General features: G+C 74.3%; 41 protein-coding genes and 1 pseudogene (1 of these 42 running past the window's edge). 15 read left to right on the forward strand and 27 right to left on the reverse strand.

What is annotated here, in order from left to right; translation table 11 throughout:
• A protein-coding gene (locus tag ACIQ8B_RS28690; RefSeq protein WP_106416544.1) for a ribonuclease H crosses the window boundary here: on the forward strand, positions 1 to 64 show its 3' end. 644 nt of this gene lie to the left of the window's left edge; only the last 64 of its 708 coding nucleotides appear in the window; the start codon falls outside the window, past its left edge; the stop codon is at positions 62 to 64.
• A 59-nt stretch (positions 65 to 123) separates the two neighbouring features.
• Positions 124 to 1107 (forward strand): aldo/keto reductase, encoded by a 984-nt coding sequence (locus ACIQ8B_RS28695; protein WP_403550778.1) that lies wholly within the window; start codon positions 124 to 126, stop codon positions 1105 to 1107.
• Between the two features lie 48 nt (positions 1108 to 1155).
• On the opposite strand, the gene ACIQ8B_RS28700 is transcribed toward ACIQ8B_RS28695, so the two are convergent.
• Positions 1156 to 1497: a hypothetical protein gene (locus ACIQ8B_RS28700; RefSeq protein ID WP_290004862.1), complete on the reverse strand. Its 342-nt coding sequence runs from the start codon at positions 1495 to 1497 to the stop codon at positions 1156 to 1158.
• Positions 1498 to 1626: 129 nt separating this feature from the next.
• On the opposite strand from ACIQ8B_RS28700, the gene ACIQ8B_RS28705 reads away from it, so the two are divergent.
• Positions 1627 to 2124: a DUF6328 family protein gene (locus ACIQ8B_RS28705; RefSeq protein ID WP_290004859.1), complete on the forward strand. Its 498-nt coding sequence runs from the start codon at positions 1627 to 1629 to the stop codon at positions 2122 to 2124.
• 22 nt (positions 2125 to 2146) lie between these two features.
• Here ACIQ8B_RS28705 and ACIQ8B_RS28710 read toward each other — a convergent pair whose 3' ends face one another.
• Positions 2147 to 2572, reverse strand: coding sequence for an SsgA family sporulation/cell division regulator (locus tag ACIQ8B_RS28710; protein WP_106415592.1), 426 nt, complete (start codon positions 2570 to 2572; stop codon positions 2147 to 2149).
• An 89-nt stretch (positions 2573 to 2661) separates the two neighbouring features.
• Complete coding sequence (locus ACIQ8B_RS28715) at positions 2662 to 3654, reverse strand: LLM class F420-dependent oxidoreductase (RefSeq protein ID WP_290004855.1); 993 nt, start codon at positions 3652 to 3654, stop codon at positions 2662 to 2664.
• 72 nt (positions 3655 to 3726) lie between these two features.
• Here ACIQ8B_RS28715 and ACIQ8B_RS28720 point away from each other — a divergent pair, with 72 nt between their 5' ends.
• On the forward strand, positions 3727 to 5169 hold the full coding sequence (locus ACIQ8B_RS28720) for a serine hydrolase domain-containing protein (RefSeq protein ID WP_403550780.1): 1443 nt from the start codon (positions 3727 to 3729) through the stop codon (positions 5167 to 5169).
• Here ACIQ8B_RS28720 and ACIQ8B_RS28725 read toward each other — a convergent pair.
• From ACIQ8B_RS28725 to ACIQ8B_RS28740, 4 genes are all read right to left on the reverse strand, one after another.
• Positions 5166 to 6728: a serine/threonine protein kinase gene (locus ACIQ8B_RS28725; RefSeq protein ID WP_403550782.1), complete on the reverse strand. Its 1563-nt coding sequence runs from the start codon at positions 6726 to 6728 to the stop codon at positions 5166 to 5168. The genes ACIQ8B_RS28720 and ACIQ8B_RS28725 overlap by 4 nt on opposite strands.
• 122 nt (positions 6729 to 6850) lie before the next feature.
• Complete coding sequence (locus ACIQ8B_RS28730; RefSeq protein ID WP_106415594.1) at positions 6851 to 7810, reverse strand: threonine/serine dehydratase; 960 nt, start codon at positions 7808 to 7810, stop codon at positions 6851 to 6853.
• Positions 7811 to 7891: 81 nt separating this feature from the next.
• Positions 7892 to 8569, reverse strand: coding sequence for an AIM24 family protein (locus ACIQ8B_RS28735; protein ID WP_106415595.1), 678 nt, complete (start codon positions 8567 to 8569; stop codon positions 7892 to 7894).
• A 78-nt stretch (positions 8570 to 8647) separates the two neighbouring features.
• Complete coding sequence (locus tag ACIQ8B_RS28740; RefSeq protein ID WP_403550785.1) at positions 8648 to 10027, reverse strand: CAP domain-containing protein; 1380 nt, start codon at positions 10025 to 10027, stop codon at positions 8648 to 8650.
• Positions 10028 to 10333: 306 nt separating this feature from the next.
• Here ACIQ8B_RS28740 and ACIQ8B_RS28745 point away from each other — a divergent pair, with 306 nt between their 5' ends.
• Positions 10334 to 11206: a universal stress protein gene (locus ACIQ8B_RS28745; RefSeq protein WP_106415597.1), complete on the forward strand. Its 873-nt coding sequence runs from the start codon at positions 10334 to 10336 to the stop codon at positions 11204 to 11206.
• Positions 11207 to 11224: 18 nt separating this feature from the next.
• Here ACIQ8B_RS28745 and ACIQ8B_RS28750 read toward each other — a convergent pair whose 3' ends face one another.
• The 3 genes from ACIQ8B_RS28750 to ACIQ8B_RS28760 all read right to left on the reverse strand — a co-directional run bounded on the left by ACIQ8B_RS28750 (position 11225) and on the right by ACIQ8B_RS28760 (position 14093).
• Positions 11225 to 12496: a DUF4032 domain-containing protein gene (locus ACIQ8B_RS28750; protein ID WP_403550787.1), complete on the reverse strand. Its 1272-nt coding sequence runs from the start codon at positions 12494 to 12496 to the stop codon at positions 11225 to 11227.
• A 41-nt stretch (positions 12497 to 12537) separates the two neighbouring features.
• Entirely contained in the window at positions 12538 to 13293 is a 756-nt protein-coding gene (locus tag ACIQ8B_RS28755; protein WP_290004841.1) for an MBL fold metallo-hydrolase, read from the reverse strand.
• 161 nt (positions 13294 to 13454) lie between these two features.
• Positions 13455 to 14093 carry an alpha-ketoglutarate-dependent dioxygenase AlkB gene (locus ACIQ8B_RS28760; RefSeq protein WP_403550790.1) on the reverse strand — a complete coding sequence of 213 codons (639 nt, stop codon included), beginning with the start codon at positions 14091 to 14093 and terminating at the stop codon, positions 13455 to 13457.
• A gap of 134 nt (positions 14094 to 14227) precedes the next feature.
• On the opposite strand from ACIQ8B_RS28760, the gene ACIQ8B_RS28765 reads away from it, so the two are divergent.
• Entirely contained in the window at positions 14228 to 14833 is a 606-nt protein-coding gene (locus ACIQ8B_RS28765) for a TetR/AcrR family transcriptional regulator (protein ID WP_403550792.1), read from the forward strand.
• A 33-nt stretch (positions 14834 to 14866) separates the two neighbouring features.
• Complete coding sequence (locus ACIQ8B_RS28770; protein WP_290004838.1) at positions 14867 to 16540, forward strand: FAD-binding dehydrogenase; 1674 nt, start codon at positions 14867 to 14869, stop codon at positions 16538 to 16540.
• Between the two features lie 51 nt (positions 16541 to 16591).
• Here ACIQ8B_RS28770 and ACIQ8B_RS28775 read toward each other — a convergent pair whose 3' ends face one another.
• Positions 16592 to 16942, reverse strand: coding sequence for a DUF488 domain-containing protein (locus ACIQ8B_RS28775; protein WP_403550794.1), 351 nt, complete (start codon positions 16940 to 16942; stop codon positions 16592 to 16594).
• A gap of 145 nt (positions 16943 to 17087) precedes the next feature.
• Between ACIQ8B_RS28775 and ACIQ8B_RS28780 the strand changes: the two genes are divergently transcribed.
• The gene (locus ACIQ8B_RS28780) at positions 17088 to 17537 is read left to right on the forward strand and encodes a DUF6098 family protein (protein WP_403550796.1); all 450 of its coding nucleotides are present in this window, start codon (positions 17088 to 17090) and stop codon (positions 17535 to 17537) included.
• A 73-nt stretch (positions 17538 to 17610) separates the two neighbouring features.
• Here ACIQ8B_RS28780 and ACIQ8B_RS28785 read toward each other — a convergent pair whose 3' ends face one another.
• Together ACIQ8B_RS28785 and ACIQ8B_RS28790 are read right to left on the reverse strand one after the other, a co-directional pair.
• Positions 17611 to 17868: a WhiB family transcriptional regulator gene (locus ACIQ8B_RS28785; RefSeq protein WP_403550799.1), complete on the reverse strand. Its 258-nt coding sequence runs from the start codon at positions 17866 to 17868 to the stop codon at positions 17611 to 17613.
• Positions 17869 to 17972: 104 nt separating this feature from the next.
• Positions 17973 to 19193, reverse strand: a complete 1221-nt coding sequence (locus tag ACIQ8B_RS28790; RefSeq protein ID WP_403550801.1) for a saccharopine dehydrogenase family protein — start codon at positions 19191 to 19193, stop codon at positions 17973 to 17975.
• A gap of 138 nt (positions 19194 to 19331) precedes the next feature.
• Between ACIQ8B_RS28790 and ACIQ8B_RS28795 the strand changes: the two genes are divergently transcribed.
• Positions 19332 to 20069, forward strand: coding sequence for a TetR/AcrR family transcriptional regulator (locus ACIQ8B_RS28795; RefSeq protein WP_290004831.1), 738 nt, complete (start codon positions 19332 to 19334; stop codon positions 20067 to 20069).
• Here the strand turns inward: ACIQ8B_RS28795 and ACIQ8B_RS28800 are convergent.
• Positions 20035 to 20931 carry a LysR family transcriptional regulator ArgP gene (locus ACIQ8B_RS28800; RefSeq protein ID WP_403550803.1) on the reverse strand — a complete coding sequence of 299 codons (897 nt, stop codon included), beginning with the start codon at positions 20929 to 20931 and terminating at the stop codon, positions 20035 to 20037. The two genes, ACIQ8B_RS28795 and ACIQ8B_RS28800, sit on opposite strands and share 35 nt — an antisense overlap.
• Positions 20932 to 21001: 70 nt before the next feature.
• On the opposite strand from ACIQ8B_RS28800, the gene ACIQ8B_RS28805 reads away from it, so the two are divergent.
• Positions 21002 to 21619, forward strand: coding sequence for a LysE/ArgO family amino acid transporter (locus ACIQ8B_RS28805; RefSeq protein ID WP_106415608.1), 618 nt, complete (start codon positions 21002 to 21004; stop codon positions 21617 to 21619).
• Positions 21620 to 21690: 71 nt separating this feature from the next.
• Complete coding sequence (locus ACIQ8B_RS28810; RefSeq protein ID WP_403550806.1) at positions 21691 to 22989, forward strand: MFS transporter; 1299 nt, start codon at positions 21691 to 21693, stop codon at positions 22987 to 22989.
• A 7-nt stretch (positions 22990 to 22996) separates the two neighbouring features.
• Here the strand turns inward: ACIQ8B_RS28810 and ACIQ8B_RS28815 are convergent, their stop codons facing one another.
• The 3 genes and pseudogenes from ACIQ8B_RS28815 to ACIQ8B_RS28825 form a co-directional block, all read right to left on the reverse strand.
• The gene (locus ACIQ8B_RS28815) at positions 22997 to 23452 is read right to left on the reverse strand and encodes a cyclic nucleotide-binding domain-containing protein (RefSeq protein WP_403550808.1); all 456 of its coding nucleotides are present in this window, start codon (positions 23450 to 23452) and stop codon (positions 22997 to 22999) included.
• A 299-nt stretch (positions 23453 to 23751) separates the two neighbouring features.
• Positions 23752 to 25250, reverse strand: a pseudogene (locus tag ACIQ8B_RS28820) (aminotransferase class I/II-fold pyridoxal phosphate-dependent enzyme).
• Positions 25251 to 25308: 58 nt separating this feature from the next.
• Positions 25309 to 25539 carry a hypothetical protein gene (locus tag ACIQ8B_RS28825; RefSeq protein ID WP_290004822.1) on the reverse strand — a complete coding sequence of 77 codons (231 nt, stop codon included), beginning with the start codon at positions 25537 to 25539 and terminating at the stop codon, positions 25309 to 25311.
• 157 nt (positions 25540 to 25696) lie between these two features.
• Here ACIQ8B_RS28825 and ACIQ8B_RS28830 point away from each other — a divergent pair, with 157 nt between their 5' ends.
• The 4 genes from ACIQ8B_RS28830 (at position 25697) to ACIQ8B_RS28845 (ending at position 27946) form a co-directional block, all read left to right on the forward strand.
• The gene (locus tag ACIQ8B_RS28830) at positions 25697 to 26140 is read left to right on the forward strand and encodes an ATP-binding protein (RefSeq protein ID WP_403550810.1); all 444 of its coding nucleotides are present in this window, start codon (positions 25697 to 25699) and stop codon (positions 26138 to 26140) included.
• 228 nt (positions 26141 to 26368) lie between these two features.
• On the forward strand, positions 26369 to 27226 hold the full coding sequence (locus ACIQ8B_RS28835; RefSeq protein ID WP_106415614.1) for a SigB/SigF/SigG family RNA polymerase sigma factor: 858 nt from the start codon (positions 26369 to 26371) through the stop codon (positions 27224 to 27226).
• Positions 27227 to 27264: 38 nt separating this feature from the next.
• Positions 27265 to 27489, forward strand: a complete 225-nt coding sequence (locus tag ACIQ8B_RS28840; RefSeq protein ID WP_106415615.1) for a DUF5133 domain-containing protein — start codon at positions 27265 to 27267, stop codon at positions 27487 to 27489.
• 28 nt (positions 27490 to 27517) lie between these two features.
• The gene (locus ACIQ8B_RS28845) at positions 27518 to 27946 is read left to right on the forward strand and encodes a hypothetical protein (protein WP_106415616.1); all 429 of its coding nucleotides are present in this window, start codon (positions 27518 to 27520) and stop codon (positions 27944 to 27946) included.
• Positions 27947 to 28130: 184 nt separating this feature from the next.
• On the opposite strand, the gene ACIQ8B_RS28850 is transcribed toward ACIQ8B_RS28845, so the two are convergent.
• From ACIQ8B_RS28850 to ACIQ8B_RS28895, 10 genes are all read right to left on the reverse strand, one after another.
• Complete coding sequence (locus ACIQ8B_RS28850; RefSeq protein ID WP_403550813.1) at positions 28131 to 30362, reverse strand: FUSC family protein; 2232 nt, start codon at positions 30360 to 30362, stop codon at positions 28131 to 28133.
• A 61-nt stretch (positions 30363 to 30423) separates the two neighbouring features.
• Positions 30424 to 31797 (reverse strand): NAD(P)/FAD-dependent oxidoreductase, encoded by a 1374-nt coding sequence (locus ACIQ8B_RS28855; RefSeq protein ID WP_198602760.1) that lies wholly within the window; start codon positions 31795 to 31797, stop codon positions 30424 to 30426.
• Positions 31798 to 31939: 142 nt separating this feature from the next.
• A complete protein-coding gene (locus tag ACIQ8B_RS28860) occupies positions 31940 to 33658 on the reverse strand; it encodes a PP2C family protein-serine/threonine phosphatase (RefSeq protein WP_403550815.1) in 1719 nt (572 codons plus the stop codon).
• Positions 33655 to 34722 (reverse strand): SpoIIE family protein phosphatase, encoded by a 1068-nt coding sequence (locus tag ACIQ8B_RS28865; RefSeq protein WP_403550817.1) that lies wholly within the window; start codon positions 34720 to 34722, stop codon positions 33655 to 33657. Before ACIQ8B_RS28865 ends, ACIQ8B_RS28860 begins: the two co-directional genes overlap by 4 nt.
• Complete coding sequence (locus tag ACIQ8B_RS28870; RefSeq protein ID WP_403550819.1) at positions 34722 to 35165, reverse strand: anti-sigma regulatory factor; 444 nt, start codon at positions 35163 to 35165, stop codon at positions 34722 to 34724. The genes ACIQ8B_RS28865 and ACIQ8B_RS28870 overlap by 1 nt, the downstream gene beginning before the upstream one ends.
• Positions 35165 to 35578, reverse strand: coding sequence for an STAS domain-containing protein (locus ACIQ8B_RS28875; RefSeq protein ID WP_403550821.1), 414 nt, complete (start codon positions 35576 to 35578; stop codon positions 35165 to 35167). The genes ACIQ8B_RS28870 and ACIQ8B_RS28875 overlap by 1 nt, the downstream gene beginning before the upstream one ends.
• Positions 35575 to 36474 carry an STAS domain-containing protein gene (locus ACIQ8B_RS28880; protein WP_290004786.1) on the reverse strand — a complete coding sequence of 300 codons (900 nt, stop codon included), beginning with the start codon at positions 36472 to 36474 and terminating at the stop codon, positions 35575 to 35577. The genes ACIQ8B_RS28875 and ACIQ8B_RS28880 overlap by 4 nt, the downstream gene beginning before the upstream one ends.
• A 64-nt stretch (positions 36475 to 36538) precedes the next feature.
• Positions 36539 to 36931, reverse strand: a complete 393-nt coding sequence (locus ACIQ8B_RS28885) for an STAS domain-containing protein (protein ID WP_106416549.1) — start codon at positions 36929 to 36931, stop codon at positions 36539 to 36541.
• 102 nt (positions 36932 to 37033) lie between these two features.
• Positions 37034 to 39448: a SpoIIE family protein phosphatase gene (locus ACIQ8B_RS28890; protein WP_403550824.1), complete on the reverse strand. Its 2415-nt coding sequence runs from the start codon at positions 39446 to 39448 to the stop codon at positions 37034 to 37036.
• On the reverse strand, positions 39445 to 43023 hold a 3579-nt coding region (locus ACIQ8B_RS28895), incomplete at its 5' end, for a HAMP domain-containing protein (RefSeq protein ID WP_403550826.1). The genes ACIQ8B_RS28890 and ACIQ8B_RS28895, both read right to left, overlap by 4 nt.

Below are 43023 nucleotides of genomic sequence, written 5' to 3' on the forward strand. Positions count from 1 at the left end.
GCCCATCGCCAAGAACGACAAGGGCTGGGGCCACCCCGAGTGCCGGACGGCCCTGACCGCCTGAACGGCCCGGACGGGGGAGCCGCCGGTCGCCCGTCCGGGACGGATGACACACTGACCGTCATGGAAGAGCGCACTTTCGACAGGTCGGGACAGCACGCCTCCGTGATCGGCCTCGGCACATGGCAGCTCGGCGCCGACTGGGGCGACGTCGACGACAAGGACGCCCTCGCGGTCCTGGAGGCCGCCGCCGAGTCGGGCGTCACCTTCTTCGACACCGCCGACGTCTACGGCGACGGGCGCAGCGAGCAGACCATCGCGTCGTTCCTCAGCGGACGGCCGGACCTGCACGTGCTGGTCGCCACCAAGATGGGCCGCCGCGTCGACCAGATCCCGGAGAACTACGTCCTGGACAACTTCCGCGCCTGGAACGACCGCTCCCGGCGCAACCTGGGCGTCGACCGCATCGACCTGGTGCAGCTGCACTGCCCGCCCACCCCCGTCTACTCCACCGACGAGGTCTTCGACGCCCTCGACACCCTCGTCGAGGAGGAGCGCGTCGCCGCCTACGGCGTCAGCGTGGAGACCTGCGCCGAGGCGCTGACCGCCATCGCCCGGCCGAACGTGGCCAGCGTGCAGATCATCCTCAACCCGTTCCGCATGAAGCCGCTGCGCGAGGTGCTCCCGGCCGCACGCGAGGCCGGCGTCGGCATCATCGCCCGCGTCCCGCTCGCCTCGGGCCTGCTGTCCGGCAAGTACACCAAGGACACCGTCTTCGCGGAGAACGACCACCGCACCTTCAACCGGCACGGCGAGGCCTTCGACCAGGGCGAGACCTTCTCCGGCGTGGACTACGCGACCGGTGTCGAGGCCGCCGCCGAGTTCGCCGCGCTGGCCCCCGAGGGGTGCACCCCGGCCCAGCTCGCGCTGCGCTGGATCGTCCAGCAGCCCGGCCTCACCACCGTCATCCCGGGCGCCCGCTCGCCCGAGCAGGCCCGCGCCAACGCGGCCGCCGCCCGGCTGCCGGAGCTGTCCGACGCCACCCTCACCGCGATCGCCGACCTGTACGACCGGCGGATCCGGGAACAGGTGGAGGGCCGCTGGTAGCGGAGCGGCGGGCCTCCCCGGAGGGGCGGGAAGCGCGGGAACGGCCGGTCAGGACTCGAGGAGAAGCTGCCGCTCCTGCTCCTGGTCGCCGGCGGCGGCGCCCTGGTCGCGGGTCGTGAAGGACCGCGACAGCGCGTCGCTCGCCCGGAGCACCGCCTCCGGGGTGCCCTGCACGGTGACGGTCACCGGCTCCGACAGGGGCCGTGTGTCCGTCCGCCCCGCGCCCGTGCCCCGGCCCTCACCGCCGAACGTCGCGATGCGGACGGTGGCGTCCGTGTCCGAGGGCCGCTCCTGCGGCGGCCCGAAGGCGCCCTCCAGCGCCCCGACGACCGCCCGGGCGTCGTCGGCGTCCCCGCCGCTGAGTGTCACGGTGAGCTGGGTGTCCGACATGTGTCCCACTTTCCTCCGGCCTGGTCGTGTCGCCGACCGTGTAACCGTGCACCGCGCCCGCCAAACCGGCGGGGGGAGCAGGGTCCCTTTTCGGGGAAACCGGAGGGGGAGACGACCGAAGGAGGCACCGTGCCGGACGCGGAGCGGGGCGAGACCAGACGCCGGGGGCGGAACGAGACCGAGGACGAGAGAGCGGACCGGATGTGGACCGAGCTCATCCAGGAGGTCCGCGTCGCACAGATGGGCGTGCAGATCCTGTTCGGCTTCCTTCTGACGGTCGTGTTCACCCCGACCTACGAGGACCTGTCCGGCACCGACAAGACCATCTACATCGTCACGGTGGTGATGGGCGCCTGCGCGACCGGGGCGCTGATCGGACCGGTGTCGCTGCACCGGCTCGTCAGCGGACGGCGCATCAAGCCCAAGGCGGTGCAGTGGGCTTCACGGCTCACCCTGCTGGGACTCGCGCTGCTGCTGGTCACCACCAGTTCCTCGCTGCTGCTCATCCTGCGGGTGGCCACCCACGACGACTTCGTGCCGTACCTGGTGGCCGGGGTGGTGTGCTGGTACCTGCTGTGCTGGTTCGCGCTGCCGATGTGGGCCCGCCACCGCCACACCACACGCTGACCCGCGCGGGGCGGGTTCCCGTTCAGCTCCCGGCGAAGACGTCCGCGAGGAAGTCGTCCACGCGGACCTCCTCGCGGCCCGGCGGCACCATCCGGTGGGTCTGGGCCAGGAACTCCCCGACGGCCTCCGCCCAGGCGAACACCACCGCGTGGTGCCGGCCGCCGTCGGCGCGCGCCTCGCCCAGGAACTCCATGCGCAGCTCCCGCCCCACCCCGCGGGCCTCCGGGCGCAGCCGCACGTCGCCGATGCCGACCGGACGGGTCAGCCCGTCGGCGACCATCTCCCGGTCCAGCTGCCAGCGCGCCAGCACCCGGCCGTCGAGGGTGAAGACGGCGGTCATGGCGAACGGGTCCGTCGGGTCGTAGCTGAGGTGGGCGAGGACGGGAAAGCGTTCCGTGTCGCCCGCCTGGAGCTCCACCACCAGGGTCTTGTGCACGAACGAGTTCACGAGGCGCCTCCGGGACGTAGCGACGAGCGGCGTAGAGCCCTCTAGTACCCCGGATCTCCGCGAGATGCTCAGCTCTCCGGGTGAATCCCTCACCGGCCGGGGGCGGACGGCCGGCCGAAGGCCTCCCGGAGCGCCGGCAGCAGCGTCTTCTCCGACCAGTCCAGATACGCCGGCTGCGACTCGCCGCCGATCTGCACCAGGGCGATCTCGGTGAACCCGGCCTCCGCGTACGGGCGTACCGCCTCGACGAAATCCTCCGGGTCGCTGCCGCACGGGATGGACGCGGCGACGTCGTCGGGCCGCACGAACTGGGTCGCCGACGCGAAGGAGTCCGGGTGCGGCAGCTCGGAGTTCACCTTCCAGCCGCTGCCGAACCAGCGGAACTGGGCGTGCGCCCGCTCCACCGCCGTGTCCCGGTCCGGGTCGTAGCTCACCGGCAGCTGGCCCACCCGCGGCTTGCCCTCGCCGCCGTTCCGGTCGAACGCCTCCAGCAGCTCCGGCTTCGGCTCGGTGGCGATCACCAGGTCCGCCAGGCGGCCCGCGAGGGCGCACGACCGCTTCCCGGAGACCGCGATCCCGATCGGCGGCGGCTGGTCCGGCAGGTCCCACAGCCGGGCCGACTCCACGTCGAAGTGCTCGCCCCGGTGGTTCACATGGCCGCCCTCGAACAGCGCGCGGATGATCTCCACCGCCTCCTCGAGCATCTGATGGCGCACGTCCACCGGCGGCCAGCCGCCGCCCACCACATGCTCGTTGAGGTTCTCGCCCGACCCCAGCCCCAGCCGGAACCGGCCGCCCGACAGCAGCTGCATCGTCGCCGCCTTCTGCGCCACCACCGCCGGGTGGTAGCGCATCGTCGGACACGTCACGTACGTCATCAGCGGGATCCGCGAGGTGGCCTGCGCGGCCGCGCCCAGCACGCTCCACGCGTACGGCGCATGGCCCTGCTCGGCCAGCCACGGGAAGTAGTGGTCCGAGGTCACCGAGAAGTCGAAGCCCGCCTCCTCGGCGCGCACCACGTGCTCGACGAGCTCACGCGGCCCGGCCTGCTCGGTCATCATCGTGTACCCGATTCGCACCATGACGTCCGGGTCCCCCACGGCGACCGGCGGAAACGGTGGATCACCCGTCCGTGAGCCGGGCAGGATGCCCCCATGACCCAGCGCCCCCTTCCGACCGCCGCCCCCGCGACCCAGGGCGTCGACGCGTCCGGCGTCCACGCCTTCCTCGACGCCCTCGAGGCCGACCCGGACATCGAGCCGCACGGACTGGTGATCGTGCGCCACGGCCGGGCCGTGGCCTCCGGCTGGTGGGCGCCCTACACCCCCGCGCGCCCGCATCTGCTGTACTCGCTCAGCAAGAGCTTCACCTCGACCGCCGCCGGGCTCGCCGAGGCGGAGGGGCTGATCGACCTCGACGCCCCCGTGCTGTCGTACTTCCCGGAGATCGACGCCGACATCACCGACCCGCGCAGCCGGTCGATGCTGGTGCGCCACGTGGCGTCCATGGCCAGCGGGCACGACCACGAGACCGTCGACGAGGCGTTCGGCGCCGACCCGGCCGAACCGGTGCGCGGCTTCCTGCTCCAGCCGCCGCAGCACGACCCGGGCACCCTGTTCACCTACAACCAGCCCTGCACCTACACCCTCGGCGCGATCGTGCAGCGGGTCACCGGGCAGACCCTGGTCGACTATCTGCGGCCCCGGCTGTTCGACCCGCTGGGCATCGGCGAGGCGCTGTGGTCCCGGGACCGCGCCGGGCGTGACATCGGCTTCGCCGGCCTGCACACCACCACCGACGCGATAGCCCGGCTCGGTCTGCTGTACCTGAACGACGGCGTCTGGCAGGGCGAGCGGCTGCTGCCCGAGGGCTGGGCCGGGCGCGCGACGCGCGCCCACATCGCCACCGCCGGGGCCATGGGCGCAGGCGACCGGCCCGACTGGGACCAGGGGTACGGCTACCAGTTCTGGCGGAGCAGGCACGGTTTCCGAGGCGACGGCGCCTACGGCCAGTTCTGCCTGGTGCTGCCCGAGCACGACGCGGTGATCGCCGCGACGTCGGCCACCGAGCAGATGCAGCGCTACCTCGAGCTGGTGTGGCAGCACCTGCTGCCCGCGTTCGGCCCCGCACCGCTGACCGGGCGGGACGCCGAGGACGCGGCCCTGCGCGAGCGCATGGAGCGCCTCGCCCTGCCGGCGACGGACGGCGCGCCCGCCCCGGCCGGGCGGACCGGCGACTGGTCGGGGGCCGTGTTCGCCCCGGAGGGCGGGCTCTGCGCCGGGCAGCCGAAGCTGACCGCCGCCGGGCTCACGGCGGACGACGACGGCGGCTGGACGCTGACCCTCGACGAGGACGGCCACCGGCTGGCCGCCCGCTGGACCGGCGCGGACTGGACCGTCACCGAGGGAGCGGTGCCGGTGGCCGTCACCGGCGGCTGGACCGGCGCGGACACCCTCACGACGGACATCGCCTTCCTGGAGACCCCGCACCGGCTGCGCGTCACCTGCTCCCTCGCCGGCCGCACCTTCCGCGCGCACTGGCTCACCACCCCGCTGGTCCCCTGGCCCCTGCGCGCGCTGCGCGCCCCGCGCGGCTAGCCGCCCGCACCGGGCCGGAAGGTCCGCAGGACCGTGCGCAGCGCCTCCTGGTTGCCGGTGCTCGTCCAGCCGGCGGCCGGGGCGGTCCAGCGCAGCGAGAAGCCCCGTCCGCCGCCCAGCAGGAAGCCGCGGCCGAAGGTGCGCACACGGGTGCCCTCGTACGTGGTGGTCCACTGCATGTCGGCGGCCTCGCGGCCCTGGTACGTGGTCGCCCGGACGGCGCCGATCCGCTGGTAGGCGCCGGTGCGTTCGAGCTCCGGCTCCACCGTGTCCCGCCACACGGCGACCGGGTCCGGCCCCACGCGCTCACTGTAGGTGACGGCCAGGGTGCGCGGATCGTCGTCGGAGCCGAACGTGACGCGGTACGACAGCCGGGTGGCGCGCGAGGTCCGCTGCCGCTCCCAGCCCTCGGGCAGGGCGACGGAGAAGCCCTCCGGCGCCCGGTGGGCGCGGTAACCGGGGGGCAGGGCGCCGGGGCCGGCCGGGGGCCGCGAGGCCGTGCCGGACGGGTCCGGCGAGGCGGTTCCGGGCGAGGGCGGGGCGCTCGGCGCCTTCCCGGCACCGGTCCCTTCCGCCGCCCCGGCCCCTCCGGCCGTCGCGGACGCCGACGCCGTGGGGCCGCCGTCGGCACGGTCGTCGCCGGGCAGCCCCGTCGTGGCCGTGACCACCGCGCCGACGAGCACGCCCTTCCGCTTCCGCCCCCGCCGCGCCGGCCCGTACGCCTCCTCCGGCGCCGGACCCGCGTCGGGGGCGTCGCGCAGCACCCGGGTGAGCGCGTCCCGGACCGCCTGGCGGCTCGGACGCTCCCGGGGCTCCTTGCGCAGCAGTCCCGTGACGACCCCGGTGAGCGGCCCGCACCGCACCGGCGGGCGCGGTGGCAGCCGGTCCACCCCGCGCAGGGTGGCCGCGACCCTGCCCCGGTCCCGGAACGGCGGGCGTCCCTCCAGCATCGTGCAGAGGATCGCCCCCAGCGCCCACAGGTCGGCGGCCGGGCCGGCCCGCTCGTTCCGCGCCTGTTCCGGCGCCGCGTACGACGGGGCGGTGAGCCGGGGCGCCGACGTGGTGCCGGCCACCCCGTAACCGGCGACGACCACCGGGCCGGTCTCGCGCAGGTGGAGCTGTCCGGGGCTCAGCTCGCCGTGGGTGACGGCCTCCGCGTGCGCCGCGTCCAGCACGTCGAGCAGGTCCAGGGCGACGCGCGCCGCCCGCGCGGGCGCGAACGCGCCCTGCTGGAGGAGGACCTCGTCCAGCGGGGTGCCGTCGATCCAGGGGGTGACCGTCCACAGGCAGCCGCCCTCGACGACCGCGTCGACGACGCCGGCGATCCGGTCCGGGCAGAGCCGGGCCACGTTCTCGGTGGTCCGCAGGACACGGGAGGGCGCGCGGCGGACGCCCTCCGCGGCCTGTGCGGGCAGCCCGACCCGGGTGGCCAGGCACGGCCGTCCCGTCCGCAGGTCGTCGGCGTACCAGCTGACCCGGTTGGTCTCGCGGTGCGTGATCTCGACCAGCCGGTAGCGGCCGGCGACCGGCCGGCCGGTGGAGGCGTGCGCCCAGCCCATGGTGATCCCTCGTCGAACCGCTGACTTCGGTCCCCCCTGATACGCGGGGAAGGGGCCGGTGTGTTCAACGCCGGGCGCGACGTCTTTCGTGCGGCGCCGTACGCCGCCCTGCGCCGCCGGTCTCAGCGCAGGGAGAAGTGGTCCGTCCACGCCGCCATGTCGGCGGTGGTGGCGTTGCCGCCGCACACCACCAGCCCCAGGCGGGCGTCCTCGCCGACCCGTTCCAGGACCCGGCGGGCGGCCGGGAGCAGACAGCCCGCGGCCGGTTCCGCCCACACCTTGGCGTGGTCCGCCAGGTCCAGCGAGCCCCGCACCGCCTCCCGGTCCGGCACCACCAGCACCTCGGTGACCAGCTCCGCGACATGGTCGTACGTCAGCCGCGACACGGCCGGCGCGCTGAGGGTGGAGACGATCGACGTGAGCGCGACCGGCACCGGGCCGCCCGCCGCCAGCGCCTCGGACATCGCCTGCGCCCCCTCGGTCTCCACGCCCCACACCCGCACCCCGGGCCGCCGGGCGCGCAGGGCCGCCGCGACCCCGGAGATCAGGCCGCCACCGCCGATGCTGACCAGCACGTCGGTCAGCTCACCGGCGTCCTCGGCGAACTCCAGGCCCACGGTGCCCTGACCGGCGATCACCACCGGGTCGTCGAAGGGGTGGACCAGGGTCAGACCGTCCTGCCGCAGCTCGGCGGTGAGGGCGAACGCCCCGTCCATGTCGTCCGTCACCCGCACCGTGGCGCCCGACGCCCGCGCGATCTCCACGGCCCGCACGGGTGCCGAACGCGGCATCACCACGGTCGCCTTCACATCGAGCGCGGCGGCCGTCACCGCCAGCGCGATGCCGTGGTTGCCGCCGCTCACCGCGACCACCCCGGCGGCCCGCTCGGCCTCGCTCAACGCCAGCAGCTTCGCCGCCGCTCCGCGCACCTTGAACGACCCGGTGCGCTGCAGCAGTTCCAGCTTGACCGTCACCGGCACGCCGAGCAGTGCCGACAGTCCGGGGCTCGGCACGACCGGGGTGCGCACCACGTGCCCGGCGATCCGCTCGGCCGCGGTTTCGATGTCGGCGATCTCGATCACGACTGTCACCTCTCCGGCGCGGGGGGCGTGATCCGCGCCGTGCCCCAGCCTCACCCGGCGGACGGCCGGGGTCAACGGGATTCAGTGCTGCTGCGCCTTGTGCGGCGGCGCCTCGCTCGGCCGGACCACGACGTGCCCCTGCCCCTGGAGCACCAGCTGCACGGCCTCGCCCGAGCCGCCGCGCAGCATCGAGCCCAGCGACTGCGAGCGGTGCAGCGAGGTGGACAGGCCCGCCGTCCAGCCGACGATCGCGTCGGTGTCCACGTACACCGGGCTCTGCGGGGTCACCGGGATCACCAGCGGGCTGCCCTCGCAGACCAGGCCCAGCCGGCCGTGCCCGGTGAAGACGCTGTTGAACAGGCCGCCGCCGGTGATGCCGGCGCCCTTCACGGTGGAGATGCGGTAGGACAGCGTGGCGTCGAAGCACAGCACGTTGCGGCCGTTGACGGTGAACTCGTCGCCGGGCTCCACCTCCACGAGGAAGCAGCTCTGCGCCTCGTGCGCGAACCAGGCCTCGCCCTGCCCGCGCACCGCCATCAGCGGCAGTCCCTCACCGGTCACCGCGCGCTTGAGCATCCCGCCCACGCCCTGGCCCTTGCGCTCGAACCGGAGGTCGCCGCGGTAGGCGACCATCGCGCCCTGGCGGGCGAGCATCTCGCCGTCGACGGTGTAGCGCAGGCACTTGGCGTTCTCCACCGTCATGCCCGGGGCCGTGGCCGGCCGCACCATGTGCTCACTGGAAAACAGATCACCCTTCATGGGGCCATCCTCGCCCGGCTTCAGCCGCCACCGCCAGGAGCGTGCCCGTACGGCACGGCACGGGAGCGGGCCGTGCGGTCAGCCGCCGAAGAGCTGCGTCCAGTACGTGCCCGCCCGGCCGCCGCCCGCGAAGCCGACGCCGATGTGCGTGAACTCCGGCTTGAGGATGTTCGCCCGGTGCCCCGGACTGTTCATCCAGCCGCGCACCACCTCGGCGGCCGAGCGCTGCCCGCACGCGATGTTCTCGCCGACGGCCCGGCAGCGGGACCCCGCGGCGGCGGCCCGGTCCCAGGGCTTGCCGCCGTCCGGCGCGGTGTGCGCGTAGAAGTCACGCGCCACCATGTCGGCGCTGTGCGCCTGCGCGGCCGTGGTCAGCAGCGGGTCGCGGGACAGCGGGGGCAGCCCGGCCCGCGCGCGCTCGCGGTTGGTGAGGTCGACGACCTCCGCCGCCGTGCGGTCCAGGCCCTCCGGGGTGAGCGGACGCGCCCACAGCGCCGTCCAGTACGTGTCCCCGCCGCCCTCGCAGGAGGCCACGGCGGCGTGGGTGAACGCCGGGTCGCACACCGTGCGGCGGGCCGCCTCGTGGCGCAGGCAGTGGCCGACGAACCGGTCGACGGACAACGGCCCGGAGACCAGGTGCTCGCCGACGGTGAGGTACGGATACCCGGCGGAGACGACGCGCTGGTACACCGACACGCCGTCCGGGCCCTCGACGCCGGGACGCCCGCCGCGCGCCATCGACCGGGCGTGCTCCCGGGCCGCCGCGGCCAGCCGCCCGTCGTGCGTCACCGGCGGGGAGCCGGCGGCCTGCCGCGCGGAGTTGACCAGGGCCAGGAAGTCGTCCCCGGCGGACGGCGGGGCCGCCGGGCGGGGCGGGACGGCCGGGTGCGTCCGCGGGGCGGACCGGGCCGCCGTGCCGGGGCTCACCGGAGCCCTGCCGGTGACGACCGGGGCGGTGCGGGTGGACACGGCGCCTTCGTCGTCCTCCACGTCGACGCCGAAGTCCCGCGCGAGACCGGCCAGTCCGTCCGCGTACCCCTGCCCGAGGGCGCGCAGCTTCCAGCCGTCGCCGCGCCGGTAGATCTCCGCGAGCAGCAGCAGCGTCTCCCGGCCGGGACGCGGCGGGCGGAAGCGGGCCAGGGCGCGCCCGCCGGGGCCGGTGACCTCCAGCACGGGGGCCGGCAGGGCGCTCAGCGGGGTGCCGGGCTCCTCGGGACTGACGGCGACCGTGACCCGGGTGGCGCCCGCGCGCAGCGCCGCCGGGTGGACGACGAGCGTGTCGCCGCCGAGCCGCGCGCCCGGCGCGGACGGCTGGTTGTAGAAGACGAAGTCCGCGTCCCCGGCCACCTTCCGGCCGTCGTCCGTGATCAGCGCGGACACGTCGAACGGCCCCGGCACCCGGACGGTCACCGCACCGTCCGGGAGCGGGATGTTGCCGCCGGGGACCAATTCGCTCATGACACCGCCCTGTTCGTCGTCGTCCGACCGGTGTGGGGGTGTCCGGACAACGAGGGGCGCGGGCCCGGGGTTCCCGGCGCCGCGCGTCCGCGCGGCCTCGGCGGGCGGTGCCCCGCGTCCCCACGGCGTGATCGGATCCCCGGCGCGGCGGGCCGAGCCCGTGTCAGGGCCGGGCGCGCGTGCCTGCGCGGGCCCCGCGCGGGAAGGCGGGACCGCGGGGCGTCGTACGAGGTGACCGCGGTGCGGGGGCGGCGGTCCCGTAGGGAAGACTGGACCGCGCAGGAACACGACACCGGGAGGAACGGCATGACGCGCCCGATCACGGCAGGGATCGACGGCACCGAGGAGAGCCTCGCCGCGCTGGCCTGGGCGGCCAGGGAGGCGGTCCGCCGGGGACTGCCGCTCACAGTGGTGCACGCCTGGCGGTTCCAGTCGAACGACGCGGTGGACACCGGGGACCGGGCCGCCCAGGAACGGTGGGTGCGGGAGGCGGCCGAGGAGGCGGTGCGCGCCGTCCGCGACCACCACAGCGGCCTCGACGTCACCACGGACGTGCTGGAGGGCGACGCCGTGGAGACCCTGACCGCCGCGGCGGCCGGCGCCGAGATGCTGGTCCTGGGCTCGCGCGGGCACGGACGGATCATGGGCTTCCTGGTGGGCTCCGTGGGCCAGCAGGTGATCGTCGACGCCCGGTGCCCGGTGGTGTTCGTCCGGGCCGGCGACAAGGCCTCCGACGAAGTGGCCGGGCACGAGATCGTGGTCGGGCAGGAGGGCGACCCGGAGGACAGCGCCGCCGCGCTCGGCTTCGCCTTCGAGACCGCGGCCCGGCGCGGCGCCACCCTGCGGGCCGTACGCGCCTGGACCCTGCCGCCGGTGTTCTCCTACAGCCCCGCCTCCCTCCAGCTCCTCGACGAGGCCGGTGGTCTGGAGCCCTTCGAGCGGAAGAACCTGGCGGCCGCCCTCGCGCCGTGGCGGGAGCGCTACCCGGACGTGCACGTCGTGGAGCACGTGGAGATGGGCAGCGCCGGGCAGGTGCTGCTGTCGGTGTCGGGCGGGACCCAGCTCATGGTCGTCGGCCGCCGCGCCCGCCGCTCCGCCGTGGGCGCCCGGATCGGCTCCGTGGCGGGAGGCGTGCTGCACCACGCGGACTGCCCGGTGGCGGTCGTCCCGCCCGCCTGACGCGGGTGCGGGCCCGGCTCACTCCTCCGCGGCCCGCAGCGGCTCCCGCCGCTTCGGCAGCACCTTGCGGATGTAGTCCTCGACGGCGGTCTCCAGACCGATGTCGTGCTGGGCCCGTTCGGACAGGTACCAGCGGTGCTCCAGCAGCTCGTGGTAGATCTGCGCGGGGTCCATCTGCCCGCGCAACTCGGGCGGCACGGACCGCACGGTGGGCCGGAACACCTCGCGCACCCAGCGGTGGGCGAGCACCTCCGGACGGGCGCCATGGGCGTCCCCTCCGCTGGAGCGAAGCCGAGAGCTCGGGGGAGGGCCGTCCGGGGCGTAGTCGTCCTGGGTGGCCATCCAGCTCTCCAGGTCGTTCAGCAGCCGCCTGGCCTGGTTCTCCTCGGCGTCCAGACCGGTCAGCCGCAGCAGCTGACGCTGGTGGTGCCCGGCGTCCACGACCTTCGGCACGAACGTCACCGTGTCGCCGTTGGAGGCGTGCTCGATCTGCATCTCGGCCACGTCGAAGCCGAGTGCGTTCAGCCGCCGGATGCGCCGCTCGATGTAGTGGTGCTTGCCGGCCGGGTAGACCGAGGTGCGGGTCAGCTCCTTCCACAGGTCCTGGTAGCGCCCGCAGATCTCGGTGCCGAAGTCGATCGGGTCGACGGAGGGGTGCAGCGCGCCGGAGGCCTCCAGGTCCAGCAGCTCGCCGCTGATGTTGACCCGCGCCAGGTCCAGGTCGTACTCCCGCTGGCCGCGCGTCAGTTCGGGGTGCAGGTCGCCGGTCTCGGCGTCCACCAGGTAGGCGGCGAAGGCGCCCGCGTCGCGCCGGAACAGGGTGTTGGACAGGGAGCAGTCGCCCCAGGCGAAGCCGGCCAGGTGCAGCCGCACCAGCAGCACGGCGAGCGCGTCCATCAGCCGGTGCATGGTGGCCGGCCGCAGCGTCGTCTCGAACATCGACCGGTACGGCATGGAGCCGCCGAGGTGCCGGGTGACCAGCACGCTCTCCAGCGGCTCCCCGTCCAGGCCGGTGCGGCCCGTCACCACGGCGAGCGGGTCCACCGCCGGTATGCCGAGCCGGTCCAGGTCGCGCAGCAGTTCGTACTCGCGCAGCGCGGGACGCCGGGCGAGTTCCTTCACCGCGATCACCTCGTCGCCGGCGCGGGCGTAGCGCACCACGTGCCGGGAGATGCCGCGCGGCAGCGGCACCAGGTACTCCTCGGGCCACTCCTCCAGCGGCAGGTGCCACGGCAGTTCCAACAGGAGCGCGGGGTGCTCCGGGTTGGTGGCGTTGATCTGCAGTGCCATGGCGGCGGTGTCCTCGTCTCGCGGCTGATCGTCGCTCCAGCCTATTGCGCGCGCTCGCGGGCCAGCAGGGCGGCGTCCCGCACCGGCCCCCGGTGGACCGGGCCGTGGCCGGGCAGCAGCAGGTCGCCGTCCAGCCCGGCCAGCACGTCCAGCGACCGCACGGCGGTGGCGCGCTCCCGGTGGAACATGTCCGTCAGCATCTGCGGGCCCTCGACGCGGGAGACGGGGTGCCCGCTGACCAGGGCGTCGCCGGACACCACCGCCCCGACGTGCGGGAGGTGGAAGGCGCAGTGCCCGGCGGTGTGGCCGGGGGTGTGCACGGGGACGGGCCGGCCCGGCAGGTCGAGCGGCTGCCCGTCGCCGGGGTCCGGGAACGGCCGGGGCGAGGTGACCGCCACGTTCGCCGTGCCGCCGGCGCGCAGGGCGTGCGCGGCCCACGGCAGCACGCCGGGACGCCAGCCGTTGCGCAGCACCCGTGCCACGGTCACCTGGTGCAGGAAGTCCCGCCGGGCGTGTGGCACCTCCTCCTCGTGGGTGTGGACCGGGGTGCCGTACGCGGCGCTGAGGAACTCGGCGGAGCCCAGGTGGTCGTTGTGCGCGTGGGTGATCAGCACGGCCGCCACCGCCTCCGGCGCGGCGCCCACCTCCGCGAGCGAGCCGAGCAGCCCCTCGCGGTCGCCGGGATAGCCGGTGTCGATCAGGGTCACGGCGTCCCCCTCGGTGAGGATCACCCAGTTCGTGTTCGTGCCGTGCACCAGATACGTGCCGTCCGCCACCTGCCGCACCGTCGCCTTCATGACCACCTCGCGTGTGTGTCGTCCCCTACCGGTCGCACGCGCACAGGAAAGCAGATCAGGGGCGGGCGCGGGCGGTGGTCCGGGCGGACCCGGTGCGGGGGAGGCCCGGCGGAGGAGGACAGGCCCCCGCCGGGGCCGGCCGAGCCGGGGTCCCGCCGGGGTCAGTTCACCCCGCGCGGGCGGAACTGGACGGAGATGCGCGGTCCGGCGGCCTTGGTGCTCTTGGGCACGCAGTGCTCCCAGGTGCGCTGGCACGATCCGCCCATCACGACCAGGTCGCCGTGGCCCAGCGGGCGGCGCACGGTCTCGCCGCCGCCGACGGGCCGCAGCAGCAGGTCGCGGGGCGCGCCCACGGACAGGATGGCGATCATGGTGTCCTCGCGGGCGCCCCGGCCGATCCGGTCGCCGTGCCAGGCGACGCTGTCCCGGCCGTCGCGGTAGTAGCACAGCCCGGCCGTGGCGAACGGCTCGCCCAGCTCCTCGGCGTAGTGGGCGCTCAGGGCGTCGCGGGCCGCGGTGAGGACCGGGTGGGGGAGCGGGGCGCCGATGCCGTAGTACGCCAGCAGCCGGGGCACGGACACGACCTGGTCGTACATCTGGCGCCGCTCGGCCCGCCAGGGGGCCTCGGCGGCCAGGTGGTCGAAGAGCGCGTCGGACCCGTGCAGCCAGCCGGGAAGCAGGTCGATCCAGGCGCCCCGGCCGAGTGCGGTGCGGCGCACCCCGTCGAGCGGGCCGAGCCGCGGCTCGTCGTCCTGGTCGAAGAGCGAGCCCTGGAGCGCCGGGAGGCGGTGCGTGCTCATGGGAGCAGCGTACCCAGAATCGAAAGTGTGTTCTAGGGTGCTCCGGGTCCGGCGGTCGCCCTGCTCCGGGGTCTGTCCGATACACCGCTGTATCGGATACGTTCCCGTACCGGACGGCGGGAACGGGGGAGGGCATGGCGGACACCGGCACCGGGCGCGTCACCGGGCGCCGGCAGCGCACCCGCGCCAACCTGCTGGACGCCGCCTTCACCGTCTTCGCCGCCAAGGGCTTCGGCCACGTCTCCATCGAGGAGATCTGCGAGGCCGCCGGCTACACCCGCGGCGCCTTCTACTCCAACTTCGCCGGCCTCGACGAGCTGTTCTTCGCGCTCTACGCCCAGCGCGCCGACCTGATCGCCGAGCAGGTCTCCGGCGCCCTCGCCTCGGACGGACCCGACCTCGACGTGGCCGCCGCCGTGGACCGGGTCTCCGAGGTGCTGCTGCTGGACCGCGACTGGCTGCTGGTGAAGACCGACTTCCTGGTGCACGCCGCCCGCGACCCCCGCGTGGCGGACACGCTGCTGGACCACCGGGCGCGGCTGCGGCGGGCCGTCGCCGACCGGCTGGAGCGGGCCCGCGGCCACACCGGACTGCCCGCCGTGCTCGGCGACGCCGAGGGCGCCGCACACGCCGTGATCGCCGCCTACGACGGCGTCACCGTCCGACTGCTGCTGGACCGGGACGTCGAACGCGCCCGGGTCTGGCTGAAACACCTGCTCACCGCGCTGCTCACCGGATGAAGTCTCCGGACGGACAAGGAAGGGACGGTCGCCATGGATGCCGACGTCATCGTCGTCGGAGCGGGCCTGGCGGGCCTCGTCGCGGCCCACGAACTCACCGGCAAGGGCCGCAGGGTCGCCCTGGTCGACCAGGAGAACGCCGCCAACCTCGGCGGCCAGGCCTACTGGTCGTTCGGCGGGCTGTTCCTGGTGGGGTCACCGGAGCAGCGCCGCCTCGGCGTCAAGGACTCCTTCGAGCTGGCCTGGAACGACTGGCAGGGCAGCGCCGCCTTCGACCGGCTCGACGACGAGGACTCCTGGGCGCAGCGCTGGGCGCGCGCCTACGTCGCATGGGCGGCGGGGGAGAAGCGGTCCTGGCTGGACGGCCACGGCATCACCTTCCTGCCCACCGTCGGCTGGGCCGAACGCGGCGACCTGCGCGCCGGCGGCCACGGCAACTCCGTGCCCCGCTTCCACATCGCCTGGGGCACCGGCACCGGCGTCGTCGCCCCCTTCACGCGGTACGCCCGTGAGGCCGCGCGCGACGGACTGCTGACCTTCCACCACCGCCACCGCGTCGACGAGCTGGTCCTGGAGAACGGCGCCGCGCGCGGGGTGCGCGGCACCGTTCTGGCCGAGGACGACGCACCGCGCGGCGTGGCCTCCAGCCGCGAGGCGATCGGCGCGTTCGAGCTCACCGCCCAGGCCGTGATCGTCACCAGCGGCGGCATCGGCGCCGACCACGACATCGTCCGGCGGTACTGGCCCGAGCGGCTGGGCACCCCGCCGCGCGAGATGGTCACCGGCGTCCCCGCCTACGTGGACGGGCGGATGCTCGACATCAGCGCCCGCGCGGGCGTACGCCTGGTCAACCGCGACCGCATGTGGCACTACACCGAGGGCATCCGGAACTGGGACCCGATCTGGCCGGGACACGGCATCCGCATCCTGCCCGGCCCGTCCTCCCTGTGGTTCGACGCCCTCGGCCGCCGGCTCCCCGAGCCCTGCCTGCCCGGCTACGACACCCTCGGCACGCTCGAGCACCTGCGCACCACCGAGGACATCGCCCCGTACGACCACTCCTGGTTCGTCCTCACCCAGAGGATCGTCGAGAAGGAGTTCGCGCTCTCCGGCTCCGAGCAGAACCCGGACATCACCGCCAAGGACCGGGCCGGGTTCCTCCGCGAACGCGTCCTCGGCAAGGGCGCCCCCGCTCCGGTGGACGCCTTCCTGCGCAAGGGCGCGGACTTCGTCACCGCCGCCACCGTCGAGGAACTCGTCGACAGGATGAACGCCCTCACCGACGAGCCCCTGCTCGACGCGGCCCTCGTCCGGCGCCAGATCGAGGCGCGCGACCTGCAGCTCGCCAACGCCTACAGCAAGGACGCCCAGGTGCAGGGCATCCGCAACGCCCGCCGCTACATCGGCGACCGCCTCGGCCGGGTCGCCACCCCGCACCGCATCCTCGACCCGGCGGCCGGTCCGCTGATCGCCGTGAAGCTGCACGTCCTCACCCGCAAGACGCTCGGCGGCATCCAGACCGACCTGGACTCCCGCGCGCTGGGCGCCGACGGCAGCCCGGTCGACGGGCTGTACGCGGCCGGCGAGGTCGCGGGTTTCGGCGGCGGAGGCGTCCACGGGTACAACGCCCTGGAGGGCACCTTCCTCGGCGGCTGCCTCTTCTCGGGGCGCGCGGCGGGGCGGGCGGCGGCCGCACAGACGGCGTAGCGGGTGTGGCCGGCGTGGCAGGAGGCGGGCCGGCCCACGGGCCGGTCCGCCTCAGTCCGTCAGCAGCCGCGCCAGCACCTCCGCGTGGCTGCGCTCCGGCCGCTTCGACGCGGTCAGCAGGGTCACCGTCCCCTTCCCGGCCAGCTCCCGCACCCGCTCCAGCAGCTCCGCCGCCTCCGGCGTGGCCAGCTCCGCCTCGTAGCGCTCGCGGAACTCCTCGAAGGAGCCCTCGCCCGCGTGGTACCAGCGGCGCAGCTCCGTGGAGGGGGTCAGCCCCTTCGGCCACTCGTCGACCCGGGCCGCCTCCTTCGCCAGGCCGCGCGGCCACAGCCGGTCGACGAGGACCCGCACCCCGTCGCCGGGCCCGGGCGGTTCGTAGGCGCGGCGCACGCGCACGCTCATGGTGGGCCCCTTCCGCCGGAGTCGCCGCGAGCCTACTGCGGCGCACGGGACCGGGCACGACGGCGGGAGCGGGCGGGACACCTGCATCGTTCCGGCGCGGTCCGGGTACTCCGTCCGCCTGGAACGCGACGCCGGGAGGTGACGGATGGAGGCCAAGGACGACCTGCCGGTCGTCGGCACGCTCGCCGAGCTCACCGCGCTGGTGGAGCGCGACCGGGGACTGTACGTCCGCTGGTCCCGGGGGCCGGCGATCGACCTGCACGCGGTGTCCAGCATCGACGACCTCACCGGCGTGGCCATGCCCGGACTGTCCGCGAACCCGCTTGACGTGGAGGAATGGTGGCGAGGCCGCTCGCTGGCCCTCTGGGTGGCGCGCCGGCTGTACGACTACGAGCACCTGCCGCGCGAGAAGGGCGCCGACATCCGGCCCTGGGTGCTCAAGGGGCGCGAGACCGGCCGCGGCCCGGACAACGAGCCGCTGGTCACCGATGTGCGCCCGCTGTGCTGGATCGCCGACGACGTCATCGAGGAGGCGCACACGGAAGTGGCCCGCCAGGAGCATCCCTGGGGGCCACTGCGCCGCGCCAACCGCTGACCGCCGGGCGCTCTCGCCCGGGGCCCGCGCGGATCACGCCCTCGCCGTCACACGGCACCGTCCGCCGCGGCCGTCAGGCCCGGCCCGACGAACGGCGGGCCGCGATGCGCCGCTTGAGCGCGCGGCGTTCCGTCTCGCTCGTGCCGCCCCACACACCGATGGACTGCCCGGTCTCCAGGGCCCACGTCAGGCACTGCTCCCGCACGGGGCAGCGCCGGCAGACCGCCTTGGCCTGCTCGGTCTGGAACAGGGCCGGCCCGGAGGCGCCGATCGGGAAGAACAGCTCGGGGTCCTCGGTCCGGCAGGCCGCGCTGTGCCGCCAGTTGTCCATCGAAAGTCACCTGCGTCCGGAGTCGATGCGCACCCTTTCGGATGCCTTGCTCCTTTCGGGTGACCTGTCGATCCGCCGCGAAACAGCGGGATCGGTGGAAACGGTCACTGCTCGCGCAGGCCCCACGGCGATCCGTACGCGGTGAGCAGGTCCAGGAACGGACGGGGCGGGAACGCCTCCGGGCCGAGCACACCCGCACCGGACCAGGCGCCGGTCGCCAGGAGTTCGAGCGCGACGACCGGGTTGACGGCCGTCTGCCACACCACCGCCTGGCAGCCGTACTCGCCCATCGACCACTGGTTGTCGACCACGTGGTACAGGTACACCTCGCGCGGTGCCCCGTCCTTGGTGCCCCGCACCCAGGTGCCCGCGCAGGTCCTGCCGTGCATCCGGTCGCCGAGCGTGGCCGGGTCGGGCAGGCAGGCCGCGACCACGTCCCGCGGGGAGACCCGCACCGGGCCGTCGGGGCCGGGCACGGTCACCGGCTCGGTGCGGTCCAGGCCCAGCAGGCGCAGCGTGCGGAGGGTGTCCGTGAACTCACGGCCCAGGCCGTACTTGAAGGTGACCCGGCGGGCGTCCACCCAGCGGGGGATCAGCAGCACCTCCTCGTGCTCCACGTTCACGCACTCCACCGGGCCGATGCCCTCGGGGAAGTCGAACAGCTCGGGTTCGCTGAAGGGTTCGGTGGTGTACCAGCCGCGGTCCTTCTCGTAGACCACGGGCGGGTTGAGGCACTCCTCGATCGTGGTCCAGATGCTGAAGGACGGCGCGAAGCCGTGGCCGTCCACCGTGAGGTCGGCGCCGTCGCGGACGCCGATCTCCTCGATCCGGTCGAAGAGTTCGTCGGCCGCGTACCGGGCGAACACGTCCGACAGGCCCGGCTCGACACCCATCCCGACCAGCGCCAGCAGCCCGGCCTCCTCCCACTCGGCGGCCTGCGCGAACTGCTCGTCGCCCAGCTTGGTCCCGCACTCCTCGTACGGCCGCTCGCCGTGCGGGCGGGACAGGGACATCGCCATGTCGAGGTAGGCGGCGCCGCCCGCCCGCGCCGCACGGAACAACGGCATCACGAAGCGGGGGTCGGTGGCGTTCAGCAGCACGTCGCAGCCGTGCCGCCCGAGCAGCGCCGTCACCTGCGCCTCGTCGCCGGCGTCGACCCGCTCGGCACGGAACCGGTCACCGTCCGCGCCCAGCGCCGCGACCGCCGCCTCCGCCCGGACCGGGTCGTGGTCGGCCACCACCATCAGCTCGAAGAACGGCCGCCGGGCCGCGATCCGGGTGACGGCGGTACCCACACCGCCCGCTCCCACCAGCAGTACGCGCATGACGGAGCACTCCCTTCCCTCCTCATGGATCCGCACGGATCCGGAACCTTCCGCAAGGCCCCTGGCGTGATGGAACGCCGCGCCGCGACATAAGGTCAATGGCGTTGGCACAAGGGCGGGGGAGCGGAAGGAGCGGTGATGGCCAAGCGTGTGGTCCCCGAGGAGCGGCGGCGACGGCGCAGGCCGACGAAGAGCGGGGTGGTGCTGTCGGAGCGGCTGATCGTCGAGACCGCGCTGCGGCTGCTGCGGGAGCACGGCAGCGCGGGCCTGACCGCCCGCCGGCTGGGACTCGCCCTGGACTGCGACCCGAGCACGCTCTACCGCTACTTCCGCGGCATGGACGACCTCACCCTCGCCATCGGCGACGCGCTGACCGGCCAGGCGCTGGAGGGCTGGCGGCCCACCGGGCGATGGCGGGACGACCTGCGCGCCCTGGGCCTGCGCGTCCACGCCGCCTACGTCTCCCACCCGCAGGCGGCGGTCCTCACCGCGAGCCGGGTGTCCGGCCGGGCCGGCGAACTGGCCGCCGACGAGGCGGTGCTGGACGTGCTGCGCACCGCGGGCTTCCCGCCGGCCGACACCGTCCGCGTCTACCACGCCTTCATCGACACCACGCTGGCGTTCGCCGCCCTCGACGCCGCCTTCCTGGCGCTGCCCGACGCGGCACGGCGGGCCGACGAGGACATGTGGCGCTCGACCTACGCCCGGCTGCCCGCCGCCACCCACCCGCGCATCGCCGAGACCGCCCCGCTGCTCGCCGCCCGCATGGTCGAGAGCGCCTACCCCACGGCGCTGGACATGCTGCTGTCGAGCGCGGAGCGGGACCTCGCCGGCCTCGGGGTCAGTGGTGCAGAGCCCGGGCCGCCGTCTTCGTGACCGCGTCCGCGACCGCCGCGAGGGCCGGGGAGTCCAGCTTCCACTGCTGCCAGTACAGGGGCGCGTCGACCGCCCGGTCCGGGGCGAACACCGTCACCCGGCCGGCCCGCAGCAGCGGCACCGCCTGCGCCTCCGGCACCATGCCCCAGCCGAGACCGGCGGCCACCGCCTCGGCGAACCCCTCCGAGGTCGGCACGTGATGGCGCAGGGTGCTCGCCCCGGTGCGGCCGCCCGTCAGCCGCCGCACGAACCCGTCCTGGAAGTCGTCCCGCCGGTCGAAGACCACCACCGGCGCCGCCGCCACCGACTCCTCCAGCGGCTCCCTCAGCAGCTCCGCGGCGAGCTCCGGGTGCGCCACCGGCAGGTAGCGCATCGTCCCCAGACGCCGCACCGAGCAGCCCGGCACCGGGTCGGGTGCGGAGGTCACCGCGGCCATCACCGTCCCCTCGCGCGGCAGCGCCGCCGTGTGGGACTCGTCCTCCCGGCGCAGTTCGAAGCAGAGCCGGGACCGGACGGGCAGCCGGACCAGGGCGTCCAGGAACCAGGTGGCGAGGGAGTCCGCGTTGACCGCGACCGACACCCGCGTGGGCTCCCCGGCGCCGCTCAGGCCCAGCTCCGCGTACGCGTCCCGCTCCAGCCGGGCCACCTGCCGGGCCAGCCGCACCAGCACCTCGCCGGACTCGGTGGGCCGCACCGGGCGGGTGCGCAGCAGCAGCACCCGCCCGGTGCGCTGCTCCAGCGCCTTCACCCGCTGGCTGACCGCCGAGGGCGTCACGTGCAGCGCGGCGGCCGCCGCGTCGAACGTCCCCTCGTCGACCACCGCGAGCAGCGTCCGTACCTGGTCCAGCGGAAGGCCCTCCATCACATCCGCTAACGATACGTAAGAATCCTGAGCTGTACTGCACCTGGCCCTTCGGCCTAGCGTCAATGCCATGACCAGCGCTTTCGCCACCGCCGCCGCCGGGTTCGGCACCGGACTGTCCCTGATCGTCGCCATCGGCGCGCAGAACGCCTTCGTGCTGCGCCAGGGCATCCGCAGGGACGCCGTGCTCGCCGTCGTCGGCATCTGCGCCCTGTCCGACGCCCTCCTCATCACCCTGGGCGTCGGCGGCGTCGGCGCGGTCGTGGTGGCCTGGCCCGCGGCGCTGACGGTGGTGGCCTGGACCGGCGGCGCCTTCCTCCTCGCCTACGGCGCCCTGGCCGCCCGCAGAGTGGTCCGCCCGGCCGGCACGGGACTGGAGGCGGAGGGCCGGGAGGCGGGATCGCGCCGCCGGGCCGTGCTCACCTGCCTCGCCATGACCTGGCTCAACCCGCACGTCTACCTGGACACGGTGTTCCTGGTCGGCTCCGTCGCCGCCGACCACGGCCCGTCGCGCTGGACGTTCGGCGTCGGGGCCGCGCTGGCCAGCCTGTGCTGGTTCGCCGCGCTCGGCTTCGGCGCCCGGCTGCTCGGCCGCTTCCTGGCCCGGCCGGCCGCCTGGCGGGCACTGGACGCCCTGGTGGCCGCCACCATGATCGTCCTCGGTGTGACGCTCATCGCGGGAGCCTGAGGACGGGCCCGCCCGGGGGCCTGCCATAGTGGGTGCCGGCCAACTAGATGTAAGTACCAACCAGGACGGTCGTGGACACCAGCGAGAGCAGCACCGAGCCCCGGACACCCGAAGCGGAGCGGGAGGAGAGCGGACCGCGCGGATGGCGCCGCTGGGCCATGGACACCCGTCCGCTGCGCCGCCCCGCCTACCGCCGGCTGTGGGCGTCCACCGCCGTCACCGCGGTCGGCAGCCAGCTCACCGCCGTCGCCGTGCCCAAGCAGATCTACGACATCACCGGCTCCTCCGCCTGGGTCGGCACCGCGAGCCTCGCCGGACTGCTGCCGCTGGTCGTGTTCGCGCTGTGGGGCGGCGCGATCGCCGACAGCATGGACCGCCGCAGACTGCTGCTGCTCACCAACAGCGGCATCGCCGTCACCTCGGTGCTGTTCTGGGCGCAGGCCTTCGCCGGACTGGAGTCGGTCTGGGCGCTGATGCTGCTGCTCGCCCTGCAGCAGGCCTTCTGGGGGCTCAACGCGCCCGCCCGCAGCGCCTCCGTCGCCCGCCTGGTCCCCGCGGACGAGCTGCCCGCCGCCAACGCCCTCGGCTCCACCGTGATGCAGACCGGCCAGATCGCCGGACCGCTGCTGGCCGGCGCCCTCATCCCCGTGATCGGCCTGGCCGAGCTGTACCTGCTCGACGCGCTCGCGCTGTGCGTCACGGTCTGGGCGGTGTACCGGCTGCCCGCGCTGCCGCCGCTCACCGCCGCCACGCCCGGGAGCGCCGGACTGCGCGGCATCCTGGAGGGCTTCCGCTACATCTCGGGACACGCGGTGCTGCTGCTGTCGTTCCTCGCCGACGTCGTCGCCATGGTCCTCGGCATGCCCCGCGCCCTGTTCCCCCAGCTCGCCGCCCAGACGTACGCCTCCTGCGGGGAGGGCTTCGCGCTGGGCCTGCTGTTCGCCGCGATCCCGGTCGGCGTGGTGCTGGGCGGCCTGTTCTCCGGCACGTTCTCCCGGGCGCGCCGGCACGGCTGGATGGTCATCGGCTCGGTGGTGGTGTGGGGGCTGGCGATCACCGGGTCCGGGCTCAGCGGCAGCCTGTGGCTCGCGGTCGCCTTCCTCGCCCTCGCCGGTGTGGCGGACATGGTGTCCATGGTGTTCCGCGGGGCGATCCTGCTGTCCGCCGCGACCGACGAGATGCGCGGCCGCATGCAGGGCGTCTTCACCGTCGTGGTGGCCGGCGGCCCCCGTCTGGCGGACGTGCTGCACGGCACCGCCGGGTCCGCCTTCGGTCCCCGCACGGCCGTCGCGGGCGGCGGGATCCTGGTCGTCGTGGTGATGCTGGCGCTCGCCGCCGCGATGCCGGCGCTGCGCCGCTACCGGGTCTGAGCCGCTGCTACAGCACCCCGCCGCGCCGCAGCGCGTACTGCTCCATCAGCTGGCCACGGGACACCTCCAGCCGGTGCGCGAGCACCTCGGCGACGCAGCGCACCAGCGACAGCCCGAGGTCGGTGTCCGCCTCGCACAGCCGCAGCACGGCCGTCGCGTCGAACTCGTAGGCGCGCACCGGGCTGAACGCCAGCGCCCCGAAGTCCCATTCGTAGGGCGGGAACAGCCAGGACCAGCCCAGCAGGTCGCCCGCGCCGAGCCCGGCGACGGTGATCCGCTGCACCTCGTTCAGCCGCTGGTCCAGCGAGACCGCGCCGGAGCGGATCACCCAGAACCGGTCGGCGTGGCCGCCGGACTCGAAGATGCGGGTGTCCTCCGGGAAGTGCACCTCCCGGGCCAGCCTCATCAGGCTCTCGCGCTGGGGGAGGGGGAGGGCGGTCAGGATCTTGATCGCTTTGGTCATGGGACGGGGCTCCTCGCCGGGACGCGGTCCGGGTGCTTTCCCTCCCTCCTCATTTCAGCCGCTGCCGCCGTTCGGGGCACCTCGGCGGACGGAACGGGTCCGTGAGCGCTCGGCCGGCCCGTGTCCGGGCATGAAACAGCCCTGGCTGGACGGGGGAAACCAGCCAGGGCCGCAAGCGGTGGTGTCCGGAGGAACCTGGTCGACTCCGTCACCACGATGAATGAACGATAAACCATTGACCAAAGGTTCGCGTAATCAGGAGGTGTTCACCGTTTGTGACCTCCTTCACCCGGCCTTCCTCACCCGGTCCCCAGGGCGGCGTCCCTGCCCTGGGCGACGACCCGCACGGTCTCCAGACCGGGGTCCGACGGGTCCGGCAGGTACATCCCCGCGTCCAGTCCGGTCCGCAGGTAGCGCAGCACGGGCTCGGTCAGCCGCTCGCCCGGCAGCACCGCCGGGATCCCCGGCGGGTACGGGGTGATCATCTCCGCCGCGACCCGCCCGGCGGCCTTCTCCGCCGGCACCTCCTCGGCCGGAGCGAAGAACGCGTCCCGCGGCAGCACCGCCTGCTCCATCCGCAGCGCGCCCGGCTCCGGCACCGCGACCCGAGGGCCGCGGCGCAGCCCGGGCGCCGCCCGCCCCAGCTCCCGCAGCGCCGACAGCAGCTCGCCGGCGGTCTCCCGGTCGTCGCCGTGGGTGATCTGCGCGCCGATGCGCCGGTGGTCGACCAGGTGGGCGTCGACCGCGCGGTGCTTCCGCAGCCAGTCCGCGGCCCGGTAGCCGGTGATGCCCGGTTCACTCAGGTCGATCACGCACGGCAGCGGGTCGAAGCCGTCCGCGAGACCCGGTCCGCAGTAGTCGTCCCGGCCGTCGACGTGCATCCCGTCGATCTCCTCGACGGCCGCCCGCACCTCCTCCGCCAGCGTCAGGGCCGACCCCATCAGCTCCTCGCCGCGCAGCGCCGTCTGCCGCCGCCAGCCGTCCAGACCCGCGTAGATCAGCACCGAGGGGCTGGTGGTGCTCAGCAGGTCGGCGCGCATGCCCAGCAGCGCCGGCGGCACGAGATCCCCCCCCGCAGGTGGAACACCGAGCCCTGCTCCAGGCCGCTGCCCATCTTGTGGATGCTGGTCACGCAGATGTCCGCCCCCGCGTCCATCGCCCACGACGGCAGATCCGGATGGAAGGGCAGGTGCGCGCCCCACGCCTCGTCCACGATCAGCGGGCGCGAGCGCCGGTGGCACACGTCGGCGATCTCCCACAGCGCCGCCGTCGCGCCGTACGGCGCCGGACTGGTCACCAGGGCGCCGCGCGCGTCCGGGTGCGCCTCGAAGGCCTGCTCGAACTCCGCGGCCGACGGGGGATGCGCCAGATGGCGTTCGGCGTCCCACCGCGGCTCCACCCACACCGGCTCGACGCCGGACAGGATCAGCCCCGACACCACCGATTTGTGGGCGTCCCGGCCGATCAGCAGCTTCTCGTGCGGCCCCGCGGCCGACAGCACCGCCGCCTTCACCGACAGGGAGCTGCCGCACGTGCTGAAGAAGGTGTGCTCGGCGTGCACCGCGTCGGCCATCAGGTCCTGCGCCGACTGCAGCACCCGGCCCCGGGTGAGCCGGTCGTCCAGACCGCCCGTCGCCGGCACGTCGCCCAGGAAGACGGTGTCCCCGAGGATCTCGCGCACCGCCGGATCGGCTCCCCGTGCCTGCTTGTGGCCCGGCGGCGTGAACCCCAGCCGTCCGCTGCGGTGGTGCTCCTCCAGTGCTTCCAGGACCGGTGCCCGGTGGTGATCGGCAGTCATGCGCCGCCGGGTGCCCGGCGCTCTCCGCGCCGGTCCGCCGCGTCCGGGTACGGCCGCGTCAGCCGGACGCGGCGTGCTTGCCCGGCGTCAGGATCTCGTCCAGCACCCGCAGCACCACTCCGTAGGCCACCGTGCGGACCTCGGCGTCCCGCGCGGCGCCGGGATCCCGCGGATCCTCCCCGTTCAGCCGCTCGCCCCGGGCCCGCCAGGACCGCTCCTCCTGTGCGGCGCAGGCTCGCGCCCGCTGGATGCGCCGCAGCAGTTCGTCCGAATCCACCACATCGGTCATGCGCCCCGGGTACCCCCGGTGAGCCGTGCGCATGACGGGCAGGCGGGAACAGGCGGGAAACGGTCCGAGAGGTTTGCCCGAACCGTGACAGGTGAGCCGAAAAGGGAGATCCGAGGCAAAACACCTGCCACCAGTCACCGACCCAGGGAGCCGCCCCATGAGCGAGGAGCACCTCATCGAACCCGTTGTCCGGCCGCCCGGCGACCGGCCCGCCGGGCAGCCGTGCCCGTCCCGGCCCGCCGAGGTGCGCGAGGCCGTCCTGCGGGCGGTGGCCGAACGCTGCCTGGCCACCCGTACCCCCTGCGACACCGACGCCCTGGCGGACGCCCTGCTCGTCGCCTCGGAACTCACCACCAACGCGATCCTGCACGGCGGGGGAGTCACCGGCTTCGAGGTCGACGTCGACGGCCCCGGCGTCCGCCTGTCCGTCAGCGACCGCAGCGACGCCCTGCCCGTCGCCGTGCCGGCCGCCGACGGCGAGGGACGGCGCCGCCCCGGCGGCCACGGCTGGCCCATCGTGTGCCGGCTGGCCCGCGACGTCCGGGTGTCCGACCTGCCCGCCGGCGGCAAGCGGATCACCGCCCTCGTCCCCCTGGTCTGAGGCTGGTCCGAGGCCCGGTCCGGGCGCCCGCACGGGACCGGCGGCAATTTCCGCGAAGAAGCGGAGTTTGTTCTACCGGGTCGGGGGCAATCGGAGGTTCGTGCTTCGGACCGGAGGCGCGCCGGCGGGAGTGGTACGACCGCTCCGGGACTCGGGATTCCTCCGTGCGTCCCGCGACGACCACCCCGCGGTAGATCCCTGAAACCACCGTTCGGGAGCTGAAACCGCATGCTCATTGACACGTCCGCCCCTCGTTCCGGCTCCTCCGGAACGACCGCCGCCGCGTCCCGTCGGCGGCACGACGACGCCCCCGACACCACGACGCTCTTCTCCCGACTGGCGTCCCTCGAGGACGGACCCGAGCGGGACGCGGTCCGGGACGAGCTCGTCACCGCCTGGCTGCCCATGGCCCACCGGATCGCCGGCCGCTTCCGCGACCGCGGCGAGTCCATCGAGGACCTGCGCCAGGTGGCGGCCCTCGGCCTGGTGAAGGCCATCGACCGGTTCGACCCGAGCCGCGGGGCCTTCGAGAGCTACGCCGTCCCCACCATCACCGGCGAGGTCAAGCGCCACTTCCGGGACCGCATGTGGGCGCTGCGCGTCCCCCGCCGGATCCAGGAACTGCGCAACAAGGTGCGCGTGGCCCGCCGCGAACTCACCCAGAACCCCGGCAGCCCCGAGCCGTCCGTGGCGGACATCGCCGCCCACACCGGGCTGACCGAGGAGGAGGTGTCCGCCGGCATGGAGGCGCTGGAGAGCTTCAGCACCCTGTCCCTGGACGCCGAACTCTCCACCGACGACGACGGCTACAGCCTCGCCGACACCCTCGGCGCCTCCGACTCCTCCTACGACGTGGTGGTCGACCGCGAGTCGGCCAAGGAGGGGCTGCGGCGCCTGCCGGAGCGCGAGCGCGCCATCCTCTACATGCGCTTCTTCGAGGACATGACCCAGAGCCGGATCGCCGACCGGCTGGGCATCTCCCAGATGCACGTCTCCCGCCTGATCAGCCGCAGCTGCGCCCGTGTGCGCGCCGACGTGCTGGGGCAGCGCCCCGGCCGCCGCGGCGGCGGACAGCCCACCGCCTGACCGACCCCCCGCACCGCCCGTCCAGGAGAGCGAGTCCCATGCTGAAGCCCCACCCCACCGTGCTGCGCCGCCTCGTCGAGGAGTACGAGACGCTGACGGCGGCCCCGACGACCGCTCCCGAGTCGCGGATCGCCGACCTGGCCTACACCCTGTGCGTGTCGACCGGCACCCGGGACGTGGGACAGGCGCTCGCCACGGCACGCGCGTGGCTGGCGCCGGACGGACGGGACACCGCCGCGACGGCCGTGCCGGCCGCCGTGTGACCCCACGCAGGAAGGGAACCCGAGGCCCATGAGCGAATCCGAGTTCACCCCGGAGCACCGCCCCGTGGACGTGTACCTCGACCTGCTGCGGGTGCGGATGGACACCGAGGACTACCGGCTTCTGCTCCGCCTGGTGGAGCCGGTCCTCGAGGCCATCGACGAGCACCGCCTGTCGGGCCTCGACCTCGCGCTGGACGACGGGGACGAGGAACTGCCCCAGGAGGTCCGCGACGAGGCCGCCCTGGTCATCGCCACGGCGGTCACCGGCCGCCTGGACAACGAGGTGGTCGAGCTGGAGGTCGACGACAGCGGGCCGGTCCGGGTCGTCACCGACGCGGAGACCGCCGCCGACCCCTCCCGGCTGGGCGAGATCGCCGGCATCATCCGCGACCGCCACCGCCAGAACGAGGAACTGCGCGGCATCGCCGAGGCCAGCGGCCTGCCCACCGACTTCTGACCACACCTCCCTCCCCCTCACCGCCGGGGCCGCGGATCCGATCCGCGGCCCCGGCGCCGTGCGTGGGGCGTGCCGCCGCGCGGCCGTGATCCGGGTGGCGTCGGCGGTCCCCGGGACCCGGCCGGCCACGGCGCGTTCGGGGCGAGGCGCCGGGCGGCGGTCGTCGGCGCACCGGATCCGGGCCTCAGCGCTCGGGCGTCACGACCGGTACGTCCAGGGGGCGGGCGAGACCGACGACCGCCTCGTCCAGCCGTTCCAGGTGGCGCAGTACGCGGCCGGTGATCCGGCCGTAGCGGGCGGCGTCGTCGTCCGCCAGCAGCGAGGCGATGCTCGGACCCGTCTCCACCGGCGCGGTGACCTCCTCGTCGGCGACCCGGGCGGTGATCGTCCCGATGTTGCGCACCGTGCGGCCCGCCGCGCCCCGCAGCCGGGGGTCCGCCGCGATCGACGGATGGGTCGGCAGCAGCTCCGCCGTCGCCGCCAGCGACCGCGCGTGGTACGCGCAGGTCTCCAGCAGCGCCACCACGTACCGGGCGGTGGTGCGCCGGGCCCGCAGCGGGGTGACCGGGTGGGTGAGCGGCTTGGTGGCCGAGCGCAGGTCGCCCAGCGCCTGGTCCAGCTCGCGCGCCTTGTCCAGCAGCTCGTCCGCGGGACCGCCGCTGAGCTGCGTCACGGCCGCGTCCGTCACGTCCGACAGCCGCTCCAGCACGGTCACCAGCAGCTCGTTGGTGCGCCGGTCGGTGCGCACCGGCAGCACCAGCGCCGCCGCCACCACCCCGCACACCGCGCCCAGCGCCGTCTCCTCCACCCGCAGCACCAGCACCTCCCAGCTGTAGGCGTGCAGCAGGGTGTACAGCAGGCCCAGCATCGCCGTGACGAAGAACGACATCAGCGTGTACGACAGCGGCGCCGTGTAGAACATGGCGAAGATCAGCACCAGCACCAGCACGAACGCCACCACGGTGTGCCCGCCGACCAGTCCGGCCAGCAGGATCCCGGCGACCACGCCGAAGACCGTGCCCAGCAGCCGCCGGTAGCCCTTGACCAGGATCTCCCCGGTGGAGGCCGTGTTGATGAAGACGATCCAGCAGGTCAGCACCGCCCAGTACCAGCGGTCCGTGGACAGCAGCTCGCCCCCGATGATGGCCAGCGTCGAGCCGACGGACACCTGCACGGCGGCACGGGTGGTGGGCCGCTGCAGGCCCTTCGTCTCCTCGTCCTGCTCCGTCTCCTCGGCGTCGATGGCGGCGTCCTCGGCGTCCAGCTCCTCCCGGGACCTGGCCGTCGCCGGACTGTCGTCCGACTCGTCCTGCGGGCCGTCCAGGGCGGTGCGCAGCCCCATGACCGCACGGGCCGCCTCACCGACGCCCCGGAACACGTCCCGCACGGGCGCCGAGGCCGCCGGCAGGTTCTCCTCGTCCCGGTAGCCGAGCAGGCGGTTGCGCACCTGGGCCACGCCCGTGCCGGCCGTCCCCGTCCGCAGCACCAGCGTGCGCAGTGCCCGCAGGTCGCGGCGGAGCAGCGCGGTCGCCTCCTCCGGGCCGGGCAGCCGGCGCACCTCCGGAGCGGGGGCGCCGGGCAGATGCAGGGTCAGGGTGTCCGCCCGCTCGGCGCTGCGGGCGGACAGCAGCAGCAGCCCCAGCCGCTCGGCGGCGATCTCCGCGTCGGCGACGCGCCGCTGCACCAGGCGCGCGGTCGGCTCGTCCGGGGTGCCCTCCTCCAGCCGGCTCTGGATCATCAGCGCCGTCTCGTGCAGCCGGGCGGTGCGCTCCCGCAGCTCCTCCAGCGCCTTGTCGGCCTCGTCGGGAGCGGCGTCCAGCAGCGCGATCTGCGCGGACACCAGCCGCGCCAGCCGGACCCGGAACGCCTGGCGCAGCCGTACCAGCAGTCCCGTCGGCGTCACCGGCACGACGGCGAACCGCACCAGGGCGCTGCACACGAATCCGACCGCCATGACCGCCCACAGCGCCGGGAGCTGCCCGGGCGACGCGCCCACGAACAGGGACATGAAGTACACCTGGAAGCCGATCAGGCCCAGCGCCATCCCCCGGTCGCCGAACCGGCGGCCGTACACCGCGCAGAAGATCAGGGCGACGGCGAAGACGTCGCCGATCACCATCCGTTCGCTGAGCAGCGCGCCCAGCGACACCGACACCAGCGCCACCGGCAGCCCCAGCGCCAGCGTGACCGCCTGCGCTCCCCGCCGCCGCTCCCGGATGGCGAAGGTGGCGGCCATCGAGGTCATCGCGCCCGCCACCAGATGGGTGACGCCGGCGCCGGCCGGGGAGAGCACGGCCAGGGTCAGCGCGATGGCCCCCACCGTCCGCAGCCCGGCGGTCAGCCGCAGCAGCCCGGGGTCGGACGCCGCCAGGTGGTCGCGCAGCCGTGTGCCCCACCGGCGTCCCGCCGCCATCACGCCCGCGCACGCTCCCCCGTCGTCACCGCTCCGTCCGTGGTCCCGGTTTCCGTCCGCCGGATCACCGAGCCGCCCGGCCCGCTTCCTCGACGTGCGCCCGCACCTGCTCCGGTGTCAGGTAGGCGTCCAGGTACTCGAAGTCGCGCAGGTTGCCCGGCCGGTGCGCCTGGAAACCGGTGCGCACGAAGTCGTCGCCGGCCACCGCGTTCAGCAGCCAGTTGGTCATGACGCGGGTCTTGGCGACCCCGGTGCGCAGCGCGGACCAGTGGTAGCCGCGGGCCACCACCTGGGCGGGCAGGCCGTGCAGCTCGTAGCCGAGCGGCTTGGACACCGCGTCGGTGCCGCCGAGGTCCACCACGAGCCCCAGGTCCTGGTGCACGTACGGCCGGGTCGGCCGGCCCCGCAGGGTGGCGATGACGTTCTCCGCGACGTGCCGGCCCTGCCGCAGCGCGTGCTGCGCGGTCGGCGGGCACACGGCGTCGTCGCCCTTGGCCAGGTCCGGCACCGCGGCGGAGTCGCCGAGCGCGAACACCCCGTCGTGGCCCGGCAGCCGCATGTCCGCGTTGACGGCGAGCCGGCCCCGCACGGTCTCCGCGTCGAGCGTGCCGATGAGCGGGCTGGCCACCACCCCGGCGGTCCAGATCAGGGTGCGCGTGGGCACCACCCGGCCGTCGGTGAAGGTGACCTCCTCGGCGCCCGCCTTGGCGATGGACACGCCCAGGGAGATCTCGATGCCGCGCCGGGTGAGGATCTCCTGCGCGCTGCGGCCCAGCTTCTCGCCCAGCTCGGGCATGAGCTTGGGCGCGATGTCGATCAGGTGCCACTTGATCAGGCCGGGGTCCAGACGCGGGTAGCGCTTGACGGCGGCGTGCGTCAGCCGCTGCAGGCACGCCGCGGTCTCGGTGCCCGCGTAGCCGCCGCCGACCACCACGAACTGCAGCCGCGAGGCGCGCTCCGCCGGATCGGTGCAGGCGTCCGCCAGGTCCAGCTGGGAGATCACGTGGTCGCGCAGGTAGGCGGCCTCGGCCAGCGACTTCAGCCCGAAGGCGTGGTCGGTCAGGCCCGGGATGTCGAAGGTGCGGGTGACGCTGCCGGGCGCCAGCACGATGTAGTCGTACGGCTCGTCGACGATCTCCCCGGCGATGGTCCGGATGACGCACACCTTGGCCTTGAGGTCCACGCCGATCGCGCCGCCCGGGATGATCCGGGTGCGGTACTTCTCGCTGCCCCGCAGGGAGAGCGCGATCGACTGGGGGGTCAGCACCCCGGAGGCGACCTGGGGGAGCAGCGGCAGATACAGCTGGTAGGACATCGGGGTCACCAGCGTCAGCTCCGCCTCGCCCGGAGTGAGCCTGCGTTCCAGCCGCCGCACGCACTCCACACCGGCGAAACCGGCGCCCACCACGAGGATCCTGGGTCGTGTCACGGTGTCCATCCCTTCGTGCGGCTTCAGGCGTTCCGCCTCGAACGTCGATGCCTGACGCGTGCCCCTCTTCAGCTCCACGATGCCCGCCGCGGCCCCGGACCGCACCGGGAGCGGTCGGGGCGGGGGACCCCGCCGCGGCCCGCGCGACGCCTCAGCCGCGCAGGTGGCAGAGGAGCAGACACACGTCGTCGTCGCGCTCGGAGTCGCTCAGCAGCGGATGGAGGACACGGTCCGCCGCGTCCTCCAGGTCCGTGTCCAGCTCCGCGCGGTCGAACGACGAGAGGACCGCGCCCAGTCGCTCGATGCCCGGGTCTATGCCCCGCGCGCGCCGCTCCACCAGGCCGTCGGTGTAGAGGGCCAGCGTCGAGCCGGGCGTCAGCCGCTCGGTGTGGTCGGCGATGTCCTGGCTCAGCGGGATGCCCAGCATCGCCCCCGGCTTCGCGTCCAGCGTGCGCACCCGGCCGTCCGGCAGCCGCAGCACCGGCGGCGGGTGACCCGCCGCGGCCCAGGTCAGCGTGTGGCCGTCCGGGTGGAAGCGGGCGATGACGGCCGTCGCGAACAGGTCCGGCTGGAGATGGCGCAGATAGCCGTGCAGCCGGGTCAGCAGCCGCCCCGGGCCGTCGCCGTCCACGGCGTAGGCACGCAGCGCGGTGCGCAGCTGGCTCATCATCACCGCGGCGTGCAGCCCGTGCCCGGTCACGTCGCCGATGACGGTGACCAGGCTGCCGTCCCGCTGCTGGAACGCGTCGTACCAGTCGCCGCCGATGTTCAGCCCGTGCGTGGCCGGCAGATAGCGCGCGGCCAGACCCACGCCCGGCGTCGACGGCAGCTCCGTCAGCAGCGCCCGCTGCAGCGTCTCCGCGATGTCCCGGTTGTGCTCGAAGCGGCGGGCGTTGTCCAGCGCGATCCCGGCCCGCCGGGCGAGCTCGATCAGCATCACCGCGTCGTCCGGGTCCCAGCGCTCGCCCTGCGGCGACAGCGTCAGCACGCCCAGCGGCGCCCGGCGCGGCGTCAGCAGCGGCACGCACAGCAGCGGCCGGTCCGGGGCCAGCGCCGACGGCGGCCGGTCCTCCACACCGGGCAGGTTGCCGGGGTGGTCGGCGGCGTACTGCGGACGCCCGGTGCGGGCGGCGAGCACCGCCGCGCCCGGGTGTGTCGCGGGCGCCGGCCGGCCGTCCTCGGAGTCGAACAGCCAGACGTCGACGCCGTCGGCGTACCGCGGCACCAGCAGCTCCGGCAGCCGGCGCAGGATCTCGTCATGGTTCAGCGACGCGGTCAGCACGGCGCTGGCGTCCGCGAGGAACGTCAGCCGCCGCCGCGCGTTCTCCGCCTCCGTGCGCGCCCGGCGCTCCGCGGCGAACGCCTCCCGCTGCGCCCTGCCCGCCGCGTCCAGTTCGGCGTGCAGCGCCAGGACCCCCTGGTTGGTCTGGTGCAGCTCCTCCCGGTGGAAGGCGACCAGCCCCTCCTGCTCGGCCAGCTCCTGAAGCACCACCGAGGTGTCCTCGTCGGCCCCCAGCAGCCCCTCGGACAGCACGGCCGCATCCTCCGGCACCGGGCACGGGTCGGACACCCGGCCCGGCTCGGGGCAGGGCACGCCCGTCGTCCACGGGGCGCGCTCCCCGGCGGCGTCCGGGGACGGCACGATCACCACGTGCAGCTCGCCCGGCCCGGCGTCCTCGCCCCCGGCCGTCTCCAGCGTGAGCAGCCAGGTGCCGCCCTTGGTGAGGCACTGCCGCAGCTGCCCGCTGAGGGCGGTGGCCAGCCGGGCCCGCGCCACGGTGGGCACGCCGCAGGCGGCGGCCAGCCGCGCCACGGCGATCCGGGCGCGGGCCGCGTCGGTGACGGTCGTGATGCGCCAGGCGCGCGTCATGAACGAGCCTCCGGGACGTTGGCGAGCACGGCCACGGCGGTGTCGTCCCGCACCGGGCGGGCCGCGCTGCCCGCGTCGCGGACCGCCACGCCGGCCGTCACGGCCGGGTCGGCCGGGGGCACACCGGTGTCCGAGGGCGGCGTCCAGCGGGACGACAGCCCGTCCGTGTGCAGGATCAGCAGACTGTCCGGGGTCCAGTCGACCTCGTCCTCGCGCACCGTGCGGGGCCGGTGCGCGCCGACGATCCCGGGCCGGGACAGCAGCGTCCGCCAGCGCCCGCCGTCCCGCAGCCGCGCGGTCACGTTGCCGATGCCCGCGAACCGCAGCCGCCCGGTCCAGGTGTCGAGCTGGGCCGCGGCGACCGCCGCGCCGCGGGTCCCGGACAGCGTGGTGTGCAGCCGCTGGAGCAGTTCGGCGGGCGGCAGCCGGGCGCAGTGGCGCAGCTCCTCCACGGCGGCGTCGGAGGCGCGGGCGGCCTCGGCGCCGTGGCCCAGCCCGTCCGCCAGCATCAGCGTCACCCGGTCGCCGGACCGCACCCACGACCAGGCGTCGCCGGACAGCTCGGCGCCCGCGAACGGCACGTTGACGCCGCCCGCGCGCACGCCGAGCGACCGCGTCGGGTCCTCGTCCGGGACGAGACCGATCGTGGCGGGCCCGACCCGGGCCACCGCGACCGTGCCGCGGCCGGGCACGCTGTGCAGGCCGAAGGCGTCGGCGACCCGCCGGCACGTTCCCAGACCCGCGCCGAGCGAGCCGCTGGTGGTGAAGCCGTCCTCGAACGCGCCGGGCACGTCGGCGATGCCCGGCCCGTGGTCGAGCGCGGTGATCTGCACGGCCCGTCCCGGCCGCCCCTCGGGCAGCACGGCGGGATCGACGACGTCGACGACCACCTCGCCGGCCTTCGCGTGCTTCAGCAGGTTGGTCGCCAGCTCGGTGGCGACCAGGGCGCACGCCGCCCGGCGCTGTTCGTCCAGTCCGGCCCGGGCCGCGGCCTCCTCCGCCGCCACCCTGGCGTCCCGCACCCGGGTCGAGTCGTGCACGGGCACGTACCACACGCGCGGCATCACGCACCTCCGCGCGGCCGGACCGGCCGGGACACCCACGAGGTGACCCGCACGGTGGTGCCCGCCCCCGGAGTGCTGTCGACCTGGAAGTCGTGCACCAGGCGCCGCGCCCCGCCCAGCCCCATGCCCAGGCCGTCGCCCGAGGTGTAACCGTCGCTGAGGGCCCGGTCGAGATCCGCGATCCCGGGGCCCTCGTCGGAGAAGGCCAGCCGCAGCCCGGCCGTCCCGTCGGCGGCGGTGACCCGTGACGTCTCCAGGACGCCGCCCCCGCCGTGCACCAGCGTGTTGCGGGCCAGCTCGCTGGCCGCCGTCACCAGCTTCGTCTGGTCCACCAGTCCGAAGCCGAGCCGGGTCGCGGCCTGCCGCACGTGCTGACGCACCCACGCGAGGTCCAGGTCCGACCGGATGGGCAGCCGCGCCTCGACGTCCGCGGCGGTGTCCATCACGGTCTCCCCTCGCCGCCGGACCGGATCGCGACGATGGGTTGCGCCAGCAGTTCCAGCGCCGCCTCGGTGGTGAGCGCGGTGCGCAGCTCCGGGAACGTCAGGCCCAGCTCCACCAGCGTGATCGCCACCGCGGGCCGCATGCCCGCCACCACGGTCCGCGCGGCCAGCAGCTCGGTCTGCGCCGCGGTCTCGGCCAGCACCCGGCCGAGGAAGGAGTCGACGATCTCCACCCCGGAGATGTCGATCACCACGCCGGTGACCCGGCTGGCGGCGATCGTCTCGGCCAGGTCCTGCTGGAGCTGGGAGGCCATGCTGTCGTGCAGGTCGCCCTGGAGGGTGACCAGCAGCACGTCCCCGAGCCGCAGCACCGGCACGTGTCCCGCGACCGGGCGGGCGAAGTGTTCGCTCACCGCCGGACCGCACCCTCGGCCGGGGCGTTCACGATGTTCGCGCCCAGCTCGTTCAGGCAGTACCCGAGCGCGTCGGCGAGGCTCGCGCGGGTCTTGACCGTGCCGAGGTCCAGTCCGAGGTGCACGATGGTCTGCGCGATCGCCGGGCGGATGCCGGAGACGACGCACTCGGCGCCCATCAGCCGGGCGGCGGCGACCGTCTTCATCAGGTGCTGCGCCACCAGCGAGTCGACCGTCGGCACGCCGGTGATGTCGAGGATCGCGAACCGGGCGTGCTGGTCGACGACCGCGTTCAGCAGCGTCTCCATCACCACCTGGCTGCGGGCGCTGTCCAGCGTCCCGATCAGCGGGACCGCGACGATCCCGTCCCACAGCTTGATCACCGGTGTCGCCACCTCCAGCAGCTGCAGCCGCTGCCGGTCGATCAGGGCCTGGTTCTCGCTCAGCGCGGTCTGCATGGTGACCAGCCGCAGGGTGCCCATCAGCACGCTCAGCGCGGTCGCGCACTCCCGCCGCCGCTCCGGGTCCTCCTGTTCCAGATCGGCCACCAGGAGGTTCTCCACCGGCGGCAGCAGCGCGGCCAGCTCGCTGGAGACCTGGGTGATGGACAGCCCCGCGCGGGACCGGGCCGCCCCCATCCGGGCGAGCTGCTCGCGGACCCCGGTGAACCCCGCGGCGTCCGGGTCCTCGATCCGCTGCGCGTCGGCCACCTGGGCCAGCGCGTCCACGATCACCCGGCCCGCGTCCACCGCCTCGTCGCGGGAGACGGTGAACACCGTACGGAACAGGGGCTCGTCCGCCCATCGCTGGGCGACCTGCTCCCGTCGCCGCCGCAGGAAGTCCCCGACCTCCCGGGCGGGGGTTCCGTGGGTCGCGTCCGCTTCGTGCTCCGGCACCTGTCTGCTCTCCTCCTCGTCACATGCGCCCGGACCCGTGCCGGGACCGGGCGGGTCGGCTTGCTCAGGCCTCGGGCTCGGCCGGGGCCGGCTCGTGCCGGTCCACGCGCTCCAGCGCCTCGTCGACGCTTCCCGAGACGGGCACGGTGATGCTGACGCCCGTCAGGTCGAGAATCCGGCGCACGGCCGGGGTGGGGGAGATGATGTGCACGCTCCCAGGCAGCTCCCGCGCCTCCTGGTAGACGCGCAGGATGATGTTCATGCCGGAGGAGTCCATGAAGGGGACCGCCGACAGATCCAGCAGGAAGTGCCGGCGGCCGTGGTGCAGCTGGTTGGCCAGGTGGTGCTGGAACTCGGTCGCCGTGTCGACGTCCAAGTAGCCCTCCACCGTGAGCAGCGCCACATCCTCACGGGGAAGTGTCACCTCTACGGACAACGGATCCTGGGCAATGGGCACGAGTACCTCCAACAAGGTGATCAAGCTCTTCGTCGCGCAGCCGCGCGTACCCCCGAATCGCCCCTTCATGCCTGTGCCCGCCCGATCGGCCGCACGGGTGACCTACCCCACCCTGATCCCCACGATGCAGGTGTCGTCGTCGGTGTCCGACCTGCTGTACGTGAGCAGCCGGTCCAGCCGCTGGTCGAGCGTGCCCGGCACCGTGGCCGCGGTGGTGAGCAGATGCGTCAGCGACTCCTCCACCGAGCGGTCCCGGCGCTCGATCAGCCCGTCCGTGTACATGAGGAGGTTGTCCTCCGCGGCGAGCTGCACCTCCCCCTCCTCGTAACGCGCCTCCGGCACGGCGCCCAGCAGCAGACCCTGCACCGGGGGCAGCGGGGCCGCCTCGGAGCCGCGCACCAGCACCGGCGGCAGATGGCCGGCCCGCGCCCACCGCAGGGTGCGGGTGGCCGGGTCGTACAGGCCGCACACGGCGGTGGCCGTGACCCCGCCGGTCAGATGGTGCGCCACCATGTTGAGCCACGACAGCAGCTGCCCCGGCCCCGCGCCGGTGACGGCGAGCCCGCGCAGCGCGTTGCGCAGCACCACCATGCTGGTCGCCGCCTCGATGCCGTGACCGGCGACGTCGCCCACGCACAGCAGCACCAGCCGGGACGGCAGCACCACCGCGTCGTACCAGTCGCCGCCGACCAGCTGCTCCGCCTCGGCGGGCCGGTAGCGCACGGCCACGTCCAGGTCGGGCACCTGCAGCGGCGCCTGCGCGGGCGGCATGATCGCGCGCTGCAGCTGCAGCGCCAGCCGGTCCCGCTCGCTGGCGTGCTGCTCGGTGTGGGCGAGCTGGTCGCGGGTCGCCGCCAGCGCCACCTCGGTCCAGTGCTGCGACGAGATGTCCTGGTAGGCGCCCCGTACGGTGAGCAGCCGCCCGTCGGTGTCCAGCACCGGCTCGGCGACCACCCGGATGTGCCGGGTCACCCCGTCGGGCCGCTGCAGCCGGAAGGCGGCCGAGGCCGGCCGCCGGTGGTGCAGCAGCGTGCGCAGGAAACGGCCGATGGTGACCGCGTCGTCCGGGTGGGCGTGCGCCGGCAGGTTCTCCAGCGGCACCGGCGGGCTGGTCTCAGGACGCCCGTACAGGTCGAACAGCTGGCCGTTCCAGGTGATCTCCCCGGTCAGCAGGTTCTCCTCGAACCCGCCGATCCGGCCGAGCCGCTGCGCGTGCTGCAGCAGGCTCGCCAGCCGGGCCGTCTCGTCCTCGATCCGCCAGATGAACAGGATCCCCGCGCCGTGCCGGCTCACGCTGATGTCCGCGACCGCCGACAGGGGCACCTGGTCGACCAGCGCGGTCAGGTGCATGCGCCGGGCCCGGAACGGCTCACCCGTGGCGTACACCCGCTCGATCCGCTGGAACAGCTCGCTCTCCCCGGCGGCCATCGGGTACGCCTCCAGCAGCAGCGCCCCGCTGACCATGCCGCGCGGCCGGCCCGCCGGGTCCAGGAAGCGGCTGTTGACGTGCTGGATGCGGAAGTCGAGCAGGTTCCCCGACTCGTCCAGGTGCGGCACCAGCACCAGGGCCGGGTCGTACAGCCCGTCGGCCAGGTCCATCAGCTCCGCGGCGTCCGGCAGCACCCGCGGCGGCCGGCTGGGGTCGTCCGGCACGGTGAACGTCTCCAGGGTGTGCGCGCACAGCTCGGCCAGCGCCTCCACCTGCCGCACGATCTGCGGCGGTTGCGAGGGCAGCGGCGCGGGCCAGACGATCTCCAGCACCCCGTACACACGCCCCCCGGTGCCGGCGGGCACCGCCGCGCGGCCGCCGTCAGGATGGTGGTGCCGCCCGACGCTGGGCAGCCCCCGTTGGGACAGCGACTCGATCCACAGCCCGTCGCGCTCGGCCAGACCGCACCGCGCGACCGTCGCCACGTCGGGCGGCACGTAGTACCAGCGCGCCGCCTCGGCGGGGGAGAAGCCCGCACTGCCCGCCAGGGTCAGCGACCCGTCGGCGGCGGCCGCCCAGATCGCCACGGCCACCGCGCCCAGCGGACGCAGCGCCTGCTCCAGCAGCGACTCGGCCACCGCCTGGGTGTCGTCGGCGGCGAGCGCCCCGCTCTCCGCCGCGCGCAGCCGTACGGCCGCCGGGTCCGCCTCCGCCTCGCCGGCCGCCCGGGTGGCGGCCAGGAAGGCGTTGGTCACCTCGGACATCCGGTCCCGGGCGGCCTGGTTGATCACCTCGACCGCGAACTCCAGCTGGGTCGTCCCGGCCTGCTCGGTCAGTTCGGCGAGCTGCCGGGCCGCCTGCGCGGGACCGCAGCCGAGGCGCTCCACGAGGATGCCCTTGGCGAGCTCGATCAGGGCCCGCCCCTCGGCCTCCGCCTGCGCGGCGCGCACCTCACGGCTCAGCCGGTCCACCGTCGCCGCCAGCCGGCCCACGGGGGAGTCGGCGGCCACCCCGGCGGGTCCTGCCGGGGTGCGCCGCAGCTCCATCTCCTCGGGCGGCGGCTCGCCCACGTGCTCGTCGACGCTCATGCCGGCAGCCAGCGGCGGACGCAGGCGATCAGCTCACGGCTGTCGACCGGCTTGGTGACGTAGTCGCTGGCGCCCGACGCGAGGCTCTTCTCCCGGTCGCCGGGCATCGCCTTCGCGGTCACCGCGATGATCGGCAGGTCCGCGTACTGCGGCATCGTCCGGATCTCGGCCGTGGCGGCGTACCCGTCCAGCTCGGGCATCATCACGTCCATCAGGACCAGCGCCACGTCCGGGTTCTCCACCAGTCTCTCGATGCCCTTGCGGCCGTCCTCGGCGTGCAGCACCCGGAAACCGTGCAGCTCCAGGATGCCGCTCAGCGCGAACAGGTTGCGCGCGTCGTCGTCCACGACCAGCACGGTCCGGCCCGCGAACGAGCCGTCCACCACGGCCTCCGGCGTCGCCCGCTGCGCCTCGTCGGGGCGCACCAGCGACAGCACGTCGCCGGGCTCCTCCGCCGACAGGTGCAGCGCGATCCGCTCCCGCAGTTCGTCCAGGCTGGACAGGAACTCCAGCGCCGTGCCCGAGGCGCGGGAGCGCAGGGCCGCCTCCACGTCGGCGTCGGCGCGGTGCCCGCTGTGCACCAGGACGGGCACGCTCGCCAGGGCGGAGTCCCCGCGCAGGGCCTCCAGGAAGCGGGTCACCTCCGCCTCCGCCATGCCCAGCTCCAGCACCACGCAGTGGCAGGGGTCGGCGGCCAGCGCGCCGGCCGCCTCCTGGGCGCCGACGGCGGTGATGATGTCCACCGACGGCCGGGAGCCGCCGCCCGCGTGCGCGACGTCCTGCACCACGCTCTCCGCGACCAGGGTGAGCAGCCCCCGGGGCCGCTCCTCCACCACCAGCAGCCGGCGCGGGCGTTGTCCCGGCTCGGCCGGAGCGGCCTCGATCGCGGGCGTCCGGCGGGACGCGGCCTCCGGCAGCTCCGCGCCGCCGGCCGGCTCGCTCTCCACGGCCGGCGCGGGCCGCAGCTGCTGCTCGAAGTCCGGCCGGGCCACCGGCAGGAACAGCGTGAACGTGGACCCCTGTCCGGCGACGCTGTCCACGGTGACCGCGCCGCCCAGCAGGTGCGCGATCTCCCGGGTGATGGACAGGCCCAGGCCGGTGCCGCCGTACTTGCGGCTGGTGGTGCCGTCGGCCTGCTGGAAGGCGCCGAAGATCGACTCCAGGTGCTGTTCCGGGATGCCCACCCCGGTGTCCCGCACCCGGAAGGCGACCACGGGACCGCCCCGCAGCACCTCGCCGGGCACCTCGTCGTCCGGGGCCGGCTCGATCCGCAGCTCCACCTGGCCCCGCTCGGTGAACTTCACCGCGTTGGACAGCAGGTTGCGCAGCACCTGACGCAGCCGCGAGTCGTCGGTGAGCAGGTCCGCGGGCGCGCCCGGCGCCGTGGTGACCGTGAAGTCCAGGCTCTTCTGCATGGTCATCGGCCGGAAGGTGACCTCGACGTACTCGACGAGCCGGCGCAGCTCCACCCGCTCGGGGCTGACGTCCATCTTCCCGGCCTCGACCTTCGACAGGTCGAGGATGTCGTTGATCAGCTGGAGCAGGTCCGACCCCGCCGAGTGGATGATCTGCGCGTACTCCACCTGCTTGGGGGAGAGGTTGCGCGAGGGGTTCTGGGCGAGCAACTGGGCCAGGATCAGCAGGCTGTTGAGCGGGGTGCGCAGCTCGTGGCTCATGTTCGCCAGGAACTCCGACTTGTACTTCGAGGCGAGCGACAACTGCTGCGCCCGCGCCTCGAGTTCCTGCCGGGCCTGCTCGATCTGGAGGTTCTTCGCCTCGATGTCCCGGTTCTGCGCGGCCAGCAGCGCCGCCTTGTCCTCCAGTTCGGCGTTGGACCGCTGCAGTTCCTCCTGCTGGGTCTGCAACTCCGCCGACCGCTCCTGCAGTTCGGCGGTCAGCCGCTGCGACTCCACCAGCAGCTCGTCGGTGCGGGCGTTCGCCACGATGGTGTTGACGTTGACGCCGATGGTCTCCATGAGCTGCGCCAGGAAGTCCTGGTGGATCTGGGTGAACGGGGTCACCGACGCCAGCTCGATCACGCCGAGGACCTGGCCCTCGACCACGATCGGCAGCAGCACCAGGGCGGTCGGCACCACCTGGCCGAGTCCGGAGGAGATGGTCACGTAGTCCGGCGGCAGCGCGTCCACCAGGATGGTGCGCCGGCTGCGCGCGGCCTGCCCGACGAGGGTCTTGCCGAAGGGGATGCGGGTCGGCCGCTCGCTGTCGTCCGGGTAGCCGTAGGAGCCGACGAGGCGCAGCTCGGGACCGTCCTCGCCGTCCTCCGCGAGGTAGAAGGCGCCGTACTGGGCGGACACCAGCGGCACCAGCTCGTCCATGATCAGCTCCGCGACCACGGGCAGGTCGCGGTGGCCCTGCATCAGCCCGGACACCCGGGCCAGGTTGGTCTTGAGCCAGTCCTGCTCCTGGTTGGCCCGGGTGGTCTCGCGCAGGGACTCCACCATCGCGTTGATGTTGTCCTTGAGCTCGGCGACCTCGCCGGACGCCTCCACGTTCACCGAGCGGGTCAGGTCGCCCTCGGCGACCGCGCTGGTCACCTCGGCGATCGCGCGGACCTGCCGGGTGAGGTTCCCCGCCAGCTCGTTGACGTTCTCCGTGAGCCGCTTCCACGTGCCGGAGACGCCCTCGACCTCCGCCTGTCCGCCGAGCCGTCCCTCGGTGCCGACCTCGCGGGCGACGCGGGTGACCTCCTGGGCGAACGCGGAGAGCTGGTCGACCATCGTGTTGATGGTCGTCTTCAGCTCCAGGATCTCGCCGCGGGCGTCGACGTCGATCTTCTTCGACAGATCGCCCTTCGCCACGGCCGTCGTCACCAGCGCGATGTTGCGCACCTGGCCGGTGAGGTTGTTCGCCATGGAGTTGACGTTGTCGGTGAGGTCCTTCCAGGTGCCCGCGACACCGGGCACGTGGGCCTGTCCGCCGAGCCGTCCCTCGGTGCCGACCTCGCGGGCGACGCGGGTGACCTCGTCGGCGAACGCGGACAGCGTGTCCACCATCGTGTTGATGACGTCGGCGAGCGCCGCGACCTCGCCGGCCGCCTCGACGCGGATGCGCTGCGACAGGTCGCCCCGCCCCACCGCGGAGGCGACCTGGGCGATCGAGCGGACCTGACTCGTCAGGTTGGACGCCATCACGTTGACGTTGTCGGTGAGGTCCTTCCAGGTGCCCGACACGCCCCGCACCTGGGCCTGTCCGCCGAGCCGTCCCTCGGTGCCGACCTCGCGGGCGACGCGGGTGACCTCGTCGGCGAAGGCGGAGAGCTGGTCGACCATCGTGTTGATGGTGTTCTTGAGTTCGAGGATCTCGCCGCGGGCGTCGACGGTGATCTTCTGCGACAGGTCGCCCTGCGCGACCGCCGTCGCCACCAGCGCGATGTTGCGCACCTGGCCGGTGAGGTTGCCGGCCATGAAGTTCACCGAGTCGGTCAGGTCGCGCCAGGTGCCCTTGACCCCCTGCACGTCCGCCTGTCCGCCGAGCCGTCCCTCGGTGCCGACCTCGCGGGCGACGCGGGTGACCTCGTCGGCGAAGGCGGAGAGCTGGTCGACCATCGTGTTGAT

This window comes from Streptomyces sp. NPDC096105 (assembly GCF_044763335.1).
In the GTDB taxonomy this organism is placed as follows: Bacteria; Actinomycetota; Actinomycetes; order Streptomycetales; family Streptomycetaceae; genus Streptomyces.

What these genes read in the sequence shown, in the direction of transcription:
- ACIQ8B_RS28695 (WP_403550778.1), top strand. Translation starts at nt 124, where the DNA reads ATGGAAGAGCGCACTTTCGACAGGTCGGGACAGCACGCCTCCGTGATC.
- ACIQ8B_RS28700 (WP_290004862.1), bottom strand. Translation starts at nt 1,497, where the DNA reads ATGTCGGACACCCAGCTCACCGTGACACTCAGCGGCGGGGACGCCGAC.
- ACIQ8B_RS28715 (WP_290004855.1), bottom strand. Translation starts at nt 3,654, where the DNA reads ATGGTGCGAATCGGGTACACGATGATGACCGAGCAGGCCGGGCCGCGT.
- ACIQ8B_RS28720 (WP_403550780.1), top strand. Translation starts at nt 3,727, where the DNA reads ATGACCCAGCGCCCCCTTCCGACCGCCGCCCCCGCGACCCAGGGCGTC.
- ACIQ8B_RS28725 (WP_403550782.1), bottom strand. Translation starts at nt 6,728, where the DNA reads ATGGGCTGGGCGCACGCCTCCACCGGCCGGCCGGTCGCCGGCCGCTAC.
- ACIQ8B_RS28735 (WP_106415595.1), bottom strand. Translation starts at nt 8,569, where the DNA reads ATGAAGGGTGATCTGTTTTCCAGTGAGCACATGGTGCGGCCGGCCACG.
- ACIQ8B_RS28740 (WP_403550785.1), bottom strand. Translation starts at nt 10,027, where the DNA reads ATGAGCGAATTGGTCCCCGGCGGCAACATCCCGCTCCCGGACGGTGCG.
- ACIQ8B_RS28745 (WP_106415597.1), top strand. Translation starts at nt 10,334, where the DNA reads ATGACGCGCCCGATCACGGCAGGGATCGACGGCACCGAGGAGAGCCTC.
- ACIQ8B_RS28750 (WP_403550787.1), bottom strand. Translation starts at nt 12,496, where the DNA reads ATGGCACTGCAGATCAACGCCACCAACCCGGAGCACCCCGCGCTCCTG.
- ACIQ8B_RS28755 (WP_290004841.1), bottom strand. Translation starts at nt 13,293, where the DNA reads ATGAAGGCGACGGTGCGGCAGGTGGCGGACGGCACGTATCTGGTGCAC.
- ACIQ8B_RS28760 (WP_403550790.1), bottom strand. Translation starts at nt 14,093, where the DNA reads ATGAGCACGCACCGCCTCCCGGCGCTCCAGGGCTCGCTCTTCGACCAG.
- ACIQ8B_RS28765 (WP_403550792.1), top strand. Translation starts at nt 14,228, where the DNA reads ATGGCGGACACCGGCACCGGGCGCGTCACCGGGCGCCGGCAGCGCACC.
- ACIQ8B_RS28770 (WP_290004838.1), top strand. Translation starts at nt 14,867, where the DNA reads ATGGATGCCGACGTCATCGTCGTCGGAGCGGGCCTGGCGGGCCTCGTC.
- ACIQ8B_RS28775 (WP_403550794.1), bottom strand. Translation starts at nt 16,942, where the DNA reads ATGAGCGTGCGCGTGCGCCGCGCCTACGAACCGCCCGGGCCCGGCGAC.
- ACIQ8B_RS28780 (WP_403550796.1), top strand. Translation starts at nt 17,088, where the DNA reads ATGGAGGCCAAGGACGACCTGCCGGTCGTCGGCACGCTCGCCGAGCTC.
- ACIQ8B_RS28785 (WP_403550799.1), bottom strand. Translation starts at nt 17,868, where the DNA reads ATGGACAACTGGCGGCACAGCGCGGCCTGCCGGACCGAGGACCCCGAG.
- ACIQ8B_RS28790 (WP_403550801.1), bottom strand. Translation starts at nt 19,193, where the DNA reads ATGCGCGTACTGCTGGTGGGAGCGGGCGGTGTGGGTACCGCCGTCACC.
- ACIQ8B_RS28795 (WP_290004831.1), top strand. Translation starts at nt 19,332, where the DNA reads ATGGCCAAGCGTGTGGTCCCCGAGGAGCGGCGGCGACGGCGCAGGCCG.
- ACIQ8B_RS28800 (WP_403550803.1), bottom strand. Translation starts at nt 20,931, where the DNA reads ATGGAGGGCCTTCCGCTGGACCAGGTACGGACGCTGCTCGCGGTGGTC.
- ACIQ8B_RS28805 (WP_106415608.1), top strand. Translation starts at nt 21,002, where the DNA reads ATGACCAGCGCTTTCGCCACCGCCGCCGCCGGGTTCGGCACCGGACTG.
- ACIQ8B_RS28815 (WP_403550808.1), bottom strand. Translation starts at nt 23,452, where the DNA reads ATGACCAAAGCGATCAAGATCCTGACCGCCCTCCCCCTCCCCCAGCGC.
- ACIQ8B_RS28825 (WP_290004822.1), bottom strand. Translation starts at nt 25,539, where the DNA reads ATGACCGATGTGGTGGATTCGGACGAACTGCTGCGGCGCATCCAGCGG.
- ACIQ8B_RS28830 (WP_403550810.1), top strand. Translation starts at nt 25,697, where the DNA reads ATGAGCGAGGAGCACCTCATCGAACCCGTTGTCCGGCCGCCCGGCGAC.
- ACIQ8B_RS28835 (WP_106415614.1), top strand. Translation starts at nt 26,369, where the DNA reads ATGCTCATTGACACGTCCGCCCCTCGTTCCGGCTCCTCCGGAACGACC.
- ACIQ8B_RS28840 (WP_106415615.1), top strand. Translation starts at nt 27,265, where the DNA reads ATGCTGAAGCCCCACCCCACCGTGCTGCGCCGCCTCGTCGAGGAGTAC.
- ACIQ8B_RS28845 (WP_106415616.1), top strand. Translation starts at nt 27,518, where the DNA reads ATGAGCGAATCCGAGTTCACCCCGGAGCACCGCCCCGTGGACGTGTAC.
- ACIQ8B_RS28855 (WP_198602760.1), bottom strand. Translation starts at nt 31,797, where the DNA reads ATGGACACCGTGACACGACCCAGGATCCTCGTGGTGGGCGCCGGTTTC.
- ACIQ8B_RS28860 (WP_403550815.1), bottom strand. Translation starts at nt 33,658, where the DNA reads ATGACGCGCGCCTGGCGCATCACGACCGTCACCGACGCGGCCCGCGCC.
- ACIQ8B_RS28865 (WP_403550817.1), bottom strand. Translation starts at nt 34,722, where the DNA reads ATGCCGCGCGTGTGGTACGTGCCCGTGCACGACTCGACCCGGGTGCGG.
- ACIQ8B_RS28870 (WP_403550819.1), bottom strand. Translation starts at nt 35,165, where the DNA reads ATGGACACCGCCGCGGACGTCGAGGCGCGGCTGCCCATCCGGTCGGAC.
- ACIQ8B_RS28890 (WP_403550824.1), bottom strand. Translation starts at nt 39,448, where the DNA reads ATGAGCGTCGACGAGCACGTGGGCGAGCCGCCGCCCGAGGAGATGGAG.